Origin of the sequence: Marinoscillum furvescens DSM 4134 (assembly GCF_003386095.1) — a bacterium.
GTDB lineage: Bacteria > Bacteroidota > Bacteroidia > Cytophagales > Cyclobacteriaceae > Marinoscillum > Marinoscillum furvescens.
The window spans coordinates 57,672-115,342 of sequence record NZ_QREG01000018.1 but is presented as its reverse complement, the minus strand read 5'-3'; the positions used below and the strand labels follow the sequence as shown (position 1 = coordinate 115,342).

Annotated in this window: 42 protein-coding genes (2 of these 42 cut by a window edge); 8 read left to right on the top strand and 34 right to left on the bottom strand. The window is 47.2% G+C overall.

Annotated elements, in window-relative coordinates:
• The 20 genes from C7460_RS17245 to C7460_RS23840 form a co-directional block, all read right to left on the bottom strand.
• On the bottom strand, positions 1–605 hold the 5' portion of the coding sequence (locus tag C7460_RS17245; protein ID WP_170148075.1) for a chondroitinase-B domain-containing protein. 1,270 nt of this gene lie to the left of the window's left edge; only the first 605 of its 1,875 coding nucleotides appear in the window; its start codon is at positions 603–605; the stop codon falls past the left edge of the window.
• Between the two features lie 8 nt (positions 606–613).
• Entirely contained in the window at positions 614–1,876 is a 1,263-nt protein-coding gene (locus C7460_RS17240) for an NRAMP family divalent metal transporter (RefSeq protein ID WP_115869376.1), read from the bottom strand.
• 22 nt (positions 1,877–1,898) lie between these two features.
• Positions 1,899–2,840 carry a sugar phosphate isomerase/epimerase family protein gene (locus C7460_RS17235; protein ID WP_115869375.1) on the bottom strand — a complete coding sequence of 314 codons (942 nt, stop codon included), beginning with the start codon at positions 2,838–2,840 and terminating at the stop codon, positions 1,899–1,901.
• A gap of 16 nt (positions 2,841–2,856) precedes the next feature.
• Positions 2,857–3,927 carry a polysaccharide lyase family 7 protein gene (locus tag C7460_RS17230; RefSeq protein ID WP_115869374.1) on the bottom strand — a complete coding sequence of 357 codons (1,071 nt, stop codon included), beginning with the start codon at positions 3,925–3,927 and terminating at the stop codon, positions 2,857–2,859.
• 64 nt (positions 3,928–3,991) lie between these two features.
• Positions 3,992–6,298: a chondroitinase-B domain-containing protein gene (locus C7460_RS17225; protein ID WP_115869373.1), complete on the bottom strand. Its 2,307-nt coding sequence runs from the start codon at positions 6,296–6,298 to the stop codon at positions 3,992–3,994.
• A 249-nt stretch (positions 6,299–6,547) separates the two neighbouring features.
• Complete coding sequence (locus tag C7460_RS17220; RefSeq protein WP_115869372.1) at positions 6,548–7,663, bottom strand: DUF2914 domain-containing protein; 1,116 nt, start codon at positions 7,661–7,663, stop codon at positions 6,548–6,550.
• Between the two features lie 99 nt (positions 7,664–7,762).
• Positions 7,763–8,242, bottom strand: coding sequence for a hypothetical protein (locus tag C7460_RS17215; protein WP_115869371.1), 480 nt, complete (start codon positions 8,240–8,242; stop codon positions 7,763–7,765).
• Entirely contained in the window at positions 8,232–9,014 is a 783-nt protein-coding gene (locus C7460_RS17210; protein WP_115869370.1) for a hypothetical protein, read from the bottom strand. Before C7460_RS17210 ends, C7460_RS17215 begins: the two co-directional genes overlap by 11 nt.
• Before the next feature lie 215 nt (positions 9,015–9,229).
• Positions 9,230–9,820, bottom strand: a complete 591-nt coding sequence (locus C7460_RS17205; protein ID WP_115869369.1) for a hypothetical protein — start codon at positions 9,818–9,820, stop codon at positions 9,230–9,232.
• Positions 9,821–10,068: 248 nt separating this feature from the next.
• Positions 10,069–11,256 (bottom strand): AGE family epimerase/isomerase, encoded by a 1,188-nt coding sequence (locus tag C7460_RS17200; protein ID WP_115869368.1) that lies wholly within the window; start codon positions 11,254–11,256, stop codon positions 10,069–10,071.
• A complete protein-coding gene (locus tag C7460_RS17195) occupies positions 11,256–12,635 on the bottom strand; it encodes an MFS transporter (protein ID WP_115869367.1) in 1,380 nt (459 codons plus the stop codon). The genes C7460_RS17200 and C7460_RS17195 overlap by 1 nt, the downstream gene beginning before the upstream one ends.
• A 20-nt stretch (positions 12,636–12,655) precedes the next feature.
• Positions 12,656–13,843: a glycoside hydrolase family 130 protein gene (locus C7460_RS17190; protein ID WP_115869366.1), complete on the bottom strand. Its 1,188-nt coding sequence runs from the start codon at positions 13,841–13,843 to the stop codon at positions 12,656–12,658.
• 177 nt (positions 13,844–14,020) lie between these two features.
• On the bottom strand, positions 14,021–18,166 hold the full coding sequence (locus C7460_RS17185) for a two-component regulator propeller domain-containing protein (RefSeq protein ID WP_115869365.1): 4,146 nt from the start codon (positions 18,164–18,166) through the stop codon (positions 14,021–14,023).
• Positions 18,167–18,295: 129 nt separating this feature from the next.
• On the bottom strand, positions 18,296–19,996 hold the full coding sequence (locus C7460_RS17180; protein WP_115869364.1) for an arylsulfatase: 1,701 nt from the start codon (positions 19,994–19,996) through the stop codon (positions 18,296–18,298).
• Complete coding sequence (locus C7460_RS17175; RefSeq protein WP_170148074.1) at positions 19,989–22,607, bottom strand: discoidin domain-containing protein; 2,619 nt, start codon at positions 22,605–22,607, stop codon at positions 19,989–19,991. The genes C7460_RS17180 and C7460_RS17175 overlap by 8 nt, the downstream gene beginning before the upstream one ends.
• 4 nt (positions 22,608–22,611) lie before the next feature.
• Entirely contained in the window at positions 22,612–23,736 is a 1,125-nt protein-coding gene (locus C7460_RS17170; RefSeq protein WP_115869362.1) for a glycoside hydrolase family 26 protein, read from the bottom strand.
• An 88-nt stretch (positions 23,737–23,824) separates the two neighbouring features.
• Positions 23,825–24,748, bottom strand: coding sequence for a hypothetical protein (locus tag C7460_RS17165; protein WP_147302998.1), 924 nt, complete (start codon positions 24,746–24,748; stop codon positions 23,825–23,827).
• 25 nt (positions 24,749–24,773) lie between these two features.
• Entirely contained in the window at positions 24,774–26,435 is a 1,662-nt protein-coding gene (locus tag C7460_RS17160; RefSeq protein WP_170148073.1) for a RagB/SusD family nutrient uptake outer membrane protein, read from the bottom strand.
• A gap of 11 nt (positions 26,436–26,446) precedes the next feature.
• On the bottom strand, positions 26,447–29,584 hold the full coding sequence (locus C7460_RS17155; RefSeq protein WP_115869359.1) for a SusC/RagA family TonB-linked outer membrane protein: 3,138 nt from the start codon (positions 29,582–29,584) through the stop codon (positions 26,447–26,449).
• Positions 29,585–29,588: 4 nt separating this feature from the next.
• Entirely contained in the window at positions 29,589–29,741 is a 153-nt protein-coding gene (locus tag C7460_RS23840; RefSeq protein ID WP_170148072.1) for a hypothetical protein, read from the bottom strand.
• Positions 29,742–30,092: 351 nt separating this feature from the next.
• Between C7460_RS23840 and C7460_RS17150 the strand changes: the two genes are divergently transcribed.
• On the top strand, positions 30,093–31,649 hold the full coding sequence (locus C7460_RS17150) for a glycosyl hydrolase (protein WP_170148071.1): 1,557 nt from the start codon (positions 30,093–30,095) through the stop codon (positions 31,647–31,649).
• A gap of 106 nt (positions 31,650–31,755) precedes the next feature.
• Here C7460_RS17150 and C7460_RS17145 read toward each other — a convergent pair whose 3' ends face one another.
• The 13 genes from C7460_RS17145 to C7460_RS17090 all read right to left on the bottom strand — a co-directional run bounded on the left by C7460_RS17145 (position 31,756) and on the right by C7460_RS17090 (position 51,149).
• Positions 31,756–32,925, bottom strand: a complete 1,170-nt coding sequence (locus tag C7460_RS17145) for a glycoside hydrolase family 43 protein (RefSeq protein ID WP_221409559.1) — start codon at positions 32,923–32,925, stop codon at positions 31,756–31,758.
• Positions 32,926–32,936: 11 nt separating this feature from the next.
• The gene (locus C7460_RS17140) at positions 32,937–34,073 is read right to left on the bottom strand and encodes an aldose epimerase family protein (protein WP_115869357.1); all 1,137 of its coding nucleotides are present in this window, start codon (positions 34,071–34,073) and stop codon (positions 32,937–32,939) included.
• A gap of 1 nt (position 34,074) precedes the next feature.
• Entirely contained in the window at positions 34,075–34,236 is a 162-nt protein-coding gene (locus C7460_RS24480) for a hypothetical protein (protein ID WP_317127705.1), read from the bottom strand.
• Positions 34,185–35,885 carry a glycoside hydrolase family 2 protein gene (locus C7460_RS17135; RefSeq protein ID WP_317127704.1) on the bottom strand — a complete coding sequence of 567 codons (1,701 nt, stop codon included), beginning with the start codon at positions 35,883–35,885 and terminating at the stop codon, positions 34,185–34,187. The genes C7460_RS24480 and C7460_RS17135 overlap by 52 nt, the downstream gene beginning before the upstream one ends.
• Before the next feature lie 102 nt (positions 35,886–35,987).
• Positions 35,988–38,171, bottom strand: a complete 2,184-nt coding sequence (locus tag C7460_RS17130) for an RICIN domain-containing protein (protein WP_115869356.1) — start codon at positions 38,169–38,171, stop codon at positions 35,988–35,990.
• 34 nt (positions 38,172–38,205) lie between these two features.
• Positions 38,206–39,411: a sialidase family protein gene (locus C7460_RS17125; protein WP_170148070.1), complete on the bottom strand. Its 1,206-nt coding sequence runs from the start codon at positions 39,409–39,411 to the stop codon at positions 38,206–38,208.
• The gene (locus tag C7460_RS17120) at positions 39,408–41,432 is read right to left on the bottom strand and encodes a hypothetical protein (RefSeq protein WP_221409558.1); all 2,025 of its coding nucleotides are present in this window, start codon (positions 41,430–41,432) and stop codon (positions 39,408–39,410) included. The genes C7460_RS17125 and C7460_RS17120 overlap by 4 nt, the downstream gene beginning before the upstream one ends.
• Positions 41,433–41,486: 54 nt before the next feature.
• Positions 41,487–43,274: a T9SS type A sorting domain-containing protein gene (locus C7460_RS17115; protein ID WP_115869355.1), complete on the bottom strand. Its 1,788-nt coding sequence runs from the start codon at positions 43,272–43,274 to the stop codon at positions 41,487–41,489.
• Positions 43,275–43,298: 24 nt separating this feature from the next.
• A complete protein-coding gene (locus tag C7460_RS17110) occupies positions 43,299–44,366 on the bottom strand; it encodes a glycoside hydrolase family 43 protein (protein WP_245986429.1) in 1,068 nt (355 codons plus the stop codon).
• 63 nt (positions 44,367–44,429) lie between these two features.
• The gene (locus C7460_RS17105) at positions 44,430–45,956 is read right to left on the bottom strand and encodes a RagB/SusD family nutrient uptake outer membrane protein (protein ID WP_115869353.1); all 1,527 of its coding nucleotides are present in this window, start codon (positions 45,954–45,956) and stop codon (positions 44,430–44,432) included.
• Between the two features lie 11 nt (positions 45,957–45,967).
• Positions 45,968–49,312 (bottom strand): SusC/RagA family TonB-linked outer membrane protein, encoded by a 3,345-nt coding sequence (locus C7460_RS17100; protein ID WP_245986427.1) that lies wholly within the window; start codon positions 49,310–49,312, stop codon positions 45,968–45,970.
• A gap of 105 nt (positions 49,313–49,417) precedes the next feature.
• Entirely contained in the window at positions 49,418–50,383 is a 966-nt protein-coding gene (locus C7460_RS17095; protein WP_115869352.1) for a FecR domain-containing protein, read from the bottom strand.
• A gap of 139 nt (positions 50,384–50,522) precedes the next feature.
• Positions 50,523–51,149, bottom strand: coding sequence for an RNA polymerase sigma factor (locus tag C7460_RS17090; RefSeq protein WP_170148069.1), 627 nt, complete (start codon positions 51,147–51,149; stop codon positions 50,523–50,525).
• A gap of 271 nt (positions 51,150–51,420) precedes the next feature.
• Between C7460_RS17090 and C7460_RS17085 the strand changes: the two genes are divergently transcribed.
• The 7 genes from C7460_RS17085 (at position 51,421) to C7460_RS17055 (ending at position 56,738) form a co-directional block, all read left to right on the top strand.
• Entirely contained in the window at positions 51,421–51,765 is a 345-nt protein-coding gene (locus tag C7460_RS17085) for a hypothetical protein (RefSeq protein ID WP_115869350.1), read from the top strand.
• Positions 51,766–51,767: 2 nt separating this feature from the next.
• Positions 51,768–53,624: a sensor histidine kinase gene (locus C7460_RS17080; protein WP_115869349.1), complete on the top strand. Its 1,857-nt coding sequence runs from the start codon at positions 51,768–51,770 to the stop codon at positions 53,622–53,624.
• 2 nt (positions 53,625–53,626) lie between these two features.
• Positions 53,627–54,268 carry a response regulator gene (locus C7460_RS17075; RefSeq protein ID WP_115869348.1) on the top strand — a complete coding sequence of 214 codons (642 nt, stop codon included), beginning with the start codon at positions 53,627–53,629 and terminating at the stop codon, positions 54,266–54,268.
• Positions 54,269–54,287: 19 nt separating this feature from the next.
• Positions 54,288–54,554, top strand: a complete 267-nt coding sequence (locus tag C7460_RS17070) for a hypothetical protein (RefSeq protein ID WP_115869347.1) — start codon at positions 54,288–54,290, stop codon at positions 54,552–54,554.
• A gap of 19 nt (positions 54,555–54,573) precedes the next feature.
• Positions 54,574–55,416, top strand: a complete 843-nt coding sequence (locus tag C7460_RS17065) for a helix-turn-helix transcriptional regulator (protein ID WP_115869346.1) — start codon at positions 54,574–54,576, stop codon at positions 55,414–55,416.
• Positions 55,417–55,490: 74 nt separating this feature from the next.
• Positions 55,491–55,919: a DUF2141 domain-containing protein gene (locus C7460_RS17060; protein WP_115869345.1), complete on the top strand. Its 429-nt coding sequence runs from the start codon at positions 55,491–55,493 to the stop codon at positions 55,917–55,919.
• Between the two features lie 9 nt (positions 55,920–55,928).
• A complete protein-coding gene (locus tag C7460_RS17055; RefSeq protein WP_115869344.1) occupies positions 55,929–56,738 on the top strand; it encodes an SDR family NAD(P)-dependent oxidoreductase in 810 nt (269 codons plus the stop codon).
• Between the two features lie 19 nt (positions 56,739–56,757).
• Here C7460_RS17055 and C7460_RS17050 read toward each other — a convergent pair whose 3' ends face one another.
• Positions 56,758–57,671 carry the 3' portion of an SLC13 family permease gene (locus C7460_RS17050; protein WP_115869343.1) on the bottom strand. It continues 520 nt past the right edge of the window, so 914 of the gene's 1,434 nt are visible here — the last part of the coding sequence; its start codon lies beyond the right edge, outside the window; the stop codon is at positions 56,758–56,760.

Genomic DNA, 57,671 nt, shown 5'->3' with positions numbered 1-57,671 from the left:
CGGCTATCCAGGTGAGCCTGGGAGCTTACCCCGATCCGCACCGGCTCAATGCCCATGTCATTACCAGTGCCATTAAAGTTTTTAAAGGAGCAATACTGGACTTTATGATAGCCCGGCTCGGTGTCCACAAGGATGGAAAGGATGTTTTGATCATCGAGGTTGATGCGGTTTTCAAAATTGCAATAACTCACTATGGTGCGCTTCGAGTCTTCGTCGATGATCAGGTATTTGTAGCTGGTATAGTCCTGAATATTCACTTGAGTCACCAGCACATCACTGCCCCAGACTCTCACTACGTGATCCGTGCCGATATCGCCTCCCACATACTGAAACCCTGAAAAGGTAACGTCATCTACTGGAATTTCCACTTTGGAGTCGCCATTGAAAGTCACCGAACCATACGCTTCGGCTGTCACTACCAGGCCAGCCTTAGTGATGTCCATAAACACATCTGAGTAGGTACCTGACTGCCAAACGATGGAGTCGCCAGCAGTGGCCTGCTCCTGGGCTGTTTTAAAAGCCTCCAAAGATGCTACATCATAGCGCGTCTGAGCCAAAAGCAGCTGTCCTAACATCATCAATCCACTCAAAAAAGCAATTTTCATAACCATTTTCAATTAAATATATCTACTAAGCCATTCCATGAAATAACCAATGAAAACACCAGGGCCGCCACCAAAACCACATTCGTCAGCACACGATTTTTAGGTAGTCCTGGTACTTTTCTGTTCCACAATATCAAAATGCTGATCACTACCAGAGGCAGACCAAACACGTTGAACACCTGAGTGAAGATCTGGCCTTTGATGGGATTGAAGCCAACTAAGGGAACACTCAACGCGAGCACACTGGCCAAGCCCGTCACTAGCCTAAAACGCCGGGAAGACACGTCCAGTTTGCCAGATGTGAAATCTGCAAGCATGAGCGGAACGATCATCAGACAGGGAAATATGGAGGAGAGTCCGGCACTTAAGGTTCCGGCAAAAAAGATGGTGACCGCAAACTTACCTACAGATGGTTCTAAAGCTCCAGACATATCGAGCACGTGCGTAATTTCTGTGCCTGTACCATAGAGACTACCGCTGGCCACCGCCATGATGGCCCCACTAATCGTGAAAATCAACAGTGCTGCCACTATGGAATCGTTGCGCTGTGTTTTGGCATCAGCCAACGACCAGCCCTTGCCCTGAATAAACAATGGCCGTGATAAGAACGTAGCTGCAGCCATCGTGGTACCTACAAATGCCGCTATGAGAATACCCGCGCCTTCTACCTCCGGAATTTTGGGCACCAGCCCAAGGATAATTTCTGTGGGCAGCGGAAATACAAACAACAGGGTGAAGACAAACGAAAGCCCCATCATGGACACAAACAAGGCCAATACTTTCTCAAAAAGGCTGTAATTGCCTTTGAGCAACAAGGTGTAAAACGTACCAATGATGACTACTGCCAGCGCCAACACCACCCCATACTGGTGCGTGCTGATACCGGGAAAGTTGAGTTCAAGTATCTCATATATGACATTGGAGGTGATCCCTAAAATACCGATGAGAGAGTTCCACTGCCCAATGCCCACCGTAGCGATCATGGCTATGGCCAAAAACTTACCCATTGGAAGGTGCTTTCTGACAGAGAAGAGAATCGTTTCACCACTCACCAGATAATAATGCCCCGACACATAGATGAGCACGCCCGAAAACAGGCAGCTAAAGAACAATACCCACAGCAGGTCCATTCCAAATGAATTGCCCGCCACAATCATAGAGGTCACACTACCCGTGCCGATAGTATAGCCGATGGCAAAAATGCCCGGACCAAAGGACAGCAGAAAAGCTAAAATTTTCTTGATTGGATGATTGCTGGGTTGCTCGCTCATGGGTATTGAAATTATGTGTTAATTATGCTGACTGCCACAGTTCCTGTACTTTTTTCAGGTCTCGATGCATCGCCTCGTACACCACAGTGTGATCAACCGTAAGCTGCCGACGACCCTTCTCGGCACCGCCCAGTGGATATTCCAGATGAAGCGATACCGGAGGCTTGAGCTCATAGCTCTTGAGCAATGAAAAGTATTTCTTAAAATCAACCATCCCCTCACCTATGGGCACGTTGATTACCTGCCATCGGCCAGCTACTTGCTCCCATCGGAAGTCCTTCAGTACGATTGTTTTAATCTGATCATTTATGAGTCTTAGTCCGTTGGTCCAGGACCTGCCGCCTTCTACCACCGCATGCCGGATATCATACTGTGCACCGAAATACTCCGGCACTGCCGCTTCCAGCAGCTTTTTCACTTCCCAAATCGAAGCCCCTATACTCGTCCCTGAGTGGTTTTGATAGCAACCAATGATCTTGTGCTTTCGATTGAGCTCAGATAGCTCAGCCACCTTTTGCTGGTAGTGGTGGAGTGTTTCTTCCATCGGCTGATTATCAGCATATTTAAACCAGTTGCTCCGGTAGTATTTCACTCCGTGTGCAGCCGCTACGCTTACTACTGACTGATCAAGAGGATCTGATGCATCCCCCACTGCGGTGGTCATCAGTTCGCACTTCAGTCCAGCCTCACGAATAGCTTTGATTGCATCGGGAAGGTCCTGCGCTACCCTTTCAGGAAGCACATGGCCTTTGGGACGTACCGTCAGATCCAGTCCACTAAAGCCCAATTCCGCAGCTATTTTGGCAGCCTGTGAAACCTCCAAAAATTGGAGGTGTTTGGAAAACAGATGCACCTCCAGTGGCGACTCATCCTGTAGCCACAGCCCACTGGCAGCACTTGCAAATGGGGCCATCAGCCCCATGAGCCCTGTTTTCTTAACAAAATCACGACGAGAAGTGGTCATACCTCCTACTAATTTTCTATTCCTGAGCCGGTGGGACGCCGGGTCCTAGAGAAGATTCGCTAAACCACACCTCAGCATAGCTTCCATTAGCATATTGTAGAGCAATCTTCCCATCCGTGGATTCGGCTTCCGTACTTCCCTCCAGACTTGTCGGCGCATTGCGCCCGTTAGTTTGATTGTAGGCCCCTTGCTTGAAAAACTGATTTTCCCCTTCATAGGCATTGGGTTTTTCCGTGCCATCACGCCCTCTCGGTACGTAATGGTCCACCACTTGCTGAGGCATGTCTTCCTTGTTTGCAAAATCTGACTTGATCAGGTTTTTGGTAAAAGTCTTGGTCTCATGGCCTTCACTGGTGAAGGTGAGATACATCACCCCATCGTAGACATTCACTTCGTAGCTAAATACCTCTCCCAGCTCGATACCGTCTTCGGGCTCAGGTGGATAAGCATCCGGCGCATCTCCTCGTACCGACATGTCATATCCCCACACTGCCGTGGAAAAATCCCACCTTCCAGAGTTGTCACCCTCCGTATTGATTTCATAGTTCCAGTAAACAGAACCTTTGGTGTGCCCGGGAAATTTCTTGTAAGCGATTTTTAAGGGTTCGTTTTCATGACCATCATCACTATGGATTTGTCCGATTACTACAGAAAACGATCCACCGCTTTGTGCATCTCCCTTAGTAGACACGTGCATCACTTTGAGGGTACCTGTCAGTCTACCGCCCTCTTTGGGTGTCCAGCGGCGTTTTTGCCCCAGTTCCGTACGCGTATTGTATGAGTTTGGTGAGGTGATGCCTACATTCGGAGCCTTGTAAACGACCCATTCCACACCATCGTTGGTCGTGTAAAAGTAGTCCGGGTGCTGAAAATCTTTGAGGACTTTTGGACGATCCCCGTTACCGAGTAAGATGCTCCACTGATCCAGGTTGGTGATGATATCACTCGGATACTTAGGTGCTGGATTTTCATCAGTAGCGCTTACATTTTCCGTGGTGTTTGTCGTATTTTCTTTTTGGGATGAATTGCAGCTAATCACCGCAGACCCCAGCAACATGAATAACGACGCTTGAATAAGCTTTTTCATAAGTGGTAAATGTTTTGAATAACAAATAGGAAAATTGGGCTGATATGAAACCAGCCCTTTAGGTCTAGTACAGTAAGTCAAGCTTACGCTGTTCCTCTACTTTGATTTCACCGGAGCTCACCACTGTATTGCCCTGATGCAGGTTGTTTTTGGCACCCCAAAGCAATGCCACCAGCTCTACAGGGTTGTTTTTGAAAGTATTGTTCAAAAGATGTACGTTGATGATTCCAGGTGTTTTGATCAGCACTTTGCTTGCATCTTTGGCTCCACATCGGGTAAAGGTGTTGTTGCGCAGCGTGAGAAAACCTCCAATGGTAGACTCATCATAGCCTCCCCGGTAAAAGTGCACTACATTTTGACTCACGTTTTCGAAGGCACACGCCTCAAAAGTGACCATCTCCGCATTGTAATCCCCTTTTTCATCCGCAGCCAGTACAAATCCATTTTTGCAGTCTTTGATGGAAGTGTTGGTAAAGGTGATGGAATCTGCGAAAGATCCTTTAGATGCTTTTAAGACAAAGTCAAAGCCGGATATTTCACTGTTCTGGACAAACAGCTTGTAAGCCGAAGACATGTTTTCCGCCAGCGGCGCAAAGGCAAGCTGCCCCTCCTGCCCAGACATGGCAACATCTTGCAATCTGACGACACCACCTGGATGCAGCTCAAACGCCGGAGTTCCCGCCGGTCCGGTGTAAATGATTTGCGGTTTGCTATCCCCAGCAGCACGCAGCGTCAGTTCCTTATCGATCTTCAATGGCTCAGCAAGCTCATAGACAGCAGCCGACAAGGCCACAACATCCCCATCCTTTGCCTCAGCCAACACCTGCGAGAGGTTTCCTGCCGTGGCATTGTGTACTGTAGGTGTTCCCTGCTTTTGATTCGGTGTAAACCATGATGGGCCGTACTTGGATCGGTCTAACTCAAATGTTTCCGCTCGGGCTAAATCCACCACAGCACCTACCTGGTTTTGATCCTTTCGATCGGCTCCAAACAAATCCTGCTCTATGCGCTCAAAATCGTAGCCTGCATAAACAGCACTCAAGGCCTCCTGCTGATTCGTAGGGACAAAAAGCCATTCGTTGACCTGCTTCATGTCCAGATCCACGCTTTTTAGAACTTCACTTTCCGCATATGACTCCCCTCCATTGGCTATGACATTGCCTTTAAACTTAATGCCATCCATGTCATCGTGGTTGACCACTGGTGAATCATCGGGCTGTGTATTGTAAATGATGTTGTTGGCGATAGTAGTTCGAATAGGCGGTGCCGATCGAATCTCACTTTTGGGCAGCACGCTGGCGCTGGCCTTGTTTTGGCCCACGCCTATCTGAAATGGCGACTTGCAGTCCACCCAGGTATTGTGCGCTACAACCACATCTGTTACCTGCTTGTAGCGGTTGAGTGAAGACTTGGGAATACCGTTCATGATCGCAAGCGGACTTCTAAACTCCTCACCGCGAATCTTATAGAAATAATTGTTAGTGATCCAATGGCCGGTATTGACGACACGAATACCGCCATAAAAATCCGAATCATCCCCACCGATAAAAATGTTGCCATCCACCGTGGTATAATCCGCATGGCGCATTACCAGTGAGCCCTCGCACTTGTAGAAAATATTGTTGGTAAAGGAGTTGGAACGGGTCTTGTCGGAGATGATCTCCACCTCCCCATTGCAGGCCTCAAAATAGTTGTTTGTCACAGTAATCCTTCCGGGAGTCATAGAAGTTTCACTCCCTCCAAACCGGATGGTCTCCGCTCTGGGACCTCCTTTTCTGGGTCTGGGCCCAAAGTAGTTGGCATAGATCTTATGGTAGCTGTTGGTATGCTCGTTGCCTTTGTGGTAAACCATCAGCGTGGCACCGTCATTGGATTTTCCAGCTATGTAGCAGTGATCGAGCTCATTGTGCTTGCCATAAAAAGCAATCCAGCTGTCTCTCTCCCACCGATTGAGCTGGGTGAACCCGTCGATTACGCAGTTGGTAATTCGGCTGTGGTTGGCAATGCTATCCTTGCTGATTTGGTACTGAAATACGCTACCGGAAGGCGTATGGCCATTTCTAAAATATAAGCCACTGACCACAAGGTGCTCTCCACCGAGGTGTAAAAATGATTCCCCTTCCACAAAAACTTTTCCGGGTGTCTCCGCTCGCAGCGTAACGGGACGATCAGCAGTTCCCTTACCGTAAAATTTAATGGGTGCATCCTTCCAGATGCCTTCAGCCATGACGATTTCGGTTCCAGGAGACGCTTGTTGGATAGCGCTTTTAAGTTCTTTGAAGTCCTTTACCGTTACGATTTCTGATGCAGGTTTGCTGCCACATGCGCACAGCAACCACACCGCACAAGTAAGCAGTAGGGCATTTTTCATGATAGGTAATCTTAAGATGTGACTAAACTTTGTACATTAAATTGGTCAACCAATCGTTGGTTAACTAGTCTGTAATATAGGATATTTTGCGAAAATCGTTTGCAGGAAAGAAGAAAAATCGAAAAATGGCATTCTAACAGGGTATTATACATCTTCAATTGAAATGGTGATAATCCATTAAAAAGAGTGCTTTCGTGGAAAGACTATAAAAAATTGTGGACTCGCCTTTGAAATCAGCGTGAGGTGCTTCTAGAAATTTGTAGAATGAAGTCGTGGAGCGTTGGTAGAATCTACTGCCACGATTTCAAAATCGATCACGCCTAGCACCAGCTCTTCTTCAGTGAGCACCTCTACACTCCATAGCCCGGGCCATACGTTTTGTTTTTTGGTATACCCACGATACCCACCATCTCTCCCACCTGTGATCGGGTAGCTGATATCTTCTACGGTGTACCACTCTTCCTTCTGAGGGTTGTAAGCTTTCCATCGGTGGAAAATATCCTTTTTGATATCTGTGGGTGCAAAAATAGATGTGAAGATATACACAGGCTCTTGCGGTAAGCGCTCATAAACTGGTCGGTAGCTCCGCCAAAACACATACCAGGCATCTTTTTCATAAGTTACCTCATACTCATTGCCTTCCTTTTGCACGGCATGTGCTACCAGACCATTATTCAATGCCAGCGGAACGGGTGGAATGAGGCGAAAGAAATAGAAGCAATTGATAAAAGCATACACCCCTACCAGCAATGCCAGCAGCCTGCCAAGCTTTACCTCTTCGCGGGTGGATGGACTCTTGCGGTAAATCACCAGTACCAGCGTAAGTGTAATCCCCAGACTGGTGAGACCAGAGACCACAAAAATGAACGGGCTGATGGCCTTGACAAATACAGGTATGATGAACGAGAAAAAAGTGATGCTGATGAACAGGTATAGTCCAAACTGCAGGTATTTATTGGATATGCGTTTTTTGAGGAGTTCGTTGGCAAAGAAGAGCACCACCAGTATCACAAAAAAGGACAGTGTCTTCGACAAAGAAACGCTCCGAGAAAAGTACACCACATAGGCGCTGCAAAGCGCTCCAAAGAAAAACTGGATGGCCAGTGGAAAGTAGTGGGCATATTTTTGAATGAGGGTTCGGTCCCATCGGCCGTCAGGTATGCGGTTGAAGATGTAGAGACAGACCGTGAGCAGCGTCATGTGGGAGCTCAGGATGGTGAGGTCATATAGCCTGTCTATGCGACCAAGCGTGAGCGAATCGAAGATAAAACCACCGATAAAGAACGCAATGAGCAGGTATTTCTCATGGCGATCGACAAATGCTTTAAGTGGACTTTTCTGATACCTGGCAATGACTGCTTTCATGGAATGGTATGATCAGCTTATTCTTCGCTTGCAAGCAAGGCCGCAATTCCTCTAACAAGGACTTTTAAGCTAGGTTATTGTTTGGACTTGACCTGTATTTTAATCAAAATTGAGCATCCCGTAGGTCTCATTGAATGGCGTTCGAATATTTATAATATCAAACCTGGCATTCGTATTTAATTTAAGAATTTGATGAATCTTGAGACATTCTTCATCTGAGGTAACAAAGTGGGTGATGGGATCTTCTACATCTGCCTGAGCAAACAGCTTACTGTCGTTTGGAATGATGTTCCTGTTACTCAGGTTAAGTCTATTTTTCTCACTAAATATGATTTTAGCGAATTCACCTGCTTTTACACCATGCTCCACATTGAAAGGAACGACTTGCAAATTTCTCCAAGGCAATTCATCAATGCTTCCTCTCACACAGTACTCAGCGATGGAGATAGTTGAGCATTTCAATATGATGTCTTGCTCCAAAAAGTATTTAAAGTACCCTAAAGCGTTAGAATGAAGACTATCGTTTTCGTTGAGCAAACGAATAAAGAAACTTGTGTCAAGCAAAACACTATGCTTCATAATTCCCTCTTATCGTATTTAGCCAATCGTCGGCATCATTTACATCCGACCATTTTGCACTTGCTTTCTTCATAAGAGATGAAAGATAATTTTGATCGTACTTCGGGCTGTAATCAATGAGCTCAATCAATTTCAAGCTAGACTTGTCCATTTCAGTAGTCTGAACATTTTGCTTGCCGATTGCTCGTACTCCAAACTCTCTATATAGCAAGTTTTCTTCCTTCTCACCAAGGAAAGCTCTATCAGTTTGGATAGTTAAAGATCCTAGGTCTTCTGTGTCCAGATGAACATTGGCTTTGTTTTTTCCGCCAGCACTCGTCAGTATTCCATAAAAGTAGAACTCGGCATCCACCCAGATATTTTGGGTGCGGATATATCGAGTTTTACTATTAATCTTCAACTCGTTGCTTTGGTCTACAGAGGTTTTTATACTTAATTCATAATTATTCTTGAGCGCATTTTCCTGTAAGTTCTCTATGGCCTGTGCAGATTGCGCTTCTAAAAAATCGACAGATTCAGAAGACCTCATCTGCCCTATCACCGCGTTGAAACCAATAACTGCTTGAAGACTAGTCTTAATAATGTGCTTGACTGACCCTGGTTCAATTGAATAACTAATTGTCGGTCGGTCTTTTCTACCAGTAGGAAAAAGCAGACTTTCTGCAGTTTGCAAAATGGTAATTATTTCACGGATATCGTAGTTGTCTGGGGTGAGCTCAATACTCCCTCTACTTCCGGTGATACTTATCTCTATATGTCCAAGATTTTCCACTATCCAAATGTAATTAAATCTATGCTGTGAATCTAAGTGACGTCACAACGATACTTCAAGTGATCCCTTTATTGCTACTGCTACTATTTTCTTTCTTTTCAGACAAAGAATATACCAACAAGACCGTCCATGTAGACTTTTGTCACAATCTTAAACCTTAAAAGTAGTGTTGCCGTGAGATTAAGGCAACTTCCTAATGGAAGTAAGAATTGGGCCTACTTCTGTTTTTTCTTTTTTGGAGGCTTACAGGTTTTACAGTAATCACTTAATATTTCGATCTCGGATAGCACTTGCTGGTGCTCCATTTGAAGTAAGTCAGACTTACGTCCCAAATCTGTTTGCTTCAATACTCTAGCATGCTCTTCGTTCATATTTGCCTGTATTTCTTCATAAATGGGCTTATAAAAGCTGACATCTGAAAAAGCGCCTTTACATTCATTTAGTTCTTTTCTAAATCGACGTGCATACAACTCAGTCAAATCAAAACTGTATTTTCCAAAATTGAGAAGCTGGTGGGCCGTAAGTGAATCAGGAGCAGTTAAAACAGCGGCCGATCGATTAAATGTGGTAGCCACCTTTGAATTGAAATTTTTAGTGAACATGAACTGACCAGTGGTCATATGAAAACTAAAATCAATATTCGCCCCTGAGTACAAGGAATATGACTTAAAACTTTCATTTATCTCTGTCTGTGGAGATTGAAAGTCTGTCAGCTCTAGCTCAAAAGTCGGTGCCCATTCAACAACAGATTGACCAAAAAGAATAGTGGCCGAGAGGTTTAAAATTAACACCAGAATAAATTTCATAAATGGAAGGTTTTCAAAAGATGTTCAGCACAAATCTGTTGGAAATTACTCACTAAAAAGTATTTCTTGAAAGTTGGTTAAAATATAAATTTCTGCCGAATCTAATCTCATTGGCCTCCAAGTATGATCTTCTCCTTATCAACCATTTGGGAGAGCTTCGATAAAAAGGAAAACTTATAAATCACCCAACTACCCCCTTAAAACACCCCAAAAAATCAAGTATTGCGAAGTTTCTATCCCCTTGCCTTCTAATTCTCCATCCTGCGGATCAACTCCAGCATCGCACGGCCATTGTGATAAGGGCACTTCCAGGGGCCAGCCAAATCTTCTGTAGGGATTACTTCTCCATCCCGATTTACACGCCAGTACCACTCTCCCTCCTCGCGGATGAGTGTTTTGCAGACAAACTGCCACACCCGCTCAAAATCGACCAGATACTTTTGCTCACCAGACAACTCAAAGGCATTGTAAAGCCCTACCAGGGCTTCTGCCTGTGGCCACCAGTGTTTGTCAGTATCAGTCAGTCCGTGTGTGTTGGCTTCATTCATAAGCCCTCCATCGGCATCAAGACCGAGCAGCGCTGCATCGGTCATCAGCAAGCTTACTGCCTTTACTTCTTCAAGCAACACAGCATCTCCCAGCACCTCAGCAGCTTCATGCAGCAGCCAGGCTCCTTCTATGTCGTGCCCAAAAGAAATCTCATCGGATTGCAGCTGCCAGTCATCATCAAAAAACAAATGAAAATGTCCCGCATCGCTAAGAAATCGGCCTTTCATCAGATCGATTAGATTGGCCAGTTGCTGAGCAAGCCGCTCGTCTTTCCACACCCGATACAGGTTAGTATATGCCTCAAGTACGTGCAGATGAGTATTCATCGTTTTGGTGGCGTTCAGGTCTTTCTCACTTAACCGCACATCATCCAGCGGCTGCCAGTAGCGGTCCAGTGCCTCCAGATAGCCATTGCGCTGCACATCAAAGCTATGCTGCTCTACCAATGCAAAAAGACGCTGAGCCACCTCCAGCGCATAGTCCTGACCGGAAGCCATGTAGTATTCTGAAAGCGCGTAGATCGTAAAAGCCTGCGCATAGATTTGCTTTTTGGTCTCCACGGGTGCTCCCGAAGCATCCACCGACCACACTATGCCTCCAGCTTCTTCATCGACAAAATGCTTCATCAGGTAAGCGTACGCATGGTCTGCCTGCTCCAGTGCCGTGGGCTCTTGCGTGGTATTATACGCAGCGCTGTAGGTCCACAGGATTCGTGCGTTGAGGATTACCCCCCGTTCTGCATCGCGATGCAACACACCATCTCCGGTCATCTGCCCATAAAAGCCTCCGTTGGGGTCTTTCATGGTTTGGGTCCAAAAGCCCAAAATATTGGACGCTAGAAGTTCTTTAAATTCAGACACATACGCCTGTTTCTTGTTCGAATCCATTATCCTGCAGCTTTCAGTTCTTCACCTACTTTTTTCATAAATGCCTCGTCAAGCTTATAGACACGCATAAATACGAAGGAAAGCAATGCTCCCACTCCCGCAATTACACTGATCATGAGACGGATACCCAGCAAGGCCTCTTCGCTTTGTACAGCATTTGGCTCAAAGCCAAACCCCGCCAGCAACCAACCAGAAATGGCTCCACCGATGGTCCAGCCAAACTTTTGGGACATGGACGAAGAGCTAAAGACAAGTCCGGTAGCTCTACGGCCGGTCTTCCACTCGGAGTAGTCGGCTATGTCGGCATACATAGACCAGCCTAGTGGCAAGATCACCCCTGCAGAGATCCCTATGAAGATATTGAGTGTGAAGATGAGGATAATCTGATCCGGCTGTAGCGCAAAAAACAAGAAGCTCAAGGCTGCCGACACCAGCGCCGCACGGCTAAAGGTGGTCTTTTTGCCCCAGCGAGCAGCCAGTGGTTTGGCCAGCAAAACCCCGATGATATTCGTACCCAGCCATACCGACATGTACACCGAAGAAAGCACCGTGGAGGTCAGTTCATAGGTGCTCCCCAAAAGCTCTAGCTGCTGATCTTGCACATAGTATTTGAAATAATAGAGAATGGAGCCATCACGGAGAGAGTTGAAGATCAGAATGGAAATATTTGCCCCCAGCATGATAAACCACGGCAGGTTTTTGGACAAGTCTTTTAGGTCGTCTTTTAGACTGTTATGCTCCTGCTTAGGAGGAGCCAGTCGCTCGCGTGTACCTAAAAAAGTGAGTAAAAACAGCACCGCAGCCACCACCGCATAGAGGGTAATGGTATACTGAAACCCCTGCGCCTGTGTGCCGCCTGCACTGAAGTACTCCACGAGATAGTTGGCAGAGGCGGTCACAAAAAGCCCACCTGAAAACGCCCCAATAAATCGCCATGAGGCAAGGGAGGTACGCTCTACGCCATCATCAGTCATCACCGCCATCAGGGAGCCATAAGGCACATTTACGAAAGTGTAGGCCATCATCATCAGCGTATACGTGATGTAGGCATAGACCAGCTTTCCATCCGCAGTGAGGTCTGGAGTGGTAAAGGTGAGCACCCCAATAATACCAAAAGGCACCGCCCCAAAGAGTAGAAAAGGCCGAAACTTCCCCCATCGGGTGCGGGTACGATCGGAAATGATGCCCATTAGTGGATCATTCAGGGCATCCCACACCCTGGTGACCAGAAACATGGTACCCACGGCAGCCGCCGAAATCCCAAATACGTCGGTATAGAAAAACAACAAAAACATGGAAAACAGCTTCCAGAACATAGAAGACGCAAAGTCTCCCAGTCCATAAGCCATTTTTTCGCGAAGTGCTATTGGAGTGCTCATAGTATGATGCGATTAGTAGCCTAAACCAGCCCCTGATCTTTTAAAAATTGGAGGTTTTGGTCGATAAGCGCATTGCGGGTCTGCACGCTGGCATAAGAGCGCAAACCATCTTCTGGTGTGTTTTTACAGTAGTCCACCAGTTGCTCCACGGTGCTGGTAGCCACATGCATGCGCGTATCTGAGGAGGCATAGTAGATAAATACCTCTCCGCTCTCGCGGGCAATCCACCCATTGGTGAACAGTACGTTGGATACATCCCCTACACGCTCTTCTCCTAGCGGACTCATGAAATGCCCACCAGGTCGATGGATAACTCTGGCCGGATCATCCAGAGCTGTCATAAACATGTAAAGCACATAGCGCAGACCTGCAGCCGTATTGCGCACACCATGTGCCAGGTGCAGCCAACCGTCTTTAGTCTTGATAGGTGCCGGCCCTTGCCCATTCTTCACCTCCTTGATGGTGTGGTATACTTTCGGGTCGATGATCTGCTCACCTGCCACGCACGCATGCTCCATGCTGTCTACCAGTCCCCAGCCGATTCCTCCGCCTTTTCCTGCATCGATGAAGCCATCCTGCGGTCGAGTATAGAGCGCATACTTGCCATTCACATACTCTGGATGCAGCACGACATTACGCTGCTGGCTCCCTCCGGAATCCAAATCGGGCAAGCGTTCCCAATTTTTCAGGTCTTTGGAGCGGGCTATCCCACACTTGGCATCTGCGGCAGATTGATCATACTCTGGAGCATTTTTGGCTCGGCGCTCCGTGCAGAACAGCCCGTAGATATACCCGTCTTCGTGAGCCGTGAGACGCATGTCATAGACATTGGTGTCGGGCTCACTGGTCTCAGGCAGTGTGATAGGGTGGTCCCAAAAGCGAAAGTTATCCACTCCGTTGGGGCTTTCCGCTACAGCGAAAAAGGACTTACGGTCATAACCTTCCACTCGTACTACGAGCACATATTTGCCTTCAAAAAACAATGCCCCAGAGTTAAAAGCGGCATTGATGCCCTGACGTTCTTGCAAAAAAGGGTTTGTGGCAGGGTTGAGGTCATAGCGCCAATGCACAGGTGTATGCGCCGCGGTGATTACCGGGTTTTCATAGCGCTGAAAGATGCCGTTATTGGTCGGTGTAGGTGTGTTTTTGGTGGTTAAAAAGTCTTCGTGAGCAGCGAGCAGCGCTTTTACTTTTTCGAGTTGGTCCATGATTATCGTTTAGCTAAAGTTTTGTTTCTACTGTGTAGCGAGCAAAGCATAGCACCTACTCGCAGCTGCAAGATGATCAAACTACGCTGTGGATTAGTGGTGCATTTTGCACAAAAGAGGTAGGCAAATGTTTAGGACAGTCGATAGCGCAAGGTTTAGCCTGCTTTTTCGTGCGGATTAGCTCTCCGATTCGGCAGCTTCTGGCTTGCCATAGGCCGAAGGATTTACCCCAAACTGCTTTTTGAAGCATTTCCTAAAATACGGCAAATCTGAAAACCCAACCTGATAGGTGATCTCCGCGATGGTCAGTTCGTTTTGACCAATGAGCTGGGCCGCTCGTTTCAGGCGTATGGTGCGAATAAACTCGTTGGCGGATTGGCCTGTCATGGCTTTGAGTTTGCGGTACAACTGCATTCGGCTAAGCCCCACGTCTCTGCCCAGGTCCTCCACCGTGTAGTCGGAGTTAGACATGTTGTTTTCAATGCTCTCGAGTGCTTGCTCGATAAATACCTCATCCGAAGATGTAAGCGTCACTTTTTTGGGCTCGATCACCAGCTCATCATTATCCCTAAACAGCTTTTGCAACTGCCTACGGCTTTTGATCAGGTTGCGCACCTTGATGAGGAGAAGCTGTGAGTTAAACGGCTTGGTGATGTAATCATCAGCCCCATGTTCGAGCCCTTCCACCTGAAAAATAAATGAGGTACGCGCTGTAAGTAATATCACGGGAATGTGCGAAGTGCTGACATTGGATTTCAGCTCTTTGCAAAAGCTGATACCATCCATTACCGGCATCATCACATCACTGATCACCAGCATAGGTATTTCTTCCAGTGCTACATCAAGCCCCTCTTTGCCATTTTCTGCCTCCAGCACAATGTACTTACCGTGAAAGATTGACTTGAGGTATGCACGTACGTCAGCATTGTCTTCTACAATGAGCACCTTGTCCATTTCAGATACATCTACAGTCACAGTGGTAGTTTCGGCATGCGCCAAATGCTCATCCAGTGGTTCATATAGCGCAATGTGATCGCTATCTTTAAAATCTGCAATCAACTGATCTTCAGCGAGGTGCTCTCTTCCTTTAGGAATGGTCAGTTCGAAAGTAGTGAGTTCATGTGGTGTACTCTGCACCGCTATGGTACCTCCGTGCAGCTCTACCAGGCTTTTTGTCAGGGCGAGCCCTATGCCCGTGCCGCCTACCTGCGTGTCTCCACCGCTATAAAACCGCTCAAACACACGCTGAGATTGATCCAGCGCCACACCTGAGCCATTGTCCTCCACTTTGATGTGGACATTATCTTGATTTTCTACCAGTTTGATCGTTACCCTTCCCCCTGTAGGCACATATTTGAAAGCATTAGAAAGCAGGTTAAAAATGACTTTTTCAAATTGATCCCGATCAAAATACACCTTGATCACATTGGAGGTGGCATGTAGCTGAAAATCAATGTTGCGTCGCTCGGCCAGCGCATCAAAAGACAGCTTGATCTCTTTTACAAACTTGACCAGATTGCCCTCAGCAGCCCGAAGTTGAACCTTGCTACTTTCGATCTTTCGAAAATCCAGAAGCTGATTAACGAGGCGAAGCAAACGCTGCGTATTGAGGCTTACGATGGCCAGCTGCTCCTTGAATAGCTTTCCGCCCTCACCAGACTTTACTAACTGCTCGATGGGATCCAGGATCAGTGTAAGTGGCGTTCGGAATTCGTGAGACACATTCGTGAAAAACTGCAGCTTGGCTTTGTTCAGCGCTTCCAGGTTTTCCTTTTCCAGGCGCTCCAGTTTCAGGTTGTTGGCATAATTGGCGCGGATGATAATCATCTTTCGGAATAGCATCAGGACCACCCCGATGATCAGCACATAGCCGATAAAAGCCCAGCGTGTACGCCACCAGGGAGGCAAAATCACGAGTTTGACTTCCTCAGACTGTTCACTCCAGAGCCCGTCGTTGTTGCTAGCTCGCACGCGAAAGGTGTAATTGCCATCTGGAAGGTTGGTATAGTTTGCAAAGCGCTGATCTGAAGCCGTTAATCGCCAATCCTGATCAAAGCCTTCCAGCATAAAAGCGTATTTATTTTTACCTGGCGCCGCAAAGTGCATGGCCGAAAAAGTAAACTTCACAGAGCTTTCATAGTGGTTGAGGACCAGCTCTCGTCTTTCGCCGGTAGCTCGCCACCATTGGCGGTCAGGGTCATTTTCCAGTTGACGGAGGGGCTGATCGAAAATGGAAATGTCATTGATCGCCACTTGAGGTGGATGAGGGTTGAGTGAAAGCTGCTTCGGGTCGATCACATTGAATCCATCCGGACCACCAAAGTACAGCAGCCCATCGGCATCTTTATGCGCCACATCGTTGTAAAAAAAACCGCCCTGGATTCGGTCTTCGGTATCAAAATGATTGATGAGGGACACGTTCCCCGGCGTAACATTGAAGACCGTCAGGCCTTTGAAATTGGCGAGCCAAAGCTGACCTTCATTGTCAGTCAGCAGCGAGTTTACTTCATTGGTGACAAGACCGTCCTTCTGTTTAAATACGATAAACCGATCTTCAGAAGTATCCAGGTAGTTGAGCCCTTCCTCTGTTCCCACCCAAAGATCTCCATTACCAGCGGGCGCTATTTTCGTAATAAAAACATTACTCACTTGCGTTTCGTCCATTCCTACAGTATAGTGGTTTTCGATCTCTAACTCCTCATCACTCACCCGCAAGTGAAGCAGTCCTGATCCTCGCGTACCCAACCACAGCGTTTGATTCTCAGCATGCATCGAGACAATTGGCGAACGGGTGAAAATTTCATCCTGGTACTCCTTTACCTGCCCATCAGCCATGATTCGATTGAGGCCGTGATTCCAGGTGCCCACCCACATGGAGCCATCTCCACCTTCCTTCAGAGACATGATATAGTCATCGGAAAGCAACCCATTGCCGGCATGGTAGTGTTTGTAGTTGGATACCTGAAAGCCCCTATTGTCCGGGTGATTAGGATCAAACTGTATCACTCCGGTACCTGCTGTGCCCAGCCATAGATGGCCCTTTGAGTCTAAAAAGAGTTTTTGTACAAAATCCGAAAAGCCTTCGCGCTCCTCCATCTGGAGCTCATATGCTCGAAATCGCCTCGACTTTTTATCAAAACGAAAAACACCTCCACCAAGCGTGCTCACCCACAGGTACCTACCCTCCCCCACGAGCCCGGTGATGATACTCCCACTGGCATCAAAAGCGCTCGTTTGGTACTTCACAAAATCTTTATCGTACGTATCGAGCCGATTGAGGCCTTTTTTGGTGCCTACCCAAAGTACCTCGGTGGCATCCAGGTAAATATCCATAATGGTGGGATGTGACATACTGGTAGTAGACACTTCTTGAAATTGCTGCGAGGTGATGTCAAACACCTGCAGGCCCAACTCTGAACCAACGAGCAGAAAAGGTTTAGTACCTTTTACAGGCAACAAGCTCCGAAAAAAGCTGTAGCCAGACTTCTCTCGGGGATACATAAAATTGCGTAGCTCCTGGCCATCGTACCATTTGAGCCCTTTCTTACTCGAAATGAACACCTGCTCTTTTCCCTCTACCACCAGGCTGGTAATCTTGTAGAGGTAATTGTGCAAATCATGAGCCTGCGGGTCTTTTTTATAGAGCAGGGGCAGCGTTTCGATGATGTCACCATGCTCAATAACGAGTCGATTGGCACCATACTCCGTGCTCAGCCACAGTCGGTTAGTGTGATCTAGATAAAGTCCATTGATAAAATCGTGTATCAGTCCGTCTTTTCGTCCATAGGTAACAAACGCAGAAGACCCTTTTCTGAGGACGTTGAGGCCATTTTCGGTGCCCACCCACAGGTGTCCCTGATGGTCAATTTGCAAACTCCAAACATTGTTATTGGACAGGCTACTACCGTCTCCACGCTGGTGGGTGTACTGGGTGAAATGCTCTGTGTGCTTATCAAAATAGAAAAGTCCGGCCACACGAGTACCTACCCATAAGTTGCCAAGGGAATCTTCCACCATGGCCGTAACCTTAGTGCTTTTGAGCGCATGTGGATCTTCTGCAGAGGCAGTGAAAATTTTGGTTTCATAGCCATCATACCGCACCAGACCCGACCAGGTACCTACCCACAAATACCCCTCACTATCTTGCAGGATGTCATTAACAGACCGCTGATTCAGTCCCAACTTTAGCGGTAGCTGATCAAAGATCAAGGACTTATCGGGCAATGCTTCCGGCTGGGCGTGTAGCATAAACTGAACAAGAAAAGCAAGACATGCAAGCCGTATGCTTTTAGGGGTTCTATTCGTTCGGTTGGCTCTGCTCATATCCTCAATTATACTAAGATGACGCTAAATACCTCCTGCCGAATAACGTCAACAAGTCAAATACGTGATTCATTGGCTCGTCATTTGATGGTTTGATGTTGACTCTTCAAGGGCATTTAGCTACTGTGGTTATTCTAAACGCTCCAGGGTCAGTTTTTTCAACTCCCATCCAGCAACAGCTCCTACCAGATGCACGGTAAGTTCCTCATCGGAGGGGCTAAAATGAATGGACGGTAGGATCGCCTCCCCCCAGTGGAAAGCATAAACTTCTCCGCGGGGTACCCGGTCTGGACTCGGAATCATGACCTTCTCTGCAGGAGGTACTTTCAAGGTGTGCTTCCGCTTACCTATTCGCACCTCCACACTTGTGGGTTGCGGACTGGAATAGGCCATTCGCAATCGATACGCTGATGGGTTTTTCACCAAAATGTCCCAGGACATCCATGCTCCTGAATCCTCCTGAACAAAGAAATCATTGGCCCAACCTTCACCACCCGAAAATCGAACGCCCGCAAAAGCACTTGCATCTGGTGCCGGCAAAATGATACGCCGCACAGGATGTCCCACCTCGATGGGTGGTGGCACGATGCCCTCACTTGTTACCTGTTCAAACCAATGCTGATATTCGGACGCAAAGGACCGCCTTACCTCGGGCCATGTTTCCGCCAAATTCACCTGCTGCGAAGGATCGTTTTTTAAATCATAAAGTGCCGTATCGGCTTTCAGCGTGAGCACCATACTGTCAGATCTCACCGCACCAGGAATGGTATCCATTTTTCGCACAACCTGGTGGGTAAAAAATAAACGTTTTTTGGTTTTGCCTGCCATTACACCCACTAAAGACTCTCCATGAATACCCAAACTATCAGGCACTGCGGCTCCTACCACTTCGGCAATTGTTGGGAGGATATCGATATGTGCGGCCAGGTAGGCAATATGCTCACCAGTGTTCCATCCTTTGCCGCTAAAATGCATCAGAAAAGGGACATGTACGCCCCCTTCGTCTACATGTGATTTGATGCCTTTCCACGGACCATTGTAGCGGTACCCGTTAGGACCATTGTCGGTCATGAAGATGATCAACGTATTTTCCGCCTTTCCAGAAGCCTCCAGTGCAGCCAGCAGCCGTCCGATATTTTGATCGATATTGGCCACCATGCCATAAATACAAGCCAGCCGATCATCCAGCCCCATTGCCTTGTAGGTGTCAAAATACTCATTAGGAACCTGAAAGGGCGAGTGCGGAGTATTGTAGGATACATAACAAAAAAACGGATCATCAGCCGCCATAAATTTGATCGCCTTATCGGTGAGGATATCCGGCATATAGCCTTCAAAAGCCTGCAGCTCATGCCCTACCTGAAGTACAGGATCGAAGTAATTGTTAGCATGACCGTCGGTGAATCCTACAAAATCCTGAAAACCCTGCCCAACCGGATCGTGAGGAAACTGTTTGCCATTGTGCCATTTGCCAAACAACCCACTGCGATAACCCACTGGCTGTAAAAGCTCCGCGATGGTTACCTCCTCACTGCTCATCACCTCCCGGCGATGAGTCACCCAGCTGGTGCCTGTCGCCAGGTGGTATCGACCTGTAAGTAAGCTAGCCCGAGTGGGTGCACAGACCGGTGACACATAAAACCGATCAAAAATCAATGAATTCCGGGCCAGAGAGTCTAGTACTGGGGTTTTGAGCACTTCATTGCCATGAAAACCTGCATCGCCCCAGCCCTGATCATCGGTAACAATCAACAGGATGTTTGGAGGCTCTTTGGGACCTTGACAGGCAAAAAAGCCAATAATCGCCCAAAGTGCCAGCCACTTACTCATGATTGATGATCAATTTGGTTTCTGAAACCTGCTCCCCGTACAATCTCACCACATAAACTCCTTCAGGCCAGTCTGGCAACTGCATATTGCCGATTAGCACCTTGGTCCTAAGCAGCTGATTCCCTTGCAAATCGTAAACCTCCATCCATTCAAACCCTGGCTCCAATATCGTTAGCCAGTTGCCGGTTGGATTCGGTGCCAGGAGTTGCGCTTTCGGCTGATAAGCCATCAGCACTTGCTCCGTGACGGAAACCTGAAAGGACACCTCAGCAGTAGCTCCAAAAGGGTCCTGAGCTGCCAGCGTAATGGTAGCATCTCCTACCGCTCCCTCACTAAATAAAAATCTAATCCCAACATTGCCCAAACTCGGCACCACTGATACGAGGGACTCATTTGAATTGGTAATGCCGTATGTCAGCAAATCGGGATGCTCCTTGTCAGCAAAAACTTCATTGTAGCGCACATAATTATTGATGGTTTTGGTTTGCCCTACTTTCACGCTGTAGTCCTCAATAGCGGTAAGCACTGTAGGTGCTTCATTGGACTCCCAGTACTCTACCGAAATTTCATCTACCTGATAGTTGCCGTTGTGGTTGCCATCAGTCATCAGCAGCCGCACATAGCGAGCCGTTTTGGTTTCATCAAATGCCAAGACCTTTGGGCGACCTACAGATGATGCTACAGACTCCAAAGTAGACCATTGTTCACCGTCGCTACTGACCTGCACTTCGTAGGTTTTGGCATATTTCGGCCCCCAATCGATCGACAGAAAATTAAATATTGTAGTTGCTCCCAGATCCACCTGAAGGGATTGCTCGGTCCCATAGTCGCTTTGCCAGCGCGTCTGAGGGTCTCCATCATTAGCATACTCGGCAAAAGCACCTGCAGACTGGCTACTCGCTGTGATTGACTTAAAATGGGCCAAATTATTTCCAGCTTCTTTTTCACTCGCGAGCATCACTACCGCACCCGTCTCCGCATACCAGTCGGCTGTGTCGTAGGCTTTGAGCTGTAGCTGTGCTGTAGCAGCAGGTGGATTGGTAAAAGTCAATTGCAATTGCCCGTCCTGTATGGTCGGTGTGACCCAATTGTCGCCAGCGCTCACCTGAAAGCGCAAGGGCTCAGACTGGTCATCCGCAAACAGGCTATTCACGTCCAAATAGCTCACCTCTGTAGGCAAGTTTTCCAGGTAAGACCTGAAAGGTGCAGCCTGTTGCACGACCCATGGCGTTTTGTTCAGCGGTGCTCCTGAATTATCAATTCGGAGCGCTTCGGGTATCATACTGGCTGCGGCCCGCAGACCAGCAGCGGTATGCGCCGAAAAGTCTTTGTTGAAATCCGAAGTGGAACTCCAGGACCAGCTGAGAATGCCCGCATAGCCATACGCAACTGCCAACTCATATGCCTCCTCGATGCTATAGCGCGGTTTTGCTTTTCCAGCGATAGTATCTGCAGGAAATTCTCCGATCACGATTGGCTTGTCCAGACCCCAGTAGTCTGCCGGACGATGAAAGGGTGAGTGATCATTGCCAAAGTGGTGTGGGTAGTAGTGCACCTGATAAAAATCGAGCGTTCCATCTGGGTCGCCACCTGCGGCGATGAGTCGTTCGTCACTGTAGTAGTTTTTAAACCCCGGCCCCACATCTGAGCTGGCCTTGAAGGACCAGCTACCATTAGATACCTGCGCACCAGGAACCTCTCGGTGGATAGCTCCGGTACATTTGTTGACAAATCGCTGAATGACTTCCATTGACACCCTCCCAGCGCTGCTCCACCCAAAGTTGGACGTCATACCTTCTGGCTCATTGAAAATCTCCCAGGTCATCACGGCCGGATGATCCCCCAGCCTTCGAAGGATGGGTATCAGCGCATTGTCCACATAGGACTGAACATTCTCTTCACGCTCCAATAGCTTTTTCATGCGCTCCGGATCTTGTTGCTGGTTGTTTTGCAGCATATCAAATGACCACAAGCACATGCTGATCATTAGGTTATATTCATAAGCCAGATCCAGCACAAGCTTCATGTTTTGGATAGTAGCCTCCTCAATTCCGGTGACGAAACCACTGGTATCTACTTGTGGGTTTTTGGCTCCATTGGTATGCAGCCACCAGCGCAGGCTGTTGCCTCCATTGCTCGCTATGGAGTCCATAAGCTCGCGGTAGTAGCGCTCAGCCTCCGCATCGAATACGGTGAGGTCGTTGGCAAAGCGGTGCCAGGCAATGTTCATCCCCGATGCGAAAAGGGATTGATTTCCTCGAAAGGTGATCCTATTGAGCCCATGATTGGTTGGGTGACCTACAAAAACTGTAAAATCCTCCGTATCCTTAAGTCCCGCCGGGTCTGTGACAATCAGCCTTATATCCGTTTCGTTTACGGCAAGCTGAAGCGTATGGGTAGCCTCATTGGCCACCGTATCGCCGGCCACTACCCAGTGATAGGTAAGCTCGTCCCCATCAGGGTCGCTACTTCCATTTGCAGACAAAATAAAGTCGGTTGGCAGGGTCAGCATAACAACCGTATCCGGTATAGATACAGCTTGTGGCGCACTGTTTTGCGCATGCGCGTAGTATGAAAAGAAGGTAAGCAGGCTTAGGATAAATGGCTTCATAACATTATTTGTAAGGGTTGGTAATATCGCGAAGGAAGAGTGTGGCGGAGTGTGCTTCGAAGGCTCGAAAATCTGAAAATGCGGGGTGCCCCTCATAAGGCACGTAGTGATGCTTTTTGGTGCTGTTGCGCCATACCAGCACCCAGGCGATATTTGCCTCAGCGGCTTGCATGGGCTCTAGCAGCCATTGTGTGTACCAGGCTTCTTTGGCAAGTCCATCCAAACCCGTTTCGGTTAAAGCCGCTATTTTTTGTTTGGATCGCGCCAGGTTTCCTAGCTGCTGTAAAGAAGCTGTGAGGTGTAGATGCTGGGTAGAGTCACTGACCTTATTTTGGCTTTTGCCCACGTCCCAGTAGTCGTCTAAACCGAGGATGTCCACATAGTCATCACCGGGATATCCATACAAGTATGCCTGGTCAAAATCGTCCAGCTGCAGCCTGCTGCGATCAGGAGAAAAGGCATAGATGAGCTGATGTAAGTTTTTCTCATTTCTCAGGTAATCCACGGTAAACCTCCAGAGGTCAATGTATTCCTGTTCGGTGCAGTTGCCTTTTCCCCACCAAAACCAATCTCCATTGTGCTCATGGAATGGCCTAAACACAATAGGTATTTTTTGAAAGGGAAACACCTGACATGCCCCGATAAAATCTGCGAATCGATCCAGGCGATCGAGATACGTTTGATGGGCTTTTCCACCTGGCAGCAAGGCCGGCACGCTGTGCGATTTATCCCAGGAAGAGGCTCCGTTTTCGGGGTTGACCATGTGCCAGGAGATGGTATTGATACCTCCCATCTTGTATACCCGGTGAATGCCTTTTAGCATGGATTTGAAAAGTACTGAATCAATATTTCGCTTCGAGGTAATCACGCCTACATCCCAACCAAAAACAGCTGGATAGGATCCCACCGCATCTTTCACATCCGATCGGCCGGGTACATCCCACCAGTCTACCCCGTAGGAGAGATCATCCTGATGACCGAAAAGTATCCCTTGCGAAGCACTACGGCCAAGAAAATCATACAGCTGTGCTGCACGAGGATGTGCCTGAGGGTCTGAAAGCACAGGCTGGGCACTCACGCCGTATAGGATAAAACCAAAAAGCAGTAACGCAATGGTCTTTGGAAGCATATTGGATTCTTTAAGAAGGATTAGGAAGAGTCCGCCTGCATAGGCGGGCTCTTCCTGGTAAAAGTCAGATTTAAGTATTTCGCTTTTGCTATTTCACCCAGGGCAGTTGCTCTATAGGGCCATCGGTGATCGATATTGCATCGATGTTGGCATTGTATCGGGTATTGTCAGGGTCAGCAAAAACCCACGTAGCTGATCTGAATACCACTTTCAGCATCTGAAATTTCATTTCTGGTACCAGTTCATTGATTTTCCCGGTAGGGTCGCCATAGTTTGTGCGGAAGGTCACATCACTGAGGTCCATGCTAAATAGCTTCCACTCGCCTGCAGTGCCTGCTTTGAAGAGGTAGTCTTTGTCATAGTCCTGGTCATTGACTCTAAACGCCACAGTGATTGCCAGTGAATCCTGTCCAGAGTTTACCCAAAAGTTGAGGTGGGGATTGGCCAGTCCACTCAGATCAATTTGTGCTTCTCCATCATTGTCTGGATTATCGTCCATTTTAGATGGCCAGTATTTGAAATCAGACCAGCCAGGATTGTCAGGATCTGAGAGGTCTACCGCCAGCGAATAGTAATGGTTGCCTTCAATCGCCGTGATGCTACCGTCCCCATCGTATTGTGCCAGCTGTGCTGGATCGAAGAGATCTGCCGGTGGCTCTGCGGTGTTTTCAAAGTCGAAAATCACACCCAAGCCACTGTCTACGCCAAAGTTTTGGCTACACTGCGCATCCTCCGGGTTTGCTTCGCAGAAGCATGTGGGATTGTAATTAAACAGGCAGCAATTTTCGGTATCGTCGGTGGCATTGGTACCCTCTGAGCAGTAGCAGTCCACGTCATACTTCGGCAAGCAGCATTGCCCATCAAAAGGGTTAGCCGCACAAAAAGCGTCGGGGTTGGTTTCAAAGGTAATTTCCTCTTCTTTTTTAGGCTCATCTTCGCCACAAGAAGCCAACAGCATGATCGCTCCCAGAGCGAAAATCAGTTGAAATGGTTTGAATAGTCGTTGCATCATTTCTTAGTTTTAATTGGTTTGATTGTTAATAATTTCTGTTTTGTAGGATGTTCCAGTTGTTGGTCTCGATGGAGGGAATTGGGAAAACGGGAACAGGATTGACGATTTCCTGACCTTCCGCTTCCGGATGACTGGCAGTAATGCTATGATCCAGTGCCGCCTGAGCGATTTCGGCACCATATAGCGATTCCATTCGCGCCATGAACTGCCCGGTGCGAACCATGTCCCAAAACCTCAGGTGCTCCATACCCAGCTCCCTGCGGCGTTCTGCATAGATAAAGTCCAGCAATGCAGGTCCTGATGCAGGAATGACACTGTTGTCCAGCGGCGCAAAGCCAGTAGGCTCGTAACCCGATGGGTTTGCAGGGTTCCAGCCTTTAGGATAAGTGCTTTGGCTCGCTCGGTTTCTTATCTCTGTCAATCGGGCCACCGCCTGACCGAAATTGCCCTGATGCCATGCCGCTTCTGCATTCATCAGCAGGATGTCTGCATATCGGAAGTGACGGATATTTTGTCCACTTCCCTTTTGGGTGACCCAAAGGCTCGTGTCATTAGGATCGGCCATAGCCTTTCGCGAATAATACCCGGTCTTGTTTCGCTCACTAGCAATCATCTGCACCCCAAAGGCATATTCTCCAGCAGCCAAGGCAGTTGCGGGTCTTCGAGGGTCATTGGCCTCATAGTTTGCCGCCAAGTCAGCAGAAGGTGTATTGAATCCCCAGCCGCCCAGTGAAAGTGGATTGGTAAAAACAGTCCACTGAGAACCTACAGAGGGACCAATGCTACCGGTGCCTCCCATATCCGTGCCCGTATCCACTGCCTGGATCTCGAAGATCGACTCACTATTGTTTTCACCTTCAGGCTCGTAGATTTCTGCGTAGTTGGCGGCAAGTGCATAGCTACCGAAGGCTCCATTGATGAACTGATCGGTGAGGTCGAGCACTTCACTCCATTCGTGCTGGTTGGTATTGTCCGTGCCTAGCTGATACATGATCGCCCTTGCCAAATAAGCCGCCGCTGCACCTTTGTTTGCCCGACCTATTTCTCTTACTCCTTTCTCTGGCAGGTGCTCCATGGCAAACCGAAGGTCCTCCTCGATCAATTCGTATACTTTGAAAAGCGGCGCTCTGGTAAACTCCCGGCGGTTGATCTGATCTGAAGTCACCGGCTCGCGAAAGATTGGCAGGCCACCATAGATGCGGGCCAGCAAGAAGTAGGCATACGCCCGCACAAACCGGGCTTCCCCCTCCATTTCATTTTTCACTTCCGCATCAAAAGCCGCATCCTTGAGATTTTTGAGTACCAGATTGGCCCTGCCAATGGCAATCCAGTGGATGTTCCACATCCCGATGATATTGCCCGTACTTCCAGAGGCTTTGAACTCTTTCAAATCCTGAATACCACTCTGATCGCTATCTGTAGAGCCTTTTTCGGCATTGTCCGAGCAGATATCCCCGATCAAAAACTCATAGGAATGATAAAATCCAGGCGCGGTGTTGGTTACCTGTCCCCACCCGAGGACGTCATACATGCCATTTACCGCCAGGCGCGCATTTTCTTCTGAATCAAAAAAGCTGGCTTCCGTAATTTCTGTTTGAGGCTCCTCCACGAGAAAGTCCTCGCAGGCACCAAGCCCTACTGATAAGATGAGGACAAAAACAGTGCGTAGTTTCGTTAGAATTTTCATGATTGTAGCCATTAAAATTTGATGTTGGTACCGATGAAAAAGGTGCGGGCTTGTGGGTAGCTACCCAGGTCTACTCCTGCTCCGAATGGATCTCCATAGGCCAGACCTATTTCAGGGTCAAACCCAGAGTATTTGGTAAAAGTGAGCAGGTTGTCCGCTGACAAATAAAACCGCACTTGCTTTAGCTTGACTTTTGTTAGCAGTGCTTTTGGCAAAGAGTAGCCAACTTGCAGGTTTCTCAACCGAAGAAAAGAGCCATCCTCAATGAAGCGATCGCTAAACAGGTCATTTTGCGTATTGCTATCAGTGACACGCGGCTGGGTGTTGGTACTGCCTTCAGCAGTCCAGCGATCCATTCTGGAAACGAGCAGGTTATTGTCCGCAGCGCTTGAGCCTTCGTTGTAAAAAGTGAAGATATTGGCTATTTCATTGCCGTAGACTCCTGAAAAAGCAATGCTCAGGTCGAAGTTCTGATAGTTGGCTGAGAGGTAGAATCCGTAGGTAAACTCTGGAATAGCACTACCAAGTGCCACGGCATCATCCGAGTTGATATATCCGTCGTTGTTTACATCCTCATAGATCACATCTCCGGGTGCCGCCTTGTCCTGAATGATTTTGTGGTCTTCGCTATTGGCTGCTACCACTTCACCGGCTCCATTGATCGGCTGGCCCTGCTCATTGTAGGCACGGCGTGCATCGATTTCCGCCTGATTTTGGAAAATACCCACGGTACGCAAGCCATAGAAGGTAGCGAACTCTTCGCCCACGGAGGTGCGAGTAGCCGGCATGCCGATTTTTGACTCATAGCCAGCACCTGTGATAATGTCTCCAGCACCTAAATCGGTAACTTCATTGTTGATAAAGGATATATTACCCCCGACATTGAAGATTAAAGAGCCAACATTTTGCTTGTAGTCAATGGTAAACTCTGAGCCCCAATTTTTCATGGAGGCGGCATTGGATCTCGGACCTATAGCTCCGGCAAAATTGGGAACCGGAAGCTTCTCCACGAGTAGGTCTAAAGTGTTTTTGACAAAATACTCTCCTGTAATCGACAGCTGATCATTGAAAAACATCAGATCTGCCCCTACATTGACCATTTCACTGGTTTCCCATCGCAAGGTGGAGGCTGGCAGCTGACTGGATGCATAGCCTGGTGATGGGTTTTTGTTGTCAAAAGCGTACTCCCAATTGGGACTGAGCGTGGCATAAAACCCGTAAGGAGATACTGGGTCCTGATTGCCAATACGCCCCCATCCCCCTCTTAACTTAATGGCTGAAATCAGCTGCTGCGAAGGAAAAAAGGCTTCTCGATCAACGTTCCACCCAAGTGAAAAAGATGGAAAAGTACCCCATCTACCCTCTTCGGGAAACTTACTAGAGCCATCTCTGCGTAGGGTACCGGTGATCAGGTACCGGGAATCGTAGCTGTACGTTGCTCTACCAAAATAGGAAAGCATGTTGAAGGCACGAATCACCGGCGGATTATCACCACTAGGGTTGGTAGAATTGTACTCACTGTCTTGCTGGTAGCTCTCCACACCGATCACGGCATTGATGCTGTGTGCACCAAGTGATTTGTCATAGGCTAGTGTATTCGAGTTTTGGAGTACCGTTTGTAGCCCGGAACCGGTAAAAAGTCTTTCTACGCTCAGCGACTCGTTGGGAGACACCTGAGGCTCACCATCCACCAAATAGCGACTTTCTATGGTCGTATTGGTCGGCGTAAAGCTGCGGCTGTTGTTTTCTCTATGGTCATATGTGACGAGCGATTTTGCCGTAAGGCCCGGCATCAATTCCCAGGAAGCGGAAAATGACGGAACATAGCGTGAGCCTGTGGCTGTGCGGAATTGCTGCTCATAAGCAACTCTTGCCGGATTGGCTATGTCGGTAAGGCCCGTGCGGTCCCAGTGACCTGTAGTAGGGTCTTTCACCGGATTGATCGGGTCTTTGCGCAAAGCCGTACCCAAAACGCTCCCGTAAGTTCCCTGGCTGTAGTTGATATTGTCGTACTGCGAATACTTAAAATCTGCAGTGACTTCTATTCGGTCGGTGGGACGGTATTGTAAGTTGGCCTGACCTCTCAGGGTCTCTCCACTGGTATTTACCACGATGCCCTCTTGCTGGAAAAAAGTACCACCTACTTTGTAGCGCAGTTTACCGGTACCTCCACGCACCATCAGGTTATAGTTCTGCACAGCTCCATTGCGCAGGACCTCATCCTGCCAATCAGTACCGGTTATATTTCCAGCGAGTGCATCTCTCACCCAGGATTTCTTCCCTGAATCATCGATGGCATTGATGTCCCACGCCTCTCCCGGACCAGACAGTGACTCTACATAGAGCTCTGCAAACTGCTTAGCGTCCAGCAAGTCCTGAGTCTTCCATGCTTGCTGTATGCCAGCATAGGCATTTACTTCCACTTCGAGTCCACTTTTCAGCCCTTGCTTGGTGGTGATGATGATCACACCATTGGCACCACGCGAACCATAGATCGCTGTGGCCGAAGCGTCTTTTAAGACTTCCATAGATTCAATATCTGCAGGTGAGATATTGGAAATATCACCCGTCAAAAATCCGTCTACGACATACAAGGGACCTGCGCTACCGAATGATCCCACCCCACGAATACGCACGGTGGTACCCGCCCCGGGAGCTCCGGAGTTGCTCATGACCTGCACGCCGGCTACTTTCCCCTGCAGGTTTCTGTTGATATCTACAGACGCGAGCTTTTCTAGTGATTCTACATCTACACTGCTCACGGAACCCGTCAGGTCACTTTTCTGTACCGAACCATAGCCCACTACCACGACTTCTTCCAACGACTGGATGTCTTCTGATAGCGCGATGTTAAGCGCTTGAGGGGTACGGATTTCCAGTTCCTGACTTTCAAACCCTACAAAAGAAATCTGTAAGGTTTGTCCTACGCTCGCTTGAAGCGTGAAGCGTCCGTCCACATCCGTGATGGTGCCATTGGCGGTCCCCCTCACGATCACTGTGGCACCGATAACCGGTTCACCAGAGCGAGCGGCTGTCACCACTCCAGAAACGGTCTCCTGAGCCAGTGCTGGCTGCATCATCAAGCAGAGCAGCAGTCCCAGCAGGAGTCCGCTTTGCCTGAGTTCGAAATGTTGTAATCGTATGTTCATAGGCTTATAGGAAAATTTTTATGATGAGATACACGCCGAGCACAATCCCCACTCCCAGACCGATTTCCAGAAAAAGCAAATAGCTCGCTCTATAGGTGCCGGTCCATTTTTTCACGGCTTGGTTGGTTTGCCTTAGTAGGGTAGTGAGTGATTTCATGCCTGATCCATATCAAATTGTTGCTGACCAAGGTACCTGAGGAAAAAAATGAAGGACGAAGGCATTTTTCACAAGTGCAAGGGGCAATCCCAACAGGGGCATTTGTAACAGATTTGGCAACTGTTACATCGCTCACCCTTCGAGGTAAAAAAATGGCCTCAATAAGCTATTTCGAGTCTTTTCGCAAAAGCAGGACGGTCGAATATTCGAATTTGAAAAATAAATAACCTGGGTACTCAAGATCTTTTTTGATCAAAAATCCATGTGCAGGAGTCCCTGTGAAATGGGAGATGGCTTCAGTGGAGTATGAAGGGTTCTGAGCACCTTGAGAGATCAACCAAAATCTACAAAATGATGAAAAATTTAGGAATGTTTTTTTGCTCCCTACTGGTAGCAATTTCAACCAGCGCACAGGTGGACCCTACGGTTTCTTCCCGCACACAAATTCTGTACGACAACCTGCGAGTAATCACCTTTGACGACAAACTCCTCTTCGGGCAGGAATTTGCCAATAGCTATGACCAGTCTGGGTATTACAGTGCACCAGATCAAAGTGATATCAAAGATGTCACAGGCACACATCCTTCCGTATTAGGGTCTGATTTCATGTATTTCCGTAAGGACGGTGGCGCGGAATATAGTGCACATAAAAATGGTGTGATTGAGGCCTACCAAAATTTTGGGACAGGGGCCCTGGTTACTTTTGACTGGCACTTTAGAGGCCCTGGCTTTAAACCGGGTCAAAACTACGGCACCCCGGATTTTTACTACACGGACAGCAACGGTCAGCAGCAAATGGTCACGGGCAATCGCTACCTGGCACACGATATTGTGTATGACCATCAGTGGGGCTGGTATACCGACGATGCTGATGGTGACCCCCGCCTCATCGATGGCAAAACACCAAGGCAATGGTTTTATGATCAACTGGCAGCAGTAAAGGACATCATGCTGGACCTGAAGTACTGGGACAATGGATGGGTCCAAATTCCTATTGTGTTTAGAATGTACCACGAGATGAACGGTGGATGGTTTTGGTGGGGGAAAGATGCCCTGGCATTTACTGCTCAGGATTACATCACCCTGTATCAAATGACCGTCAACTACTTCACTCCCCTGGTGGACAATGTGCTCTTCTGCTGGTCTCCCGACATGTTTTATACCACAGCTTCTTATGGCCGCAAGAAGGGTGCGGACTACTACCCGGGCAATGCCTACGTGGATGTACTGGGCCTGGATGCGTATGAGATCGGTGACAGCTATTACAATGACTCCACCTTTAGAAGCCAGATTCGGGCGATTTCTGATTTTGCCTACAACAACAATAAAATCGCAGCGCTCACAGAGACCGGATACCGCACTAATGTAGGTGAAATAGGAGCACAGAGCTGGGCTGATGACTGGGCCAGTGGCAATTTCTGGCAAGATCGGGTGATTCCAGCGCTCTACAACGATCCCCTGGGACGCGCACACAAAGTGGCTTGGATTCTTACCTGGATTAATTCCCCCTTCGGACCCAATCCTTATGTACCGAATAGCAGCTCAGCGCAATGGGCCAAGGACAAATTCAACGATTTTAAAAACGAAACCAATGTGGTATTTGCAAATGAAATGAGTGGTGCCGGGATAAATCTGTACCAGTCTTCCGGATCACGTACCGGGGCTGACATGGCCAACTCGAAGCTTTCTGTGATCCATGCTGAGGCTGAGCAAAAACTAATCATTCGGCAAGAAGAAGCAAGGCCAGGTGCTCTCGAAATCTTTGACTTACGAGGGCAGCGGGTGTTGCAACATAGCTTCGACCTACCTACCATGGAGCTGGACCTCAGCGCACTCCGAACCGGCATATACCTGTATCAACTGACTACAGACCAGCAGCAGCTTTCGGGTAAGATTAGGAAAGAGTAACACCTAATGAGACACTATTCTGAGAGTGCTTCAATTAGCAAAGAAAAGCGCTTGTTTACCATAGGAATGCAAGCGCTTTTCCTTTTTAAGTAGTTGATTGTTCTGACTACAACTCAGGGTAGGTTTGCTCCTCAGTGGTTGGGCCCGCTACCACCAATTGACCATTCTCATCGATATGCATTGAGTCGATGAAAACGACCCGCCCCTGCCCACTGGCTTTGGTTCGTGCATGATAAACGGTGTACATCTTTGAGCTGTCCGCTGAAAACAATACCATGTTGTGCCCGGTACCTGTAACCTCACCTCCCTTTTCTACATTTTTCTGCAACACAGGGTTGTTCGATGCCTTTATAAAAGGCCCAAGAGGAGATGGCCCCGTGGCATACCCAACGGCGTAGTTAGCTCCTGCGTAATAATTCGCTGAGTACATGATGTAATAGGAATTCTTCCACTTGAAGGTAAAAGAACCTTCCGTCCAGCGCCGATTGATTTCCCCGGAAGTCACAGACCGACTTTCCCATTCAGCCTGCTGATCATCAAGGGACACCGGAGGCCTCAGCAACAAAACAGGCTCTCCCTCCACTCCGCTAAAGTCTGGCTTTAGTTTTACTCCATAAATCCAGCTTTCCTCTATTTCATCATATAGTCCTTCTGATTTAGCCCAGGAGGCTACTTCACTGGCAACAGGATGCTGGGAACAGGCTCTCGAGTAATACAAATAATTGGTACCGTCTTCACCAAAGTAGACATTGGCATCTATGATCGGGTAGCCGGGATCGAATATTGGTCGATCATACATATCCAAAAACGGTCCTGTCGGGCTATCGGCGACCGCTACGCCAATCCGAAAGTTTTCTTCATCTTGCTGTGGGTTGTGTTTCCATTGAGCACTGAAAAACAGGTAATACTTATCTCCACGCTTGTAAACTTCAGGAGCCCAAAACCACTTCTCGTTCCAGGAGCTGTCTGTATTTCCTGTGTATACCTGTCCTTCAAACTTCCAATGAACCAAATCCGAAGACGAGTACGTGGCAAACCCATCTTTTGCTCCCCCTCCGGTACCATACATGTAATAGTTACCATCTTCGTTATCCAGGATAAAGGGATCCCCAAAGGCCACATCCACTGGATTCGTAAATGAAGCGGAGGTCGATTTCGTGGTTTTTTCAGAACAAGAGCAGGCTATCCACGCCACCATAGCTACTAATATGAAAGATGAAAAGGGGGATGACTTCAATTTTTGAATGTATTCGGTATCTATGAGATTAAGCTCCATCTTTTTAACTTTTAAAATGTAAACCGATAGATCGTTCGGGATCGATAATCCTCCTCCGGCTGAAGCAGGGTGGTAGGAAAAGTAGGTTGGTTGGGGGTGTCAGGAAAATGCTGTGTTTCCAGACAAAAGGCACCTCGAAATTCATAAACGCCATTTTTTCCTGTTTCGGAACCATCCAGAAAATTGCCACCATAAAACTGCAAGCCGGGCTCTGTTGTAAGCACCTCCAGTGTAATGCCTGTCTTCTCTGAGCTCACGGAGGCCACCTGTTCGGGAGTTTGAGTAATCCCTTTATCCAACACGAAGTTGTGATCGTATCCATTTCCAAAGACTAGCTGCTGGTGATTCGAAGCTAATCTATCGCCAATCACTGTTGGCTCACGGAAATCAAATGGTGTACCTGAAACGGAAACCAACTCACCTGTAGGGATCAGCGTCTCGTCCTCTGGCGTATACTTCGATGCCTGGATTTGCAACACGTGATCGTTGATGGTACCACTGCCATCGCCACTCAAATTAAAAAACGCGTGGTTGGTAAGGTTTACATGAGTTGGTTTATCCGTATTCGCCTCATAGTCCATCACGATTTCATTGGAGTCGGTGAGCGAATAGGTGACTTGCACTTCCAGCTCTCCGGGAAAGCCCTCTTCTCCATCCTGAGCGGTATAAGCCAATGTAATTTGATCTGAACTGGCACTCAGCACTTCCCACACCACATTGTTAAACCCTTTTTTTCCACCGTGGAGGTTGTTCGGGCCATTGTTTTGAGCCAGCTCGTAGAGCACACTATCCAGAGCAAATTTTCCGTTGGCTATGCGATTTCCATATCGGCCAATTAAAGCTCCAAAATAGATCTCTGAGGTTTCCAAATAGCCTTTGAGGCTATTGTAGCCAAGGTTGACATCTACAAGTTTTCCATTTTTGTCTGGTACAAGCAGGTGCACGATTCGTCCGCCATAATTGGTGATCGTCACTTGCATACCGTTACTGTTTTCCAGCAAGTAAAGAGCTACCTCCTTACCATCAACCGACTGCTGAAATGCTTTGCGAACATTTTCATAGTCCAACCGATCACTTTTGCATGCGGCCAATAGTGCTGAAGCTAAAAACACTCCCCACACGAAAGACTTCCATATTGTCAATTTCATATTAATCCTGATTGATCGAGTTAATTACTTTAAGATTTGCTTTGCGAACAGCTGGCAGGTCCAGCTTGATGACCTTGCGGTCGTAGGTCATGAGGCCATTTACTTCACCTTCTACATCAGTGGTCTGGGTATACACCGCAGCAGAAAAACCCGATTTTGCCATCTGCGCAAGCTCTTCAGCATAGAGGTTACATACTTCGCTGTGACCTCTCTGGAGGATTTGAACTGGATATATCCCCAGTTTCGATCGGTTTCCCAAAGATGCCCCTTCAGGGCCAGCCCGATACCCCCATATTCACCCAAGACAGTAGCGCGCTGCGCATCATAGAGGTACATTTCCGGTCCTGGATAGTTGTGCAAATCGAGCATATCTCCTACTGGAAAATGATTTCCACCGCTGGCCGGGTTTATCAGTCTGGAAGGATCATAAGCCATGTTCCACTCCACAATCTCTTTTGTCTTAAACTGCCCCCAACCTTCATTGAAGGGCACCCAGCAAACTATGCTCGGATAAGAAAACAGGTGATCCATAATTTCTTTCCATTCCTTCAGAAATATGGCTTCTGACTCGGAAGTTCGCTTCAATTCTGTACCTGTGAAATACTGTCTGTTTTGCCAAATGGGTTGCTGGTCACCATTGGGCATGTCTTGCCAAACGAGTACGCCCATGCGGTCACAATGTGTGTACCACCTGGCCGGCTCTACTTTCACATGCTTTCGGATCATATTGAAGCCAAACTCTTTGGTTTTTTTAATGTCATACATCAGCGCCTCGTCTGAAGGAGCTGTATAAAGTCCATCTGGCCACCAGCCCTGGTCCAGCGGTCCAAACTGAAAATAATCCTCATTATTCAACTGCAGCCGGACAATTCCTTTTTGATCTCTTTTACTGCTGATTTTACGCATGGCAAAATAGCTATTCACCTGATCCGTAACTTTTCCCTGGCTAGTAATAGACACCTGCAGTCCGTACAAAAACGGGGACTCTGGAGACCATAATTTCTGATCAGGAATGGTGATGACCAGCTCCTGACCTATGGCAGCTTTTTGCTCGGCAATCAGTGTTGCTCCATCCGTCACTTTTACCGTAATTATGTCTCCATAGGTAGTACCTCTAGCCTTAACCGCTAGAGTGATACTGGACGCATCAATATCCGGAGTAGTCTTGATGGATGTAATGGATTTTTCTGATACAGGCTCTAACCAGACAGTCTGCCAGATGCCCGTCACAGGCGTATACCATATGCCTTCAGGGTCTTTCACCTGCTTCCCTCTAGGTTGGGGCCCTTCATCAGTAGGATCCCATACTTTCACTTTGAGCTCTTGCTCTCCAGCTACCAAATAGGGCGTAATGTCAAAATAAAAGGGAGCATAGCCTCCTTCATGCTCACCTACTTTGATACCGTTTACAATAACCTCTGCTCTCCAGTCCACCGCTCCAAAATGCAGGAGCACATTTTGTCCTTCCCATTGATCGGGAACCTCGAAAGTACGCTTGTACCACAGCACATTTTCTTTCCCAACAGCTCGTTGTACGCCGGATAAGCTAGACTCCACAGCAAAAGGCACCAGAATGTTGCCATCATAGCTTCCTGGTTCGATAGTATTTACCGGGGCAATGGCATAACTCCAAAGTCCATTGAGGTTTTGCCAATCGGCGCGCTCCATAATTGGACGTGGATACTCCGGCCACACATTATCAGGGTCCACTTCGGCGGCCCATTTGGTCTTGATTTTGTCACCTGCTGGTTGCCACTGTGCTTGAAGTGACAATACACCGAGCATTAGGTAAAGAAGAAGTATGTTTTTCATGGGTGTTCATTAAGATGTTCGGAATGTGATAGAAATAAGAGCGACCCGAAGGCCGCTCTCTTTTGCTCCAACTTGTTCAGGGTTGGAGCGACCTTAGTTTGCTTATTTTTTCGTGATTTTTATAACCTCACGAACAGACGTCCCATCGGTAATCTCAAGAAAATAAATCCCCGGCTGTTTGGCACTAAAATCAACCTTTGCTGTTTTTCCCGGTCTTGGCTGTAAAACTTCGAGTTGCCTACCGAATAGGTCACGGACTATTATACGTGATGTTTCAGTTAACGCACCTCGAACAGATACTTGCCCAACAGTAGGATTAGGGTATACCATCCATTTTTTCTCCTCCACATCCGAAGTAGTCGCTAGCCTAGCGCTGCTGGTCACTGCTTCAAACTTCCATAGCTGACAATCTCCTCCCCAGTAACTCCATTGATGAATGTTGGCCCCTGGGCTCATGGAGCAATTGGAAACATCCACAGCGTGTCCGCTGGACTTATTGATGATGCTGAAATATCCATTTCCCGCGGGCTCTATGGCAAACTTTTGGCAGTCGTTGCCATAGGCATCCCACTGCTGGATGTTGGCCCCTTCAAGTCCAGAACAGCTGGGGACATCCAGTACGCGATTGCTCTCCTGTGAGCGGATCATGTAGTATCCATCTCCTGTAGACTCTACACTCCAGCGCTGGCAATTGTTATTTAGCCAGGTCCACTGCGCTATGTTTGTACCATTGCTGACATTGCATCCGGCCAGATCCATTGCCAAACCACTTTTCTTGGACACTATTCTATAAACTCCCTCTTTGATAGGGCTTTCAGCTCCTAACCAATCCATTCTGAAGTGCTGCTGGCTGTTGCCCAGATAATCATACTGCTGAAGGTTAGCGCCATTATTCTGCCCTCCAAACTGGATATCCAGTGATTTCCCACTTTGCTTGGAGACTATGCGGTAATACCCTCCTCCTACGGATACAAAAGACCACTTCTGACAATCAGCACCATTTGGCGCCCACATTTGTACGTTTGCAGCATTTGCGTTGGAGCAGCTTTCCACCTCCAACACCAATCCACCCTGCACCGATGTGATGGTGTAATACCCGTCTGAGGTTGCCTGAATGTGCCATTTCTGACAGTCTACATTGGCATCCGACCACTGGTGCACATTGGCACCTTTCTCCATGGAGCAGCCCGCAACATCCAGTGGCTTATTGCTGCTCTGCACGACTATTTTGTAAATGCCATTGGCAATGGGCGACGCTGAAGCCAATGAAGCTTCCCCAGCGGGTGCCTGCTGCTTGATCCCCGTGGCTACAGGTACCCCAAAATTAGGAGTACCGTCTGCATTCCAGGTGATCTTTTGTGCGCGGGTAGTCCTGCTCGCATCGCAAGCACCTGAAGCATTGGTAGTGGCATGGTAGGCAAACCAATCCTGTGTACCATCTGGTGATTTAAAGAAAAAGTGATGCCCTGGCCCATAGGCCTGTACGGCGGAGTTGGATTCAAATACAGGCTGTGGATGTTTGTACCAGTTTCCGGAGTTCATAGGGTCCAGGTTGTCTGGCATGGAAAGCATACCTAGTTTATAATCAGGCGTCCAGCATCCATTTGCAGAATACACCATAAATACCTTTCCATTTTTTTGAATGACTTCAGGGGCTTCATTTACACCTCCATTGCTTTCCCATCCCATGTCCGGACTCGACAGCAATGTTCTGCCCGAATTGAGTGTCCACGGGTTGCTCATTGATGCGATATAAATGCGCTGGGGCTTATCGATGGTAGCATTATAATCGACACCAGACCATAGGAAATAATTGGTCCCATGAAGACTTAAAACAGTCCCATCAATGGCCCACAGGTCATTTGACGAGTCGTAGATCCTCCCTTTGAAAACCCACGTACCAGCCATGGGGTCGGTGGAGGTATTTTCCAGAACCCACGTACGCATGTCATTGGTACTGGTGGTCAGAGATGCACTAAAATAGATGTACCAGGTATTGTTGATACGAAACATCTCAGGTGCCCAGTAGTGATGTGTGGGGGCACTGCCCGATGGGGTGTAGATGGTCTGGATTGGAGCGGCTTTCAACCCCTCCAGGGTGGTAGACTTGCGCATACTAATGTTTCCACCGGTGGTGCCAGTGTAATAATAGTATCCATTATGATAGGTAATAAAAGGGTCAGCCAGGTCACTTATCGGATTCACAAAACTTCGCGAATGCGATTGAACAAAAGTGAACAAAGCAACTACTACTAAGGCCAAACGTGTTTGAATTCGACTTATCATACAATTTGAGTTTGGTTTCTAAAGTATATTTGGCTCAGTCTTCCCGCACAATATTTCCTTCTACCCAATGAACCTCTGAGTGACCATCACTGAAATTTCTACTAGCCAGCGCGATGATCGTTTGTGCATCGAGTGCACACAGGCTATTAAAAAAAGCTCCCTCCTCCACTGGTAGTCCGGGAAAAGGATAACTCACGTTTCCAAAGTCTTTAGCTTCATCATTACCAATGAGCACATACATGGTGTTTTTCATCCAATCGTCCCCGATCGCCCGGCCACCGGTATCGTGAAGTGATAGTATGGTCTCGCCAGTGGCCAACTGGAGGAGATATGGACCACCACCAAAGTTTACCAACGATTTTGGTGCTGCCAGCCACCGCCCATCAGGAGATGCAAAGCGATTTTCAAGATCAGAATAGCATATCCATGGCCCATTGGAGTTGCCTACCGATTCAATTGCAAATACGATCCCTTTATCATCATTCAACACCACTGGCACTGGCATACCGTCCCGCATAGACGGGGTATAGGCCACCGATTTGGGATTACTCCACGACAGGCCATCATTGGAAGAAGTCACCATCAGGATCTCTTGCTCTACATGATCAGCAACCTGCCACCACCGGGCTTCACTGGAATAAAACATCATCACATCGCCATCAGGATGCTGAACCATGGCTGGCTCCCAGGACCTTCCATATTTTACGATTCGCGGGTTTGACCAGGTAGTGCCCCGATCGTCGCTGTGCATTACCTGGATGTTGTTGTGCTGATTGTCATCAGGCTTGCCCCTGCCCGTAAATGCCATGAGTATCCGACCACTCCTCAACACTAAAAATTCTGGATTGGCAAAACCCCAATAGTTAGGGTCGTCATCAACCATGAGCACCTCGGACTCCGTCCAGTGCGCTCCCAGATCAAAACTTTTACGGAGGTATATATTATCCCAGCTGTTGTTTATATCTCCCCCGTGGTAGGCAAGCAGCAAGGTATCTCCCCCCAGCCGAATCATTCTGGGATATGCTGAACTGTACACCTCATGCGAAACTTTTCGTGGCTGCCCCCATTCAATTGCGCGGATGGGTTTACCTGAAATGCTTTTTTTAATCACCCACTCGGTGCTGTCTTTAGTCCCATCCACATCCTTTTCTATGGGTGCCGGATCACGCTCTGATTTGCACGAAAGTGCCATCACGGCATACACGCTCAGCGCAAAAACCGAATGTAAGACCTTTCTCATTTTGCGAAGTAAGCTTCTGTTCGTCCTTCCGTAAGCAACTCCCAAATCGAAGCTACAGTCCATCCCGGAGCAAACAGGTCGTTATAAAATCCTTTACCGAATTTGCCATAATCCCACTGGGTATGCTGGACCACTTCCGGATAGTAGCCTTCCTTACCAATATTGACCATATGCCCTTCATAAGGAAGCAGTTGAGCGCGCATAGAGGTTCGGATAACCTCGGCAAACTCAGCAAAACGGGGCTCTGAAGTTTCGTCTGCCAGCCAATCTAAAATTTCATCAAACTCAAAAATGTAGACGTCAATGTGGTTGTTTTCCACCGACACATTACCCCAACCTCTGGACTTCAGGCCCACATCGCCAAGCATTTGTCCCTGAGCAAAAGGAACATCCCAGGTGTAGTACCAGGACAGTGCGAAATATGCAGCTTTCTTTGCCAGCTGAATGTAGTGCTTCTGCTCCTTGCCACGGGTAACCTGCGCCAGGTAATACAGTGAAGTGGCTACATAGAGCGAGGCTTCCTTGTCTTCACAGTTGGCATCCAGCGTAGATGAAAAATAGTCCGCTTTATTGATCAGTTCTGCTTCCTGATACTCCCCTACCTTTTGGGCCATTTGCAGGTACTTTTTGTCACCAAAATATTGATAGGCCATTACCAGTGGAGGCACCACACACGATGAGCTTCCACCGCTGTGATCCTTCACTATCAACTGATCATCGAATTTTCGAGGGAAGCTCCCGTCAGCCTGTTGCAGGCCGGCAAACAGCTCCAGCATATCCTTTACTTTAGCTTCCCACTCGGCGTGGCTCCTGCCAGCTCTGCGCTCAAAATTGAGGTAAAAAAGTGCTGCATATAGCCCTTCTGACTGCCTCCGTATAGAGAAGACATCAGATTCCCAGTCGTGGTATTCGTCCACTACCTCCCGAAAAAATCCACCCGGGGTAAACCCTAATTTCAGGTAGCTATCCCAAATCTGATTGGAAATAGTAATCAGCCCCTCGTCTTGCTGCTGGTAGCCAAACTCTAATGAATTGAAGGCATTCAACAATACTCTACCCACAAACCCAACCTCCAGGAGAGGTACTACATCGCAGGTTGCCGTTTGGAGGTGAACACCCGAGTAGCCTTTCAGGCCATCGGAAAGAGAGGTAAAAGACTGCTTCCAGAACTGCGCAAGTGTTGATTTGATTTCTGCATTGGAAAACTCGTCCTTTGTTAAAGGTTGTGGCTGCATCAGGTCATAGGAAGTACTCCAGGCTTTAGCAACAAACTCCGAATAGTCTGCTGCATCGTATGAATTGAGTAGGTACTGATACACTACCTGCTCCCCCTCGGCTAGTTTGATGTACGAGGTAACAGGCTCACCAAGCGTAAGCTTCCGGTAGTAAGTATGAGGTGCTTCCTTGTAAGGAACGGAAAACTGGAGCGCCACGCCTACTTGGTCCTCTTGAAATCCAAGAGCCCCAAGATCAGTAGGTCCGCTGAGGATAACCTCTCCTTGATTGAGCGGTGCCAAAGCCACCTGCTCTGACACATCCATCCGGACCAGATTTACCCCGACATTGGTGGCTTCATTGAAAGCCCCTGTGAGCGGGGTGCTCAAACGATCTTCTCGAACGATCCAGCTTTTACTTACTCGTGCATTGGGCGCCTTGTCTGGCGACCGCAGGTTTTTGCGGTACCAAAATCCGGGCAGGTAAAACTGGGTAGACTCATAGCTAAAATTCTCCAGATTGATTTTTCCACTTAAGTTTATGTAACTGTCCGTAGTAGCTATCAGCCTGATTGTCAGTAACATACCTTCCTCCTGTGTGGTCACCTCCTGAGATAACTCTAAACCGCCTTCAACCATTTTACTGCTTGAGGCTAACAGGCTCAAATCGTGATTTTTCGCTGGGTTTCCAGGTATTTTGGATGAAAGCACATAATGTACCTCCAGTGACTGGGCATTAGTCAAGAAGGCCATCAAAATCAGGATAAGCGATACATATAACTTATTGGGCATTTTGAGATTTTTCATTCTTCTGAAATTGGGAAATTAGGGTTCGAACTGAATAAAAAGTGAGCAAAATCACTACTTCACAATGGCCCTCAGGCTGCTCTGCGTACCGTTCTGATGAAATAACTGAACGATATAAACACCAGGATCCAAATTGATCTGAGTCTGCGTTTCTCCAGACAATGCCGGTATGTTTTTCACACGTCTTCCGCAAATCGTCATGATGCTCATTGACCTCACACCTGAAAGGTTTCGGATGTGAATGGTACCAGATGTCGGATTGGGGTATATGGTCACATCGCTTGCTTTTGCGCCAAGCACGGCACCACCTTCCTGATGATTGAGGATACCCGAAGTGAATAGAGACCCTTGAAAGCTATGATCAATAGCCTGAACACCCCACTGGTATTCGCCGTAAGGGAGGTCTTTCACTTGCCAGGATGTGTTTAACTCCACATTGCCTTTTTGCTGTATGAGCAAACTTCCAGAAACAGTATCTGCCAAAGGCGTGTAATAAAAGCGACTATTACTATCTACCAAAAACAGATTGTAAGTCAGGCTTTTAGAAAGATCGTCGGATGCCGGACTCCAGCTAAAAGTCACATCCTTGCCATCGGCAGATGCCTGGAGGTCTGCAGGAGCCTGAGGGGCTTCATTTTGTTGTGCCACAGTATTGACGATTACTACCGAGATGTTTTTCCCAAAAGCCGAGCCTTCACCATTCCATTCGTTGCCAGAGAACCCATTGACTACCAGGTCCAGATCACCGTCATTGTCCAGGTCACCCATTTCCAGGGCGCTCTCAGATACTCCAGGCACCGTGCTGCTATAGTCGGCCAGCGTAAAGCTGCCACCATCATTGATGAAAAAACCTACACGCTGACCATTTGCATCAGGATTCCAGCCGGTGACAATTACATCGAGATCACCATCATTATCCCAATCTGCAAACCTTGATGAAGTGCCCGGACTAAATGCTCCAAATGGTTGAAAAGTAGTTTTTTCAGTGAAAGTGCCTTCCTGATTTTCATAAATGCGATACAACATATCGGTATCCTCGCCGGAGTTCACATACCCCCAGCCACCAATGAGCAAATCCAGGTCTCCATCTCCATCAAAATCACCCCAATCTGAAGACCCAGGCCCTTTTTTGATAATCCCTAAATCTGTGGCCGTGAAGGTTCCCTCCTCATTGACATACATCATCCCAAAGCGTGCATCGGAGTTTTCCTCATAGCCTGCCATCACCCACAGGTCCAGGTCTCCATCACTGTCATAGTCTACCGCCTGAGGTTTGCTATCAATAAATTTAAGCTCATCAAACGGAGACGTTTCATCAAAACCACCTGCTGCATTTCCATAATAGATTTTAGGCCGCAGATCAGAGATATTGTGATTTCCAAAAACGAAAATATCCGTATACCCATCATTGTTGAGATCGGCTATACCCAGGCCAGGAGCAATATGAATCAGACTGCTATAGGCAGCATCGAGGGTCCGGCCTTCAGCGCCGTTGGAGGTATAGAGGTTTACGATCACCGAGTCTGCAAATCCTGACTGAATGACATCAAAGATCCCATCGGCATTTACATCTCCAAATGCCACAGAAGGCACCCAGGTAGCTTCATATATGGATTCCACTTTTTCGAAAGTAAGCTCCCCTTTGTTGCTAAATAGCTGGGCAAAACGTCCATTAGGGTTTTCACCAATGATCAGGATATCGCGATTTCCATCACCATCGAAATCGGCGATTGAAATATCGGACTTCTGGACATCAAAATCCAGATCTATAATAGTTTCCTGAGCAAGTAATCCCAGGCTGGCCACCAAGAGGCAAGCCAGAATAAATAATTTATGTGTCATTGTATTTAAGTTTTTAGTTCCTGGTTAGTACTCTCCTGATGGTTTGGTAAGCTTTTTATAGAGCGGATGAGGTGTACCAAAATCAGGGTCTCCGTTTACATCCCAGGTAAAAGGTTGAATTCTTATGGATCGGTTACTACCACATCCCTGACCCGCTTGCGGGTTTGCATGATAAATGATCCAGTCTTCTGTTCCGTCTGCGGACTGAAAGAATCCATTGTGCCCCGGTCCATAAGCATTGCCTTCCGGGTATTGGCTGAAGACTGGCGTTTGCGATTTTTCCCATGCCTCGGGAGACATCAAATCCGCATCTATATCCGCTGTAAGAAGCCCCAGGGCATACCCATCTGTCCAACAGCCACCTGCTGAGTAGACGATGAATACTTTGTCATTTCTAAGTAAAACCTGAGGGCCTTCAGTCACTGTAGGGCTCACACCATTTGTCTCCCAGCTGAGTTCTGGCTTTGTGAGCATTACCCGCTCCCCTACTGGTGTGAGTGGGTCGTCCATTTTGCAGATGTAAATATCCTGACGACCGTTTACATCACCTTCCCACCCTGACCATAAGTAGTAGAGCTGTCCATTTGCTTCGAAAATCGTCCCGTCGATGGCCCATTTATCATCCGGGAGCTGTAGCATCCCCTTGTCAGTCCATGTACCTACTACGGGATCTGTTTGGGTATTTTGCAATACAAACATTCGATGATTCTTATTGTCGCCATCATCTGCAGCATAGTAGATATACCATTTGCCAGCTACCTGATGGATTTCAGGAGCCCAGATATTTTTCGAGTTTGGCCCTGAGGCTGGAGGTGTCCACACCACCCGATTGTATGCATTCGTCAGGTCAGCCATTTGATCACTCTTATACAAAGTCAAATTATAGCCTGTGGTGAAAGTGAGGTAGTAAGCATCGTTGGCTTGAAATACCCAGGGATCTGGCCCAGAGGTGAGAATCGGATTCAAAAACAAAGAATCTTGTTTCACTTCCGGCTCTTCTTTTGGCTGCACATCATTCACGGGCTCCTCGTCACAGGCCGATAGCATAAAGTAAGCACTACAGTACAAACCGATCATTAGCGTTCTAAGCATCGTTCGCATCGTTATTAAATGAATTGTAAAACCGGGCAGCAAGCTGCCCGGTCATTTGAGGTTTTACCAGTTCGGATTTTGATCCAGGTTGGGGTTTACGTCTCTGTCCACCTGTGGGATAGGCAGTAATTCGTGCTTACCTACCTCAAAGTTGTTGAATGCCGGGTCATTGACGGATAGCTGTGGCCCGATATCCCCCCAGCGCATGAGGTCGTTCCATCGGTGTCCTTCACCAGCCAGCTCCAGCAGTCGTTCTTTTTTTAGTTGCTCCAAAAATGCGGTTTGACCCAGCCCCGGCATCACTGTAGACAATGGAGCCAAGCTTGCTCTTTGTCTTACACGATCTACATGAGGATACGCTTCCGCTGTGCGATTGAGGGCGTTGAGGCACTCCGCATACATTAGGAGCACATCTGCATAGCGGATGTATCTGTAGTTATTCGGAGAGCGATATCCTTCTTCAATTTTCCAGTGGTCGTTGAGGAATTTTCGAACCCAAACGCGCTTGCTGTCAGGTCCTGTACCATATCTGGAGCTAAATGACACCCCATAGACCAAAGTCTCGTCAGGCCCATTGATATGCGTAGAATCAAACAGGAAACTTGCCTCCACTCTCGGGTCTCTATCACCAGCTACAGTCAGCTCGTCAAACTCATAAATAATCCACCTTCGTGCTTCTGCATCTGACCAGCCGATTCCTACAGGTGCTGTGAACTGAGCCATAGATGAGCCGTAGTTGTGGTTCGGAGTAGCTATGTCATCATCCGTAAACTCATTGGGGTTTTCAGCAAACTGCCATTCAAATACTGATTCCACATTGTTTTCGGTGGTTACCAGAAAGTTATCTCTATAGTTGGGTACCAAATCGTACAGATCTCCACCTTCACCATCTACGAGCCATTCTAGTGATGGCAATGCGTTTTGATAATCCTTTAGTTGAAAATAGGCTTTTGCCATTAAGGCGTGAGCAGCACCTTTGGTGACCCGTCCCAGGTCTTCCGGGGAAGCATATTTTGCCGGCAGCATCTCTACGGCCTTTTCTAAATCTGCAATGATCTGACCGTAGACCTCCTCCACAGAACTGTTGGCAGGATAATCGTCCGGAGAAGTAGTTTTGAGCATTAATGGCACATTGCCAAACAGCGTAACCAGGTGATAATAAAAGAGCCCTCTAAAGAAATAAGCCTGCCCCAATACTTCGTTCTTTTTATCCGTGTCCATGGCAATATCCGGCACATTATCGAGCACCTGATTTGCTCGATTGATCCCGACATAGTTATCATGCCAGACACCGGCAACCGGGCCAAAATTATAATCGGGTTGAATGAACTTATCCAACGCATTGGCCAGGTCGGTCCATGGACTTCTGCTTTCCCCAATATCCGAACGCGTAGAAAACAGCATAGGCATCCACCTGGAAATAGAACCCTTGTGTAGAGTACTGTAGACGGCATTTACACCTTTTACGGCATCTTCCTCATTTTGCCAGAAATACTGAACGCTTGGTTCGTTGGGATTATTAATATCTAGTTTGTCTTCACAGCCAAAACCCAGGCCGATGATCATCAAGTATATAAATATTCTTTTCATTGCTCTGTGGTTTAAAATTGAAACTGTATGCCTGTAGAATAGACTCTGTTGGAGGGCCAGTTGCCAGTATCAGCTCCACGCTCATAGATGCCATTGCCGGTTACGTCCGGATCCAAACCAGAGTACTGCGTGAGGGTGAGTAAGTTTTGACCACTGATAAACACACGGGCACTGGCTACACCTATAGTTTCAAGAAGTGAGGATTCAAAGTTGTACCCAAATTCCACATTTCTCAAGCGGAGGTACGAGCCGCTTTCAAGCCACCGATCACTATTTTGCCCATTCATGGCCAATGCGACATCATTGCTCGCCACACCGATTCTTGGATCACTGGTATTTGGGTTTTCCTCGGTCCAGGGCTGAATATCACTTCGGAAGTTGGTGTTTTGGTAACCATCCAAAATCTGTCTCACACTGTTGTAGATATAATTTCCAAAGACCCCTATTACCTGTACATTCAGGTTGAAGTTGCGATAAGACGCATTGAATTGTGAACCCACCTGCAATGTAGGCCAAGCGGATTTCCCGCTGAAATCCCGGTCATCCTCCGTGATTTGCCCGTCATCGTTTACGTCCACAAAGCGAATGTCTCCAGGTTGGGCATTTGGCTGGATCACCTGACCCTCCGAGTTGGTATGATCTAATACATCCTGAGGGGTTTGAAACAACCCGTCGGTTTTAAGCAAGTACCACTCAGAGATGGACCTACCCACCTTGGTACGTGTCAGTCCTGTAGGAATATAGTCGATACCTACTCCCTGATTACCCACACTTTCTACGGTATTTTTGATGGTGGTGAAATTGCCCGACAGGTCCCAGTTGAAGTCCCCTTCTCGCTTGCGATAGGTAGCACTAAACTCAAAGCCCTGATTTCTCAATGAACCCGTATTCACAAATGGATTTCCTCCGAGGGTACCGAAATAATTAGCTACCGGAGGGTTCAAAATCGCCTGATCTGATACAGAGTTGTAATAGGCTAATGATACCAGAAGACGATCGGCCATCATTCCCAGGTCAAGCCCTACATTTCGAGTGATTTTTGTTTCCCACTGGAGCTTTTCATTGATCAAGCGTGGCTGATACGCCCCTACATACGCTGCCTGTGAGTTGCCAAAAATAGCTCTGGGGTTACTGTTTAGGTTACCGATGTAGTCCCATGATCCAATAGCTCCCGGAACCAGTCCAATCTCTCCATAAGAAGCTGTCAGCTTCATATTGGAAACAAACGGAACATTAAAAAACCCTTCCTCGCTGAGTCTCCAGCCCATGGCCACTGATGGGAAGAATCCCGTTCTGTACTCTTCCTTAAATTTGGAATTTTTGTCGATTCGCCCAGTCAACGTGAGGAGGTACCTATCTGCAAATGAATAATTGACCCGTCCCAGGTAACCGATAATATAGCTATCTACGGGTCGACCTCCTGATGCCACGTCTTCACCTGTAGCGGAAGCTATTGTCGGTAGGTATTCGCCATTGATGACTTGCAGCTCGCTACGACGAGCAGTGGTAAACTCCCGTCTGAATGACTGCTGAGAAGTGCCCAATACGGCACTGATGCTGTGGCGTCCAAAATCCTTATTGATATTCAAGGTATGTTCTAAAAGCCCACTTGCATAGGTAGAACGTGTATCTTCAACATAACTTGGGTAAACGGCAGCATTGAAAGACCATACTCCATCTTCTCGCAAATATTTCGTATCGTCAAAACTCACTTCCAATCCTGCGTTAAATCGGTACTTAATCCAGTCGGTCAACTTGAAATCAAGGAAGGCATTGCCAACGAGCTTCGAGTATTTTGCAGTATTATGGCTTAGATTGTTGATGGCTACTGGATTCCATGCATAGGTTACTGCATCTACTGTCCCTATTCCCCATCCCTCTGGGTTGCTTTCGGTGATATAATCCTCACCACGAACAGGAATCACAGGTAGTAGCTGAGGCATGTCATAAAACGGATTGCCAGCATCGGGACTTTCATTGATCGAGTGGGTCAGGACCATATTTTCTCCTACAGTCACCCGGCCTATTTTGCTTTTGCTGTTTAGCCTCAGACTATATCGCTCAAATGACCGACCTTTAAGTACGCCTTCATTGTTAAAAGCACTACCGCTGATCATAAAACTGTTGTTTAGGGATCCACCGGATAAGCTCACATTGTAATCGTTAATTTTCCCCCATTGGATCATTTCATCCTGCCAATCAGTATCAATAGCCGGATCAAAATCAACGCCTACTGAAGCTGGTGGTGTAAGTCCGGAGTTTTCATACATGGACGTTTGCATGGCGGCAAATTCTTGCGCATTCATCACATCCCATCGTTTAGCGATTTGCTGAAGTCCCGTTTTTGCCGACACATTTACTTTTACCGGGCCTTCTTCACCTTGCTTGGTGGTGATGATTACTACTCCATTCGCTGCTCTGGATCCATAAATAGCTGCTGCGGAGGCATCTTTCAGGATTTGAATAGAGGCAATGTCATTGGTGTTGATGGTGGGGTTGGCATCAGCAAGCATTCCATCGATCACATAAAGTGGCTGTGTATCGGCAAAACTGCCAACTCCACGAATTTCGATGATCGCTCCAGCCCCCGGGGCTCCATCATTTCGTACCGTTACTCCCGGAGCCAGCCCCTGAATAGACTCGGCCAATGTGGTAGCAGTCACCTTGCTCGAGGCTGACGGATCAATTACTGAGGTAGCCCCAGTCAAATCTTTCTTTTGAACTGTCTGGTATCCGATTACTACAATCTCCTCTAGCCCCTGGGTATCTAGCTCCAGCGAAATGTTGTAGACTGACTGATCTGTAACAGGCACTTCCCTGGACTGATAGCCTACGAATGAAAACACAAGCGTTGTGCCTTCTTCCACGTCCAGCCGGAAGTTTCCATCTATATCTGTGATGGTACCAATGCTAGTACCTTTCACGGCAACTGTAGCTCCGGGTAGCCCTTCTCCATTTTCATCCACTACACGTCCGGTCACCGTTTTTTGGACACTTAGTTTTTCCAGGACATCTGGAAGCCGATCCGTTTCACTCACCTTTTTTATAGTGATCGTTTCATTGACACGCTTGAGCGAAACACGCGCCTGGACAGAAATCTCCTTGAGCAGAGATTCCATATTCCACTTACCCGATGTTATCACTATCTTTTTACCTTTCAGGTCCTTTTTGGAGTAGGCAAAATGAAACTCGCTAGACTGCTCAATTTCATCAAGCAATTCCAGTAGGTTTTTACTCTGGAGGGTGACTTCCAGATTGATCTCGCTCAAAAATTTCCTTTGAGCGACCGATTCATGTCCAAACGCCATGGTAAGCGAGTAGGACATGATCACCGCATAAATCGCAATTTTTGACATGCGAACGATTAATTTTGGTAATTTTGCATGCATAGAGTTTATGGTTTAAGTCAGAAACTTTATAGAGAGCCGAGACCTTTCCCCAAAGACTTCTCGGCTTTCCTTTTATTTGATTATTACTGTTTTTTCTTTTAGCTCATAGTTAAAGTCATAGGCATAAGACAAACTTTCCATCAATGCTTTGATGGATGGATTCTTATACTTTCCTGTAAAGGTCTTATCGGCATCTACGCTCGTTTGCATTTCGATTTTCACATCATACCATCGCTCTATCTTGGAAGCTATGGTAGCAAAGCTTTCATCATCAAACATTAAAATCTGGTTCATCCACCCAAATACCGCATCCTCATTTGGAATTCTATTTTTATCGAGATGTTGGTCCTGAACCGTGACCTGATCAAGCGGTAGCAATGTCACACTACCGGCTCCTGTTCGGTTTTTTACAGCCACTTTTCCTGTTTTCACCGCCACAGAGGCACTTGAGGCCTGCTCATAAGCAGATACGTTAAACGACGTACCGAGCACGGTCACTTCCAGTTGCGGAGCTGTGATCACAAATGGCCGCTCTGGGTTTTTGGTAACATCGAAAAACGCTTCACCAACTAGCTCCACCTGCCTGGACTCGTCATTAAACGTTCTTGGAAAGGTCAGTTTACTACCTGCATTTAGCTTCACCACTGATCCATCAGGAAGTTGAAAAGTGAGTTTTTGCCCGTATTGGGCTTCTTTTTCGATTATCACATGATCCGCTACATCTTGAATATCACTTCGCTGGTTACCATACTGATCGTATAAAGCGCCTAAAGCGAACATGAAAACAACGATGGCAGCTACACGCCAAACGTACTTCCAACTTTTGTTTGAGGAAGTTATAACGGCTTGCGTTCCAGTAATCTTTTCATAGATATTGGATTTAGACTGAGCCACCTGCGCATCGGACAGTTTCCAGTGACTGGTGATGTTTTCAAACACTTGCCGGTTTACCGAGTCATCCTCCAGCCAAGCACGTAGTTCTTTTTCTTCCTGTTCGGAAAGCTCGCTGCTGAGGTATTTATGAATGAGTTCTTCCATTGATTTTATATGCCTTCACCTATAGGAGGCAAAAACACCTATCCTCACTTAGCGATCTAAAATTATTTACAATAAATCCACAAAATCAAGATAATCATTACAATGGAATAGTGTTATTTAGCTGATAATTGAAAATTTATCAACACAAACCAACTACCATACACGCAAGCAAAAGCGACACTGAACTAATATTAGTAAAATATGGGTAATCCATCTGATTGTCGTTGAAATGTTGGTAAAGGGCTTCTTTTACTTTTTTCAGTACAGCATAAAGGTGACTCTCTACCGTTTTTTTCGAAATCCCCATTTCATCAGCTATCTGCTGATTACTATAGCCTTTGAGCTTTGATAGTTCATAGACCAACTTTCCATGTGGAGGCAAATCAGCGATTACATGATCTATCACTTCCTGTAGCTCTGCACCCAGCAAGATGCTTTCAGGGTCTATGGCATCTGTAATTTGTAGAGTTTCGTCGTACGTAGAGTAGGAAAATTTACCCGGGTCTTTGGATACATTCCGGATAGCCAAGTGTTTCACCGACACATGTAGATAGGTAGTCAGCTCCTTGATATGGTCATAGTCGGGCTTTTTATTCCAAATATTCAAGAACACTTCAGACACTACATCCTCAGCCGCTTGTCGATCCTTCATGATTGAAAATGCGTATCGAAACAACCTTTCAAAATGGGTTTCATATACATTTTCGAACCACGCGCGAAAACCAGCGTCGTGATCAAGTCGCCTTACTTTGGTCGATTTTTTCACCCTGTTGGAAATTTAACAATCAAACCTTCGAACGAAGGATTTGAATTATATCGGAGGTTAAATATAGGAAAGTAAATTAGAAATTTATCAATAACCATACTCCTTCCCTCCACGCTTATGACTATACCAGTATGGGCTAATCACCTGAAAGTCAAATGCGTTTTGTAACTTCAACCAATACACAATACCCCAACTGGGGTATTAAACGTGTCGAGCTCACCCCTACTTTTACTACTATAATTTTTTACTAACCTTAAAAACACAATTTGCTATGGCAAACCGAATTTTAATCGCAGAAATATTTCAGGACGACTCTGGAAACTGCTATCTCAACATGAGCCCGAATAAAATGAGAATACATACGGGTGATAATGTGGCGATCATCGTAAGACAAGGAAACGTACCTTCTGCTCAAAGCTCCCAGGTTGCTATCTCATTTAATTTTACAAGTGGAAGCTGTCCGTTTAGCACGACACCATCCCCTTCAGGAAATATTAATGAGGTGATCTCCATAGGTGCTATACAAGCTCAGTCAGGCGATGTAGAGTACACAATCACTGTATCTTATGGAGGAAATGATTATACCGAAGACCCTAAAATCTCTATTAACAACTGACAATGCTTCAAAGTACCCATAAGCTAGTTATCGCTTGCTTATTGTTGATTTTTGCCCAGAGTTTATCTGGGCAAAATCAATCTATTGCCGATAGTCTGAAGGTTGCGATCAAAAACAAAAAGCTCTCCGTATCTGAAAGACTGGAAGCCTTAAGAAATATATCCTTCCATGAGGTCCAAAACCTAGAACTGGCTATTGATTATGCCAATCAGCTTATTGCTTTAGCCGAATCCCAGGGAAACAGCAGATACTGCTACCGGGGGTATTTACAAAAAGGAAATAAACAACGCTCCCTAGGGGATCTGGATGAAGCCTTAAAATCCTATCTCAGTGCTATTGAATGCGCAAAAAAAATCAATTACGTTACTGGAATTGGCACCTGCTACAGCTCCATAGCAGACATATACACATTGCTAGAAAATCATCAAAATGCCATCCATTACTACCACATGGCAATTGATCTGATCAAAACTGATGCAGACACCATCACGCTAGCTTCTGTAATACTCAATACCGGTGACGAATACCTGACCTATGGAGCATACGACAGTGCACTGCATTATTTTGAGCAGGCAAAATTACTATTTGAACTATCTCGATATCCCACAGGTGTGGCTTATGCCAAAGGTAATGCCGGAATGGCTCTGGCTTATTTGGGAAATCATGAGCAAGCAGAGCAAAACATCGAAGAGGCGATTATCATCTTGCAGGCTTCGTCAGATTACTACCCCATTTGCTTTTATCTGCTGGCCATGGCGGACATTTATGGCGATAAAGAAGACTATGCCTCGGCCATTAAATATGCCAAGAAAAGTCTATCCCTGGCTTTGGAGACCAAACTCAAGCAGCAAATCAGTGATGCGCATGAGAAATTATCCCATTTCACGGAACAATCCGGAGATCCCGTGCTGGCGCTTGCACACTACAGAAGTTTCATTCAATACAGAGACAGTGTGACCAACCTGGCTACTGTTCAAAATATAGCCGATCTACGCACTGACTATGAAGTGAGCTTGCGCGAAAAGGAAATCGATTTGTTGGAAAAAGACCGCATGCTCAACCGTGCATACATCGCCACGGCCGTAGTATTACTGATCCTGTCGCTGGTAGTGCTGCTATACTTCCGTCAAAGGTTCGAGACTGAAAAGATCATTTCACAGGCCGAGCGAAAGCAACATGACCACCGCATCAAAGACCTGCTAAACCAGCAGGAGTCCAAAGCACTACACGCAATGATCAGTGGGCAAGAAAACGAACGCAAGCGCATCGCTGAAGAGCTTCACAACCACTTTGGCAGCTTGCTAGCCACCATCAAGGTAAACATCAATGGCATTCCAGAGCACGCCATCAGCAACCACCAAACGTTAACCCAACTAGTAGACAAGGCGTGTACGGACATCCGCAGCTTGTCTCATGCGCTCAACATGGGTATTTCTGACAACTTTGGGTTGATCCCGGCACTGAAAGAACTGAGCACACACCTGGAGCAATCCGGTGATGTAGAAGTAGAGTTTTCGGCATCTATGGGCGATGAAGCGCTGGATTCTTCTAGTGAAATCACCATTTACCGCATTATACAAGAGCTGGTAAGCAATATTTTAAAACATGCCGGCGCATCAAATATTGCCATTTCACTAACTTGCTATACGGACGAGCAGATCATGAACATCATGGTGCAAGACGATGGCAAGGGCTTCGATCTGGACGCTGTAACTCAACATGCCAATGGCATGGGACTCACCAGCCTGATGAGTATGGTAGCGGACCGGGGCGGTGATATACAGTTTGACAGCCATCCATCTAGCGGTACTACGGTGACCATAGACCTGCCCATCCAGCTAACCACTAACCTGCTATAACCATGATACAAGCACTACTCGTAGAAGATCACGATCTTTTTGCCGAAGGTATGAAATCAATGTTTCAGCCTGAAGACGGCATAACCATCGTGGCTCACACCAAAAACGGCCATGAAACTCCTTCGCTATTAGAAGAGCATCAGATAGACGTCATACTGATGGATATCGACATGCCCATTCTGGATGGTGTCACCACCTTGAAAATGATCAAAAAAAGAGGGTTTGATCACCCTACACTGATGCTCACCATGCACCAATCCATGCGTTTTGTGAAGGAAGCCCTGGAAAAAGGAGCACAAGGCTACATTCTAAAAGATGCCTCTAAACCAGAGCTCATAGAAGCCATCCGCACCGTATCTGCTCGCAAAAATTACTTTCACCCAAAAGTGAATGAGCAGGTGTTTGACTATTTCCGTAATCGCGGCAAGTCACAGTCGGGCCTCAATGAACTCTCTGAGCGAGAAAAAGAAATCATCAAATGCCTGGCAGAGGGGATGAACAGTAAAGCCATTGCCAATGCACTTTGCATCAGTGAACACACCGTAAAAACGCACCGACGTAATATCATGCACAAGATGCATGTAAACACCTCCGCCGAGCTGGTGCGTCAGGCTATGGAGCAAGGCATTATTGAAATGGGATAGATTCATTATCTTTAACTGTATGCCTGCAGGATTCGGATTTGCTCGGGATGCCCAAAAACGATTTGAGGAAAATCGTCAGCTCCGTCAGCGAAAGAGCCCCTTTCAAAAAATGAAAGACAACAAGTTTGTCGATCCACCTAAAATGACGTTTAAAGAGGTGAGCCAGGAAGAACTGAAAGCCTTTAAAGCGTCATTCCGGAGAAAACGAAGACTGGAAAATATCCGAACAGCAATCATCACAATTGTGTTCTTTTTAATTGTTCTGGTGTTGTGGATCCTGATTTAAAACCCGCGCTTACCCTCCTATGATAATCGATCACCAACAACTAAAACTGCAGGGCAAATGCCTGATTGAACGTGTAGTGATTTCACCTCCTTTTCGGTTTGAGGTGCATTTCCCACAAGATGCCTGCTTCATTTACCTGCAGTCAGGAACTACAACGGTAAACTCACCACGGGAGCAAGTCAGCATCAAATCCAAAGACGGGATTCTTATGCGCTGCGGTTCCTATTTTTCGGATTTATCCGAAACATTAGGTGAAAAATTTGAGCTGATCGTCATTCACTTACAACAAGACCTCCTCAGGCAAGTCTTTTCAAATGATTTCCCTACTATAGCGCTCGCCAAAGGCGTCTCATTTGCCTCAGCTATCAACGAAGAACAGCTCATCCAATCTTACATTGCTGGTTTACAATATTATTTTAGTCACCCTTCAGTGGTTACAGATGATCTTTTAGTATTGAAAATCAGAGAATTAGTCATCCTGCTCCAACAAACGCAAAACGCCCCTACAGTAGCCTCCTTGCTGGGATCGCTGTTTGCTCCGACAGACCTGGACTTCCGAAAAACAATTGAAGCGCATGCCCATACTAACTTGTCCATAGCCGACCTGGCATTCCTATGCCACATGAGTATCTCTACGTTCAAGCGAAAGTTTAAAGCTACCTACAACGAAAGCCCTGCCGAATACCTAAAGAAAAACCGCTTGGAAAAGGCCGCCAAACTGCTACAGGAAACCACGCTGGGTATTGGTGATATTGCACACCAAACGGGCTTTAAAGACCTTCCTCACTTCACAAAATCTTTCAAAACCTACTCCCAGCAAACCCCAAGTGAATACCGAAAATTCAACATTGACCCAAATTGACAAATAGGTGAGCTGTTCTCACAAAAAAGCATCTCCCTTCTGAATAAGCTTTGTTTGAAACAAACGAAGCAATCATGTACAAACTAGCACTTGGCTTCCTCCTCTGGTCCGTCGCTATCGTATCGCACGCGCAAAACCAGGTAGACATTGAAGTTTCTAACCTAAAAAATCACGCAGGGCAACTGATTTTACTAGTATTTGATAAGGCCAATGGTTTCCCCACCGATAGCGACCAGGCGATCTATCGTACCACGGCGCTGGCGGCGGATGATACGGTGAAGCTACTGGTCGATCACCTACCCAAAGGGGAGTACGCTTTCTCTATCATTCACGATGAAAACACTAACAATCTTTTAGATACAAATCTTTTGGGAATACCAAAAGAAGGAGTCTGCGCTTCCAAAAATGCAAAGAGTATGTTCGGCCCACCGAGTTTCGAGCAAGCAGCGTTTCAACTCAGTAAAACTCCTATTTCATTTCATCTAAAGCTTCTATACTATTAATCTTTTACCATGAACTTATCATCTATTCAACAAAAATACGGTCCCTGGGCTGTGGTAACTGGTGCCTCATCAGGAATTGGTCTCGAGTTTTGTCACCAGCTGGCATCTGCCAAAATCAATCTGATTCTTGTAGCCAGGCGAACACATATTTTACAAGAACTTGGAGAATACCTCAGTGACAAGTACGGCATATCATACCGAGTAGTCAGCGGAGATATCGGTAAGCCTGAAGTGATCGATCAAATCAAGTATCTGGGCAGCAAGCTCGAGATAGGTCTGCTGGTCAGCAATGCAGGGACAGGTAATCCAGGTGAGTTCATCCACAAGGAAGAAAGTCAGCTGCTTCATACGGTGCAAACCAGTGTCGTTGGTCACCTGCAACTTTCACGTTTCTTTGGACAAAAAATGGCTTCCAGAAAAAAAGGAGGGATCGTACTAGTGTCGGCAATGGGTGCAGACCATGGACTTCCCTTCATGGCCAACGATGCGGGTACGAGAGCTTATATTCGCAGCTTGGGACTAGGACTCCATGAGGAATTAAAACGCTACCAGGTGGATGTCACCGTACTGATCACATCTCCCACAGAAACGCCAATCGTGAAGGAGTTAGGTTTCCAACCAGAAAAAATGCCTTCCAAGCCAATCTCCACTACCCAATGTGTAGAAGAAACATTGGCGGCTCTAATGAAAAACAAGACTACCATTATTCCGGGGAGACTTTACCGAACAATGAATGCACTGATACCCAAACGGGTTTCCAGAAAACTGTTTGCAAAAATGCTGGCAGAAGGGAACAACATCCCACTCAAAGTAACTTAAAATCTACTCAGAATGGATACTATCTCAATATTTGCAACACTCCCACAAGCAAATAAACCACCACACTTACCAGCACGATAGACAGCAGGTTGAGCCAAATACCTGCTCGCACCATATCGCTCACCTGTAGTCGTCCCGACCCAAATACCACGGCATTTGGCGGGGTGGCTACAGGCAGCATAAACGCACAGCTGGCAGCAATCGTAGCAGCTACCATCAGGGTAAGTGGGTCTAGTCCCAGCGAAGTAGCCAGTGCACCCAACACCGGCAGAAGCATGGCCGTGGTAGCCAGGTTGGAGGTGATCTCGGTAAGAAAGTTGATAGCAGCCACCACTAGCAGGATCATGACAAACTCATGCAAGCCGCCAAACAGCGTCAGCTGCTCCCCGATCCAGGTAGCAAGTCCTGTAGTCTTAAATGCTGCGGCTATGGCTAGCCCTCCGCCGTAGAGCAACAGCACACCCCATGGCAGGTTCACCGCCTCTTCCCATTGCAAAATGGCTCCTTTTCGTGACCTGGCTGGGATTAAGAAAAGCGCTATAGCTCCAAAAAGGGCGATCATCGAATCATCTATGGCTGGCAGGAAAGGCTTCAGCACATACGCTTTAGATACCCATGCGACTGCTGTCACCCCAAATACAACAGCCACGGCTTTCTCTTCATACCCTGGCTTTCCTAGTTTTTTTCTTTGGTCTGAAATCGCTGCGCGTCCTCCGGGCATTTTGAGTTTCCCAAGCGGAAACGCAAAGCGTGTAAGGTACTGCCAGCATATGATGAGCATCAGTAGCGAAAAAGGAACACCCACCAGCAGCCATTTTTCGAAGGAAATCACATAGCCAAAGGTCTCTTGCATGACGCCAGCAAATACCAGGTTGGGTGGGGTACCGATGAGTGTGGCTATGCCGCCTATAGATGCCGCATAAGCAATAGCAA

What these genes read in the sequence shown, in the direction of transcription:
- C7460_RS17200 (WP_115869368.1), bottom strand. Translation starts at nt 11,256, where the DNA reads ATGGATTCGAACAAGAAACAGGCGTATGTGTCTGAATTTAAAGAACTT.
- C7460_RS17195 (WP_115869367.1), bottom strand. Translation starts at nt 12,635, where the DNA reads ATGAGCACTCCAATAGCACTTCGCGAAAAAATGGCTTATGGACTGGGA.
- C7460_RS17175 (WP_170148074.1), bottom strand. Translation starts at nt 22,607, where the DNA reads ATGAAGCCATTTATCCTAAGCCTGCTTACCTTCTTTTCATACTACGCG.
- C7460_RS17075 (WP_115869348.1), top strand. Translation starts at nt 53,627, where the DNA reads ATGATACAAGCACTACTCGTAGAAGATCACGATCTTTTTGCCGAAGGT.
- C7460_RS17085 (WP_115869350.1), top strand. Translation starts at nt 51,421, where the DNA reads ATGGCAAACCGAATTTTAATCGCAGAAATATTTCAGGACGACTCTGGA.
- C7460_RS17235 (WP_115869375.1), bottom strand. Translation starts at nt 2,840, where the DNA reads ATGACCACTTCTCGTCGTGATTTTGTTAAGAAAACAGGGCTCATGGGG.
- C7460_RS17065 (WP_115869346.1), top strand. Translation starts at nt 54,574, where the DNA reads ATGATAATCGATCACCAACAACTAAAACTGCAGGGCAAATGCCTGATT.
- C7460_RS17205 (WP_115869369.1), bottom strand. Translation starts at nt 9,820, where the DNA reads ATGAAATTTATTCTGGTGTTAATTTTAAACCTCTCGGCCACTATTCTT.
- C7460_RS17130 (WP_115869356.1), bottom strand. Translation starts at nt 38,171, where the DNA reads ATGATAAGTCGAATTCAAACACGTTTGGCCTTAGTAGTAGTTGCTTTG.
- C7460_RS17240 (WP_115869376.1), bottom strand. Translation starts at nt 1,876, where the DNA reads ATGAGCGAGCAACCCAGCAATCATCCAATCAAGAAAATTTTAGCTTTT.
- C7460_RS17165 (WP_147302998.1), bottom strand. Translation starts at nt 24,748, where the DNA reads ATGATGCAACGACTATTCAAACCATTTCAACTGATTTTCGCTCTGGGA.
- C7460_RS17060 (WP_115869345.1), top strand. Translation starts at nt 55,491, where the DNA reads ATGTACAAACTAGCACTTGGCTTCCTCCTCTGGTCCGTCGCTATCGTA.
- C7460_RS17190 (WP_115869366.1), bottom strand. Translation starts at nt 13,843, where the DNA reads ATGGACCAACTCGAAAAAGTAAAAGCGCTGCTCGCTGCTCACGAAGAC.
- C7460_RS17185 (WP_115869365.1), bottom strand. Translation starts at nt 18,166, where the DNA reads ATGAGCAGAGCCAACCGAACGAATAGAACCCCTAAAAGCATACGGCTT.
- C7460_RS17105 (WP_115869353.1), bottom strand. Translation starts at nt 45,956, where the DNA reads ATGAAAAGAATATTTATATACTTGATGATCATCGGCCTGGGTTTTGGC.
- C7460_RS17070 (WP_115869347.1), top strand. Translation starts at nt 54,288, where the DNA reads ATGCCTGCAGGATTCGGATTTGCTCGGGATGCCCAAAAACGATTTGAG.
- C7460_RS17220 (WP_115869372.1), bottom strand. Translation starts at nt 7,663, where the DNA reads ATGAAAGCAGTCATTGCCAGGTATCAGAAAAGTCCACTTAAAGCATTT.
- C7460_RS17120 (WP_221409558.1), bottom strand. Translation starts at nt 41,432, where the DNA reads ATGAAAAATCTCAAAATGCCCAATAAGTTATATGTATCGCTTATCCTG.
- C7460_RS17115 (WP_115869355.1), bottom strand. Translation starts at nt 43,274, where the DNA reads ATGACACATAAATTATTTATTCTGGCTTGCCTCTTGGTGGCCAGCCTG.
- C7460_RS17160 (WP_170148073.1), bottom strand. Translation starts at nt 26,435, where the DNA reads ATGAAAATTCTAACGAAACTACGCACTGTTTTTGTCCTCATCTTATCA.
- C7460_RS17080 (WP_115869349.1), top strand. Translation starts at nt 51,768, where the DNA reads ATGCTTCAAAGTACCCATAAGCTAGTTATCGCTTGCTTATTGTTGATT.
- C7460_RS17135 (WP_317127704.1), bottom strand. Translation starts at nt 35,885, where the DNA reads ATGAAAAACATACTTCTTCTTTACCTAATGCTCGGTGTATTGTCACTT.
- C7460_RS17145 (WP_221409559.1), bottom strand. Translation starts at nt 32,925, where the DNA reads ATGGAGCTTAATCTCATAGATACCGAATACATTCAAAAATTGAAGTCA.
- C7460_RS17125 (WP_170148070.1), bottom strand. Translation starts at nt 39,411, where the DNA reads ATGAGAAAGGTCTTACATTCGGTTTTTGCGCTGAGCGTGTATGCCGTG.
- C7460_RS17225 (WP_115869373.1), bottom strand. Translation starts at nt 6,298, where the DNA reads ATGAAAAATGCCCTACTGCTTACTTGTGCGGTGTGGTTGCTGTGCGCA.
- C7460_RS17230 (WP_115869374.1), bottom strand. Translation starts at nt 3,927, where the DNA reads ATGAAAAAGCTTATTCAAGCGTCGTTATTCATGTTGCTGGGGTCTGCG.
- C7460_RS17055 (WP_115869344.1), top strand. Translation starts at nt 55,929, where the DNA reads ATGAACTTATCATCTATTCAACAAAAATACGGTCCCTGGGCTGTGGTA.
- C7460_RS17140 (WP_115869357.1), bottom strand. Translation starts at nt 34,073, where the DNA reads ATGAAATTGACAATATGGAAGTCTTTCGTGTGGGGAGTGTTTTTAGCT.
- C7460_RS24480 (WP_317127705.1), bottom strand. Translation starts at nt 34,236, where the DNA reads ATGGCAAAATCGGGTTTTTCTGCTGCGGTGTATACCCAGACCACTGAT.
- C7460_RS17110 (WP_245986429.1), bottom strand. Translation starts at nt 44,366, where the DNA reads ATGCTTAGAACGCTAATGATCGGTTTGTACTGTAGTGCTTACTTTATG.
- C7460_RS17100 (WP_245986427.1), bottom strand. Translation starts at nt 49,312, where the DNA reads ATGTCAAAAATTGCGATTTATGCGGTGATCATGTCCTACTCGCTTACC.
- C7460_RS17155 (WP_115869359.1), bottom strand. Translation starts at nt 29,584, where the DNA reads ATGAACATACGATTACAACATTTCGAACTCAGGCAAAGCGGACTCCTG.
- C7460_RS17215 (WP_115869371.1), bottom strand. Translation starts at nt 8,242, where the DNA reads ATGAAGCATAGTGTTTTGCTTGACACAAGTTTCTTTATTCGTTTGCTC.
- C7460_RS17150 (WP_170148071.1), top strand. Translation starts at nt 30,093, where the DNA reads ATGATGAAAAATTTAGGAATGTTTTTTTGCTCCCTACTGGTAGCAATT.
- C7460_RS23840 (WP_170148072.1), bottom strand. Translation starts at nt 29,741, where the DNA reads ATGAAATCACTCACTACCCTACTAAGGCAAACCAACCAAGCCGTGAAA.
- C7460_RS17095 (WP_115869352.1), bottom strand. Translation starts at nt 50,383, where the DNA reads ATGGAAGAACTCATTCATAAATACCTCAGCAGCGAGCTTTCCGAACAG.
- C7460_RS17180 (WP_115869364.1), bottom strand. Translation starts at nt 19,996, where the DNA reads ATGAGTAAGTGGCTGGCACTTTGGGCGATTATTGGCTTTTTTGCCTGT.
- C7460_RS17170 (WP_115869362.1), bottom strand. Translation starts at nt 23,736, where the DNA reads ATGCTTCCAAAGACCATTGCGTTACTGCTTTTTGGTTTTATCCTATAC.